Source organism: Dyadobacter sp. HNCC25DJ186 (assembly GCF_056895235.1).
In genome coordinates, this window is sequence record NZ_JBXHAS010000015.1 from 1 (window position 1) to 57,671 (window position 57,671).

Genomic DNA, 57,671 nt, shown 5'->3' on the forward strand with positions numbered 1-57,671 from the left:
TTTCCAAAATATTGTTTATCGCAATGATCAGATTGGAACATTCACGTGACGTTCCGCATGATAGCTTGAACGTACTAATGGCCCAGATTCAACATATTTCAATCCACGTTTTAAACCTTCTTCTCTGTACGTATCGAACATGTCCGGCGTGATCCATTCGATCACTTCGTGGTGCATTTTCGTTGGCTGAAGATATTGCCCTAGCGTCAGGATATCCAGTCCATTGGCTACCAGGTCATCCATTGCTTTATAGACTTCATCCATTGTTTCACCCAAACCAAGCATAATGCCCGACTTGGTACGTTGTCCGAATTCCTTCGTTCTTTTTATTTGTTCCAGGCTTCTTTCATATTTTGCCTGAGGCCTTACCGAACGATACAGGCGCTCAACGGTTTCCATGTTGTGTGAAACCACTTCCTGCCCTGCTTCGATCATGTGGATCAAAGCATCCCAATTATTTTTTACGTCAGGAATAAGTGTTTCAATCGTTGTTTCAGGTGTAGTTTGTTTAACGTGGACAACGGTTTGATACCATATTTCGGCGCCACGATCTTTCAATTCATCGCGGTTCACAGAAGTAAGCACCGCATGTTTTACCTGCATCAACTTAATTGCTTCGGCAACACGGCGTGGTTCATCTACGTCATATTCATTAGGACGACCCGTCGCCACTGCACAGAAACTACAACTACGGGTACAAACGTTACCCAAAATCATAAATGTAGCCGTTCCTGCTCCCCAGCATTCACCCATATTCGGGCAGCTGCCACTTTCGCAAATTGTATGTAATTTATAGTTGTCAACCAACTGACGGACTTTTCTGAATTCTGGTCCTGCCGGTAGTTTTACGCGTAACCAGTCCGGGCGTTTTTTTCGTTCGGAAGGTATAACTGGAAGTTCAATCATGATTTTCTAATCAAAGTCAATAATCAAAGGCTACAATAACGAGCCGATGGGAATATTATAAATTTAACGACTTATTTTTTGCTGCCAAAATATAGTGTGATGAAGCCCGATGTATAGAAACTTTTGTTCTGTGCATAAGCCATAATATCAATCTTACGGGTAAATGTTTCGGCAAGAAATCCGATTTCGACACCGGTAACATTTTCTCTAAAAGCACTAAGCTCAAAACTAAGTGCTGTTTTAATATGCAGGCCTGGCACAACTTTACTTTGCCCAAAACCTGAAAAAAAGCTGCCCACACCTACAAAGCCTTCATAAGGATCTTGTGTGGAATTAGGATCAACACGTAAAGGAGTCGTAACGACTTGTCCTCCTGCTACTTGTCTTTGTATCATGTAGGGCTTTTCAAAACCCAGCGAAGGTCCGGCGGCAACGATGGCACTGATGGCTATTCCTTCATCCTCGTGCCGGTTAAATAGTGTAATTTCTCTCCCGTATTCCGGCCTCAAAACAAAAAGATAATTTTGTTTTCCATATACAAACCGCGCGCCGGTGTTAAAACTTTGCGCAAGCTCTTTTGGATGTCTTACGTTCACCAGTTCTACGGCCAGATAACGATATTGGTTTTTATCAAATAATTTGCCTGGAAGAGCACTGGAATTACGAAATACAGCTCCACCTAAAATGCCTGAGTTCGTATTGGTTGTAAGACCGAAGGAAGTAAATGATTTATAGACCTCCTCGGTATCTTCGCTTTTTGCCCTGCGTTGGGCGTATATATCCGTGGATAAGAAAACCAGAATACAGATCGAAAGTAAAAGTTTTACACGAATCATATTTACAAGGACATATCTCTTTGTGATCACTATATAAAAGCGAATTGAGGAGTGAAATTACGAAATATTCGTATATACCTTCTCATGTCAACTCCACATTAACGGTTTTTTGTACATTTATGTTCTTTAAACGAAAAAAGAATCAAAAAAGCCTGTTTTGCGCTTCATTACTTGTATAAATTGTCTTTAAATTTTTAATTATCCTATCGTTTTGTCCGAATTTTTGTATCAGCTCGCAATGAGTGCATTTTCCGGGGTCATGCGTTTTGCGGCAGTATTCAGCCCCAAAGTGAAACTGGGTGTAACAGGTCGGGAGGGACTCATTGAAAAACTTGAAAAGACAATTCCACCCTTGATTAATGGTCGGCCAGTGGCATGGTTTCATGCGGCTTCTCTTGGAGAATTCGAGCAGGGAAGACCAGTGATGGAAGCCTTTAAAAAGGAGTATCCTGATTTTTTTATCCTCTTGACGTTCTTCTCTCCATCCGGATACGAGGTTCGGAAAAACTATGGCGGGGCGGATTATATTTGTTACCTGCCGATAGATACTGAAAAAAATGCAAGGAGGTTTGTAAGACTTTTTCAACCCAGCGTTACTTTTTTTATCAAATACGAGTTCTGGTATAACTATTTGTCGGAACTTAAAAAAAGTGGTGCTTATATTCTTTCATTTTCAACAATATTTCGTCCGGATCAGCTTTTCTTTAAACCTTACGGTGGTTTTTACAGAAAAATGCTTTCTTATTTTGATCATCTGTTTGTTCAGAATGACGTGTCTTTGCAACTATTAAGAGGTATCGGAATCGAGCAATGTTCGCTAGCTGGCGACACACGTTTCGACCGCGTTTATGCCATCGCAAAAGGGATCAAAAACTTGCCGGAAATTGCTTCTTTTAAAAATAATAAGCTTTGTATGGTAGCAGGATCGGTTTGGGAAGCGGATATGCAGGTACTGATTCCAGCGTTGAATGAAATTGGAAAGCCTTTGAAAGTCATTTTTGCGCCGCATGAAATTGACCAGTCACATATGGAAAGCTGGCAGAAACAGTTAAAGGGAAAATCAATGTTATATTCTCAATATATAAAAGCAATTGATTCAAGTTCGCCAGTTCTACCTTTCGATTATCTGTTTATTGACAATATCGGAATGTTATCCTCTTTATACAGTTACGGCGATATTGGTTATATTGGCGGATCATTTGGTTCGGGCTTACACAATATCCTTGAAGCCGCGACATTTGGAATGCCGATTCTTTTTGGGAATAAAAAATATCAAAAATTTCAGGAAGCCATTGATCTGATCGAGGAAGGAAGTGCAAAGGCAATTGCGGATACCGATGAAGCAAAACAATATCTTAGAGAATGGACGACTGAGGATATAAAGCGAATCAAACTTAACGCAATCAGCGAAAATTATGTCGCTTCCAGAATCGGAGCAACGGAAATCGTTATGAAAAAGGTAAAAAATCTGCTGACGAAGTAATTTTTAGATTATCGGGAAGATAATTTTTCATCTTCCCGATAATGATTTATATCAAAGGAGAAGAAAATTCTCTAACAATCAGATGTTCGAACAAATGTGCCTGTGTTCCGAGTAACCTCGCTTTTGGCCCCAATTTAGAAATATGAATGGAGAGCGTATTTTTGAAGTCGGACAAGCAATATTTGTTAATTGCCTGCTCAATCGGGTTAGATATAAACGGACCAGCTTCTGCCAATAACCCACCTACAATAATCACTTCCGGATTAAAAAGATGTACTGCCGTTGCCAATCCTTTCCCCAATTCTGTTCCGACGGTGCTTAATAAATCAATTGAAAACTCATCGCCGGAATGAACGGCTTCAATGATATGGCTTGTATCCAATAAGTCAAGATTGTCATTTACCAATTGAGAAAGAATAGTGGCCTGCCCACTTGTGATCCCTTCTTTTGCTCTGCGAATCAAAGCCATCGCAGAAGTTGTTGTATCAAGGCAGCCGATCTTTCCACAATGACAAAGTAAGCCGTCTGGTTTGACCTGAATATGTCCTAATTCACCTGCAAAACCTGATGCACCGTTAAAAACTTCACCATTTAACAAAATTCCCAAACCAACGCCCCAATCTATATTAATTGTTAGAACCTGGGATTTATTGATTGCGTAACCAAAACGGTGTTCTCCGATCGTGGTTGCTTTTGTATCATTGCAAAGGCGTACCGGAAGGTTAAAGTGATTCCTGAGATACGTCACCAATGAGACACCTGGTGGTGTCAGATTCAGATAGGTTAGATTAATCCCTTGTGCCGCATTAATTAGACCAGGCATTGAAACCCCGATTCCCCATAATTTTTCACGTGGTATATCATGAAATTTAAGAAAAGATTCGGTTTCTTTAAATAACTCTTCCAGAAAACTCGAAGAATCATCCAACCTGATATCAACTTTTCGCTTGACAATGATCTGATTATGTAAATCAAAAATTACCAGATGTGTATCATGGCGATTGATATCCATGATCAAAGTCAAATATTTTTTACTGTTCAATCCATATAAAACCGGAGGTCGGCCTGCCCGGGCAGGGCCGGTACCACTTTCGGTGATCCAGCCTTCGCGGATAAGTTCGTTCACGATACCAGTTGCGGATGGTATACTGGCATGAAACAAACGGGCCATTTTATTAATGGAGGTGTCGCCTGATTGGTATAATTCTAGTAAAAGATTACTTCTGAGACGGTTTTTTCTTATATCAATAACGGAATTTGGCTCCTCAACAGCAGAATTCATAGCATATTTAAAACATGTGGCAATTTAGGGGTTCCGACTATTATCGGGCAATTAAAATGATAGTCAGGGACTAATATATAAAATAATATATTAATTCGCATTATTTTATTAAAAAAACTTAATATATTATTTTCAATTTGTTAATAGTATATTATTACAAAGGTTAAAGGCACATAGGATAAATAAACTACTTTATCGTTAACGGACTTTTTACAATAATTTCTATATCACGTCCGACTACCTAAAAGTTCTGTTATATTCGTCATTGTATAAGTTATTGAAATCGTTAGAATGGAGTTTGAAAAAGGATTGGTAATTCGCTCGACAGGTTCATGGTATGAAGTTCGTGACGACCGTGACGGACATATCTGGCAATGCCGGTTGAAGGGAAAATTTAAAACGATGGGGTTAAAAGTTACAAATCCGATCGCGGTTGGAGATTATGTGCGATTTGAAATTGAGGATGAAAATCAGAACTCAGGGATTATTTATGAAATTTTACCACGGACCAATTATGTAGTCCGCGCTTCAGTGCATAAAACGGCACATTCACATTTAATTGCCGCAAATGTGGATCAGGCAATACTAATTGCAACATTGGTTTTTCCACGTACGTCGCTAGGATTTATTGATCGTTTTCTGGTAGCTATAGAATCGTTTAGAATTCCCGGTGTAATTATTTTTAACAAACAGGATTTGCTGAATGATGAGATTAAAGAATTCCAAACGCAGCTGATGGATCTGTATACCAGTCTAGGTTATACATGTATGGCTACCACCGCAGTAACTGGTGAAGGATTGGAAGATTTCAGACAGCTTTTAAGAGGAAAAGTTTCGCTTTTGTCAGGCCATTCCGGTGTTGGTAAATCAACGCTGGTCAATACGATTGCTCCAACTTTGGATATTAAAACCCAGGAAGTTTCAACATTTGCTAACAAGGGAGTGCATACAACGACTTTTGCAGAAATGTTTGAACTTGAACCCGGAACGTTCATCATCGATTCTCCGGGTATCAAAGAGCTTGGCCTGTCCGATATGAAACCGGAAGAGATCAGTCATTATTTTCCTGAAATGCGTGAGCGGTTAAATGAATGCCGGTTCAATAATTGTCAGCATATTAATGAACCAGGATGTGCGATTAAAGATGCGGTGAGCAATGGGGAAATCGCTTTCAGCCGTTATGAAAGTTATTTGAGTATGGTTGGGGGTGGAGATAACCGCAGATAGGATTTTAAAATCTCTGAGCATGAAAAATGTAGAACATATTGGAATTGCCGTCAGAGATCTTGAAGCTGCTGAAAAATTGTTTGGTGCCTTATTTGATAGTGAACCTTACAAAAAAGAGACAATCGCGTCTGAACTGGTAGAAACCTCGTTTTTTAAAATAAACCAGACAAAAATTGAGTTGCTTAAAGCTACGAATGCTGATAGCGCGATTGCGAAGTTTATTGAGAAAAAGGGAGAAGGATTCCACCATGTAGCTTTTGAAGTGGAAGATATTCTTGCAGAAATGGAGCGACTGAAAGGTGAGGGTTTTACCCTGTTGAACGATAAACCAAAGCCGGGAGCGGATAACAAACTCGTCTGTTTTCTTCATCCCAAAGGAACTAATGGCATATTGATTGAGCTATGTCAGGAAATAAAGAAGCCGGATCTTTAGAATCCGGCTTCTTTATTTTGGTTAGAATGGAAGTCCTACCGCAATATTGAGTACTAAATTTTCTTTTCGCCAGGCCCGGCTTCCGAAGTCAATTTCTTTGAATACCCATGGATTTTTATATTTCACCGGAGTATCAGGATCAAATGGAACATCGGGATCTGTGTCAACCGGCGTATTAGTATACCATGGTTTCCTGAATGGTGTTGCGAGATCCAGACGGAACACGAGGAATGAAAAATCCAGGCGAAGACCTATCCCACCGCCTACGGCGACCTGGGTTAAGAAGTTTTTCTTAAAAACAGATTCAGGGCCATAACCTTCCGATTCGTCTCCGCGATAGGACCAGATATTTCCGGCATCAACAAATACAGCACCTCCGATAATGTCAGTAAATTTTAACCGAACCTCCGAATTTGCTTCAAGCCTGATGTCCCCAAATGACTGATACCCAAATAGTCTGATTGAGGTTGTGTCTTGGTTAAAGGCACCAGGCCCAATTGCTCTTGCCCTGAATGCACGAAGGCCGGTACTTCCTCCACCAAAATATTGTTTAAATTGAGGCATTTGCATGGTTTTGGAGTTTCCAAACGGGATACCCACCCCGCCCAGTAATCGGTTAGCCCATTTTATTCTTGAGTTGATCGTTCTGTAATACCTAATGTCTCCATCAAATTTGACGAACTGTAAAATGGGTACGCCAAAGAGCTCTTTGGCAGGATTATCCGTCGTACTAGCATCCGGTTTTTTACCGAAAAGACTTAGTAAATTTCCGCCGTAGTCAATACCACCCAGCATGACAAACTGGTTTTTGCTAAATGGGCGGGGTGTTGGGCGGTAAGAGACAGAATAATTGGAACCCATAATGATATATTTGGTTTCAAATAAGTCTATTAACCTCCTGGCTTCAAGAGGACTTAAATTAGGGCTATCAATAATTTCGGCATATTTCAGAACATCGACATTACGAGGCTCAACAAAGTTTATCGCAATCGGTGTCAGGTTATGCTCCAGTTTCGAACTTTTACTCCATACATAAGAATAATCAAAACGGATAGACCGGGTTGTGTAAAAACCTCGCTGAATCCTGTTTTCATAAGTGAGCGCCATCACCGTTTTTGGCAAAACCTGACTTCTTTCAGGACGGATTCTGACAAAAGGTACAACAAATCTTGGAAAGGAAAGACTGGCTATGGCTCCATACCTGATATATTCATTTCCAACTCTACCTGGGTTTTCTACACGATTTCCACCTAGCTGCACATCAAATCCAAAGTAAGGACTCAGCGTGAAAATCTCACCGCCGCGCAAAAAGTTTCTGTTTTTAAGGTTTACCCTCAGTTCGGAACCGCCGAGGTTGTTGGATTTTGTACTCGCACTCAGAACCGTTTGCAAGGATTTCTTTTTCAACGGCGCCAGATTATAATAAACATTCAGCATCGCAGAATCGGATCTTGGTACCAGTTCAAAGCTGTTTTTGACAAATTTGAAATTCTGAAAATTAACAAGTCTGGAAACTGACAGATCCTGTTGGGTATTGGTATAAAGATTTCCTTTACGGAAAGCGATCGCGTCATAAAATATCCGACGTTTGTAAAGCTTGCCAGGATCATTGATGTTTAAACCCCTTCTCACTGGGCCTTTATTTGTTGCGCTATCGGCACTTTTGTCTTCGTTTGTCCCGGTATTGACAAATATATTATTGATGTAATATTGTTTCAACGCTGTTTGCGCGGTCTCTTTTTTTACTTCGAGATATAAATTCACCTGTTGCTGAGCCAGGGTCGAATCCTGCTTACCAATTGTGGAGTCAACGCGCATGATGAGGTAATCAGGATTGAAATAGTAATATCCTTTTCCTTTCAGGACTTGCTCAATTCTGGAACGTTCAGCAGTAACAACATCCAGCCGAATCGGATCACCTTTTCTGAGATATGAATCTTGTTTTGTTCTAACAAAGTCTTTGTTGAACTGAGCACTATCTGGTACAACAAAATTTATCTCATTAATGAAATAGCGAGGCATCACGTAAGCCTCGTATTCTGCGACAGCTGTTCTTTTCTTTTCATTTAATTTAAGTTTCCCTTTTGCCGAAGATTTGTAGTAACCTTCATTGTCCATAAACCCAACCATATTGGCTGCATTAATATCCACAATTCTCTGATTGGCATAAATAGGCGGCTGCCCCAGTTTTTTTCTGAACCAGCTGCGTAATCCACCTTCGTCCTTTGGCTCGCCGATCCAGTAGTAGAACCAGACTTTCCATGGAAAACCCAGAAGTGTACTATTCGGCGGCGGTTTTATGATTCCTTCCAGACTGGTTGCCAGTTCGCCGACTTTGGGCTTGCTCAACGAGTCCGGTATTACCTTTACACTATTCCCAACATACAGGCTTTGGCCAGCCGGGACGTACTTTCTTACTGAGCAGCTGCCCAGCAAAATACATATCACTAAGATGGCTAAAGAATTAATTTTCATTTTTTTGTTTTTGAAAAATTTCACGGAATAAATCGTAGTCGGCCGTTATAATAAAACTCACACCAGTTTCAATAATAAATCCTTCCAAAATTGACTGATATTGGTTTTTTCTGAATCCCCGGAATAAATACCGGCCATCTTTACTCAGTGAGTAATCCAGCTGGATATTATCAAAGACTTCGGTAGAGCTTGGCGTCTGAGATTTACTTTCCAGTTCAAAGTTTTTTCCAACCGAAATTTTTAATCTGTCCCCCATAAATGCTTTGCTCAAACCAACATTCAGATCGGTACGGGAACCAGATACCTGATCAGTAGAGGAATTAAGGTTAAGGTCGAGATTGACACCTTTTACCAAATCTCCCGCCAAATTATTCAGCTGGTCGCTCAAAAGCTGACTCACACTCTGGCGTGCAATCTGCTCTGCGCTTGACCCAATATTGAAACCGGGCGATGCCTGGTCAGTGATAAATTTATTTGTGATCAACAATGCAAAAGCCTGTTTGTTCATTTCGGAAGGACTTTGTTTCATGTCGGCCCAAAACGTCAGATTCGTAAGATCATTCTTAAAACTTTCAGGCGCTTCGATACCAGGCTCTACATTGAAGGTAATGTTTGGTGTGGAAAGATTTCCGGTAATAATGATCTGAACCTCAATCGGTACTTTTCTGTCACCTTTGTAATTATTGTCGATTGATCCCGGATCTACCATCACCGGATATACAGCCGTTATATTTAAATCGGCTTTCATCGGATCGCCGGTCCAGATCAAATTACTTCCTTTTCGGATCTCAAAATTACGTTTAAGAATTTGCAGGGTAAGGTCATAAGAACCTTGGGTTACATCATAGGCTCCGATCAAATAAAGCTGTCCGTTTGGAGATATACCTGTGTTAAGTTTAGCATTCCCTTTTAGCTTGATATTATCTCCGTTCAGTTCGTCAATAACGACCGTAAACTGAGATTTGTCATCCACGTCAATATCCAGTGAGATTTGAGAAGCAAAATCCACCATGATCTGCGCGGCCGCGTCTGCTGAGTCTACCTTGGCAACCTGTGTAGGATCACTCATGTCCACAAATTCGATGACACCTTTGCTAGCATCACCTGCTTCTGTGACACTGTTAGACATGACCACGGTTACATTACTTTCCGGATCAACTTTTATGTTTCCATCCACGACGGATCTGCTGCCTTTTCCTTTTACCGTTAGATTGGCATCAATAAGTGCCTTACCATAGAAAAGATCATTCTCCTTTTGTGTAGAATTCAGCACGCTGAAATTTTTAGCGTCTATTTTTAAATCATAAGCGACATCAGGAAGTGTGGCGATATTCACGCTTCCGTTAACTTTCAGCTTCTGTTTAAGAGAATCTGCTACGGTGAAATTATTGAAATTAATGCGCTGACCAGCGAATTGAAGTTTTTGGTTTGTTAAAGAATATCGCGTTCCAAGTTGGGTAACATTGAAAGCGACATCGTCAAAACCCATATTTCCGTTTAACTTTGGGCTATCGGTTGTTCCTGTAATTGCCACTTTTCCTGACAGATTTCCTGTTGCGCGTTTTAGCTGCCCGAAGCTGAATGCTTCAATTGTTTCCGCACCGAATTTCTTCATGTCCAACGTAAAATTCAGCGGCTCTTCTTCTTTCAGACGATAACTACCATAAAGTCGCATATCGTTTTTATCACTGGTAAGATTTACACCCACACGAATCCGGTCTTCGGTTTCATTTGTGGAACGAATCGCTAGATTTCCAATTGGGATTTTGGTAAAAGCAAAATTATTAACATCCAGGCGGCCGGTATAAACTGGCGAGGTCATGTAATTGCTTAACTTAATTTTTCCACTCAACGTACCTGTTGCCATAGTAGAATCACGGGTAACAAGTGCAGCGAATGGTCCGATGGAAATGCTATCGGCGACAATATCCAGAGGACTGTTTGGCTGATCGGTTGAAGAGTTAATAGAAATGGACTGATAATCCTGGCGGATGACGAAGTTTTTTACCAACACGCTATCGGGAGCATATTGGATATAGCCCTCACTATCTGTCGCCCATTTGCGATAATCGATCAACAAACCTTCACGAAGGCGTAATTGATATCTGTTGTCAACCAGCGCAAGATCTCCGTTAATTCCATGTCTGTCTGTCTGTACAGAATCCTTAACGATAAAATTAAATTTGATATCGTTCTTGGCAATGTCGGTCGTTAATCCTGCATTTTGCATTCTAAATCCACCGGTTTGAACATTTCCTATACTCGCAGTCATGGCCGCTTTCTCTTTTACGCTGCTCAGATTAACCAAAATGCGTTCGGTATGAATACTGTCGTACTCAACCAGTGGAATATTCAAACTTGCGACAAGCGATGAATCCTGCTGATTATTCAGTTTCGCATGCAATTGGACAGGTTTCAATTCTGTCAGCTGAGGTGCAAAAATTTTGAATAATGGGTGATTTGTAACGGTAGCATCCAGCGTGAAATTGACGGGTTTGGTAACGGGTTTGTAAGTCAAACCAGGAACGGCAAAGTGTTTGCTGGTTTCTGTGAAAATAGCATCCGCTACTTCGGTATAGACAAAATCACCTTCCATCTTCGCATTCAGGAAAGGAGAAACTATGGTAGCTCTTTTATTCCCGGCCGTGTCGCTAAGCTGAACAGTCATATCTGAAATACTGACCGGCCTTTTATGATGGGTCAGAACAAAATCATTGACCGAAACAGTCCCGAGTGGATTTTCAGGATTCGTTGACGGCATATCAATTTTGATATTACCCTTGATCTGCAAAGAATCGTTATAGAGGTTGAGTGCCGTGAGGTTCAGGTGATTTATATTCGCTTCCCCTTTGACGCCGGGAAATTCTTTCGAAAGATCGGCCTGTCCGTTCAGGGATAAATCGATATTCTGATCTTTCATATTGGCTGAGACGTTAGCCAAGTTATGATCAATATCACCTTTAAGTACTAAATTATTATATACATATCCTTTAATATCAGCACTTTGAATTGTTCCGTCCAGATTAGCTCTCATTCTGGATGGTGTATAACCAGTGCCTTCAAGACGCGTTGATAAGGTTAGCTTTCCAAGTTCCTGAGGAGGCTGTTTTAGCATTTTCCCCATATCAAAATCTGTAAAACTCAGTGTTCCGTTATACTGCGCCTTGATGCTATCTGTTATATTCCGGAGATTTCCGGCGAATGTTCCATTTCCAAAAGAAGTTGCGATGGTGGTGTTCATCGTAAGATTAGCCATCGATCCGTTTACCTTACCCGAAATCTTGATTTGTTCCGGAAGTTCAATACTGGAAGGAACTGCGCTGTCAGGAAGCATTTTCATCAAATCAGCTTTGGTTGATGACAATTCGTTAATTGTCATATCTGCCGATAATTTGTTTGCATCTGGCAACCCTCTAATTCGTCCATCCAGACTCAAAACCGTTCCGTCAAGCATACTGAAACGGGCTTTTGAAATCAGCATATCATCAACACTTCCTGTCACCAGACCAGATCCTTCGACCATTCCGTTTGGCTCTTTGCTAAATGGTGGCGTGGTGCCGAGGTCAGGAACGAGCAATAAAATATCTGAAAAAGCGAGTTTTGTATCTTTCAGGTTTAAACGGATTTTTACGTCCGGCAAGTTATTAGTCAGGTCATCTATATTATTGTAGCGTAACGTCAATTCATCACGCAGGGTTGTCTTTGGGGTTTTTACTAAAAGATTTCTCAGGTAAGTTTGTTTTGAACCATAACCGAAATCTGTTTGAAGTGTCAGAAGTTTAAAACCGCTTTTTTCTTCAAACGATCCTTTTTTCAATTTTCCTGTGATGTTGTCTGATGAAAAAAGAAAATCTTTAAGATCAACATTTAATTTTTTGACATTTAAATGTGCATAGTCAAGACCTTTTGCAATTGGTTTTGAATTGAAATCATCATAACGCAAGCTGTTGTTAACCAACTGAATATCTTTCACAACTGCATACCAGCCAGGCGTTTCCGTCGAGTCTGTTTTGGTATCAGGAGGACTTGTTTTTGCAGTTTCTTTTTTCGTAAATTCTGCATAAGCGTTCATATTTTCAACCAGAACACTTTCCACATTAACACGCTGACTGCCCAGATATATGCTATTGATTTTTCCTTTTAACTGACCAACGGTTATGCCGTTATTCAGTCCCGAAGTTTCATCCGTAAAAACCCAGTTGAAATTATTAATATCAATGTCACTCAGCTTTAAATCCAAAGAATCGGCAGGATTTGAGATGCTTTCAGTGGTATCAATCTTTAATGCCTGATACATCCTGAGCTTCGCACCGCTATTGTACAAAGCAATTTTTGTCGGATGGTATTGTGATAGGGAAGGATTGAATTTGTCAAACTGCACATTCGCAGAATCAATGTTGGCGTCTGCGTCAGTACCTATTACTGCATCTTTATATGAAAGACGAACTTGTTTCAACAATACTCTGTCCAAACGCATTTCCATCGGCGCCGCTGTTGTGTCCACAGGAGCGTCCGGGTCGGCACTTGCAAATGCATCAGCGATAAACTGAAAATTGAAGACAGTATCCGGTAAGGTCCGGGAGATATTAGCAACAGCTCCTTCCAACTCAATTTTGTTGATTCCTACATTTCCTTTGATCAAAGAATACATATCCAGGTCTACACGTAACATTTTACCTGAAACAAGTGTGTCGCCCTTTTGATCCGCAAAGAAAACACCCTCTAAAACGATCCAGTCAGGAACGTCGAAGCGTATTTTTTCAACATTGAGTTTGGTCTTTAGCTTTTTGCGCAAATAAGTATTTGCCTGAGCGGTTAGAAAGTTTTGCCCTGCGGGGGTTTGTATTCCCCATATCATTACACCAATCAGGATTAAAACTGTCAGTACGATTATAGCCAATACTTTTAATGCTTTCTTCATTCTTTCAAGTTATTCCATCCATTTCAATAAAGCAGGATGGGTGAAGTTTTCTTAATAGCGGATGTATCTAAATAAATGAGTAGTATATTCTTCTGGTTTCCAGACAAATATGCTACTCATCAGTATGTCGGGATCAAAAATTAACGTTTAAATAATTCAGGACTAACTGCGTCATTGATAGTTACTGAAGAAGTTATTGAAATCGGCTTTTTATCAGTGCTATTAGTTTCAACAAGCTTAGCCGGATACAAAATGCCAAAGGCAGATTTTGTATAATTTGAAAGATCTGTAACGGTTTCGACCCCCGCAAGTGTTTCTCTCTGACGCACCAGAAGCCCCGAGTTGGCGTCAAAATATAAATTATACTTGATACCTTTTCCCTGCAGCTCAACATTATTGGTAGCCACGCCGTTGATTGTCTCGGTTCCGACAGTTGAGGCAATTAAACCACGGCTTTGATAATTGATGAATGGAGCAAGATTTCGGTAAAGCTCAAAATTCATATTGTCTTTATCAGCCTGACTCAAATCCCTTACCTCAATTTTGTTACCCATAGGAACCTTTATCCATCCCTCAGTGCCTTTCACTGTGTAAACAAAGCTTCTGTTCATAATAGTCTTCGATTTGTAAATCGATTGATCCGCCATGGAAGCTGATATACTTGCTGTATACGGGGTGGCTTTGGCAGAAGAATAATTACGTTTCAGCGTATAAGTTTTTATACTGTCCCACAGCGATTTGCCTCCGGTAGCCTTATAATAGTTTGCAAATATTGAATCAGCCGGTATTCTTGTTTGAGCGAAGGAAAGTGTTGCGACCAATAAAAGGACCAACGAAAGACTAATGGATTTTTTCATGTGAACGGGTTGTGTTAAATGTTAAAATTATGGTACGGTGTTGATTGAAATAAGTAACCGAACTTTACCACAAATGAGCAATACTTTATCCTATTTCTGGTAAAAGTAAAAATACCATATTTACTATTGCATGAAGCAAAAACTGTTCCAGAGGCCGTCTTTAAAACGTGTATGCACAGCGAAAATTATGGATAAAACTTTAACTTGTACGTATAGTTATGAAAATGAATGAAATTATACCCGTTTTAAATTTTTGCTTAGCGGTAGTAATGGAGTAAAAAAGAAGGGAAGAACGAAACCATCGTTCTTCCCTCAAAAATAATAAAATATTTAACTACCAAGGCCAAATCAGGATTCGTTACCACTCATGGAGATTTTTCCGAAACGATACTGGAATGTCAGGTTGACAAGCCTGTTTGTTTGTTGCCAAAGCGAATTTTGCATGTAGGTATCCGTTGCAAGCTGGCTTTTGTAGGCTCTTGACAAAAATATGTCCTGAATATTAAATGAAAGTGTTGCCTTTTTTTCTAACAAATCTTTTCTGATTCCCATGTTCGCAACAAATACACCTTGACGCGTTCCCTGTGCTATAGCTCTCGGACCTTCGTAATTGATATAGGCAGACGCACGAAAATCCATAGGTAATGTTACAAACGCGTTCAGGTTTCCTGAATAACTCCACGTGCGGTTGTCAATGTTCGCCAGCGTCGAAACTACTTCACTTCTGAAAAACCTGCCGCTTCCATTGATCTTCAGTATATCTCCGATCTTCCTTGAAAAGTCAGTTTCAAATCCGTAAGCCATTTCTTTTCCCACGTTGTCATATTGGGTCAGCGAGATACCTTCCGAATCTACCGTCCTGATTCTGGTGATTGCATTATTAGAATAATCCATAAACAAAGAAGGCCCCCAGCCACCGGCATCTTCATAATTTGAGTAGGCCATCTCCGCTTTGTGCGTAAATTCCGGGCGTAATTCAGGATTTCCTGTCTGAAGATTTCTTGGATCCGAAACATCTGTAAACGGATTAAGCCAGTCCGCTTGTGGACGCTGCACACGACGACTGTAATTTAATTTAAACAATGAATTTTCGTCCAATTTTCTCGATAGAGAAAGTGACGGAACCAGCGTTAGAAATTTTATAGAAAACTGCCTGTTCGCATTGACCTGATCGATTTGCTGATCGGAATCTGTCAGACGAAGACCGGCCCTCATTCCCCATAGATCCGTTTTTTTGGAGAAAGTCATGTACCCCGTATAAATCGAATTCTTGTATTTGAAAATGTTACTGATATTATTATCAAATTCAAAAGATCCGGTTTCTGTATTCAATAAATAGAAATTATTCGTATTGTCATTGGTATTGAGGCGCGTCCGGAATCCAACCTCCAAAGTAGCTTTTGGCGTGATCGGCCAGGTATAATCTGAATTCAGGAAAATGGATCTGCTGTTGTTATTTCTGAAATTCTGCTGAAAACGGCTCAGGCTGTCAATGATATTTTGCTGGTCGAAATCTGACTGCGCTTCGGATTCTCCCTGGGAATAATTGGCTGTGAAAGTTAACAGCTGATCAGTTTTATTGAATTTATGACGATAGTCAAAACTGGTGCTCAGGTTATTTCCGTTTCCTCTGCTGTTGTTTATTCTGTCAAACCGATCCAAAATCTGCCCCGTTAAAAGCTCCGAAGTATTCAGCAAATTACTGTTATTACGGTTTTGGTCTCTGGAATAATTAACACCCACTTCAACAGAATTTTTATCGTCAATATCATAATTGGCTCCAATCCGGCCAAAAAGATTTTTACGATTATTATTTCCAATTCCATTCTGTTCCAAACGCGATGGCTGATCGCCAAGAAAATTGTCCCGGTTCAACTCACGCTTCCAGAAAGTATTACGCGCCTGTCCGTTTACAGAGGCATTTAAACCAAGTTTTCCGGTTCTGAAGCTTATATTCCCATTCGCATTATTATTTTCTTTTAAACCCAGACTTAAACGGCTGCTGCCATTTATTCCCTGGATCTTATTCTTTTTCGTGATAATATCAATGACACCTGAGGCGCCTTCTCCTTCATATTTGGCGGAAGGTGTGGTTGAAACATCAATTCGTTCGATCAAATCTGCGGGGAAAGACTGCAAGACAGTCGGCAGATCACTGCCATACAAGGTCGAAGGTTTTCCATCAATTAATACAATCACACTGCCTTTTCCACGAATCTGTGGATTTCCATTTTCATCCAGCGAAACTGCCGGCACCTTTTCAAGTAAATCACTGACGTTATTACTTGTTGCCAGCATGTCCTTTCCAACATTGATCATTTTTTTGTCAATGTCTTCCACGATCATACTTTTCTCTCCCCTGACAACAACCTCATTAAGTTTTTGAGCAGAAACAATGACTGTTAACGTACCCAAATCAACAATATTGGATTCGGCTGCCACACGGATATTGGGAACAAAAAGTGTTTCGTATCCCATATTAGTCACTCTCAATATATAGTTTCCGGGTTTCACTTCCGGAACTGTAAAAACTCCATTTTCATCGGTAATCACGCCGCCAGTCACTGTTGAATCTTTGGCAGATAACACGGCAACCGTAGCAAAACTTACAGGCGTACTTTTTGGAGATTCGACTATTTTTCCCACCAGCTTTCCGCCGTCAATCAGGAAATGTTCAGGGTGTTTTTCGGAGGAGAAACCTTGAAGGCTGTTGGTGATCAGAAACCCTGAAATGGCGAGGACATGGAGCCGTTGAGGATTAAATAGATTTTTAATCATTATTAACTTTTATAGTTGTTAGGGATAGGAATTTTTCAGGATTGGGAATCGAATTGGTATATATTCTATTGATATATACTCAATAAAGCGTTTTAGCTCTTAAATATAATCAACGGGTCAGGATAAAATTTAATTGCACAAAATGTTAAAAATTTAAGATGTAGTATTGTTCAAGGCGCAAGTGTCGATACAGCACTTTTGTTTTTTTGTATGTAGATTAATTTCAAGAGAAAGGCTTTTATCTGTTTGAGATGCTTTTTATTATCTTTACGTAATCAATATGTTGGGTGAATATGGAGAAGAAAAAACGGATAATTATATATAAAGACAAAAACGATCCCTACCTCGAATCCTTGCGCGAAGGAAGGAAGGAATCGCCTGAGGAACGTTATATTAAGTTCTTCGAGAACAGGAGAAAGTTTAATGAGTTTATGGGGATCAAAAAGGATCCTAATGCTAAAAAAACCATCGAAATAAAAAAAGTAACATGGATTTAGAAAACAATGAGTTTCTCGAATTCACTAGATGTGCTCAGAAGTATAAGCTGGAGTACATGATTATAGGTGGTTTTGCCATGTTTTTAAATGGTTTGAATCGAGCCACAGAGGATGTAGACATTTGGATCAAACCAACAAAAAAAAACGGAGAGGTTTTGATTCAGGTGGTGTCTTGTATGAATTATGACGATGATGATTTAGAACAATTAAGACTGCTCGATTTTACCCAGGCTCAGGTTTTCGGTTTAAATCGGGAATTAGATATTTTGACATACGTTCACAATAAATTCGATTTTGACGTACTTTTTGAACGATCCAGAATGACGACTAATGCGCAAGGAAGCGTAATTCACTTTTTACATTTAAATGATCTGCGAGAACTGAAAGTACTTGCTCGCAGGCCTCAGGACATGAGAGATGTTGTTATGATTGATGATTTTTTGAGTGAATAAATTAAATGAATGGAAGTAAAAATAGCCTATGTCAAATTTCCAAGGGCATAATTATTTTTGCTTCAATCCCGGCTTCATGCAATAGATATAGAAGGCCGCTACCATCAATTAACTCAATCGGTTTATTTTTTGAAAATTCGTACGCATCCGGACCATACCAGCTTGTAGTAACTAATAAGCCTTTTGTTGCTCCTTCATTAAGCATAGTGCCGTATAAGTCTCTAACTGCTGATACCCCCACTATGTTTTTATATCTTTTGGCTTGAATGACGATTTTTCCACCCAAGATTGGTCTTAAATCAAAGGCAACCGCATCAATTCCACCATCTTTTGATGATCTTGTTTGCTTAGTATCAAGTCCCATTCTTGAAAACAAGTTTGTTACTAGGTTCTCAAATTCATATGGATTTAACTCCATAAGATTTGGTCGGTGATCAAGTGATGATAGGATGTCTTCTTCTGGAACATACCTTTTATCTACCATTGAAAATTCTTTAATAGGTTTTATAGGGATAAACTCAGTTGGTGAAGATGATATCTTTGCTGACAATCCCTTTACACAATTTATGGGCTCAATTCGTGAAAGATTTATTTGCTCAAACTCTCTTTTTGTTACCGAGATACTTAGTAATGTTGGTGAAATGGCGTTTCCATTTGTTTTATTTATGGTTTCGACATAACCGTTAAAAATTACAACAGCGATTGCATTCGATAAGTCAGATTCAAGTATTTCATGTATGGTTCTAATTGCGATACTTGTTATTAGATTTTTGTAACATCTATCAATATCAATCTTTTTTCGATACTTCTCCTCAATTATGTCTTTGGTTTTGATATATCTGTATTCTAAAATCGTGGGAATGATTTCTATCGTAGGAAACTTAAAATCAACTAGAAGCTCATTTGAATCTTTGTTATATGCAATCTTGAAATCTCGGTCCCAATCAACAAAATAGTTTGATTTTTCAAGAATAATACCTGTATACGCAGATATTGCTTCTTCATCACCTGAAAAATATATATGTTTAAAATCTTCAACTTCCCGGCATTTATTAATAAATTCTAATTCATATTTTCTTCTTTCCTCTTTCAATTTTAATTTGTAGCGTTCAATAATGCCTTCTTTTTCCTTTATATCCATTTTCCATTGGAGTATTGCCATTTGATAATCTGATTTTGATTTCTCTACGTTATCTAGCCAACGCTGCTTTACTGGTACAAAAAAGTATCCCCAAAAAGGCATTTTACGGTGATTTTCTAAGAAGGATAATTCAGATGGCTCTGATGGAAACACAAGTAGTTCAGATGGCGGGTCCTCAGAAGGAGGCAAGTATTGGGGCTTTAACGTTTCGAAATTTAAAGCGTTATTAATTTTAAGTGCTTCATTTATAGTTTCTGAATTAAGATAGGTGAATTTCTCTCTGTCTTCATTTGTTAATTCTTCGACTTCTGTAAGTCTAGATTCCAGATATTCTTGTTTAGCGATTTTAAGATTTTCTTTCTCAATCTTTAAGAATTGGCTATGTGATGCTTTTTGATATCTAAGTCGCGCAGACTCTTCCCTACGCTGAGTAGCTTCGTACCTTCTTGATGCCCGGGCTCCGGCTCTTGCAGCTGATACCAATACTTTTGTGAAACTTTGAGCCATAATCAATAATTTTTATCGCTTTTATCCTTAAATTAATTGTAAAAGCAGTGTTTAAGAGGAGATTGCAGACTTTACCTTTGGTCCATCAAATATCTGGCACAATTGAATTCGTAAGTAACAAATTCATTTTGAATAATGGTAGTTTTATGCCAAAAGCTTTGATTATTACCGAAATAATGGTTCTACGACTCTTGATTGAACATTTTATAGTAGATCGCTAAAAATCGGACAAAATGGCGAGAGCCCGATCCCTATCAAAATTTTTATAAAGAGATTAATTTAAAAAAACGATTCTAAATTATTTAGCTGCAAAAAATAAAAAACCCACACCTTCCTTCCCTTCCCCTCAAACATTCTATTTTTGCAGAATGTATAAATATATTCTTCTCCCCATCTTTTTCAGGTTCGATGCCGAGCAAATTCATTACTTCGTTTGTGATCTGCTGAAATTCGCATTTAAAATTCCTGGCGTTCCGGCTTTGATGAAGAGCTTGTACACTTTTGAACATCCTGATCTTGTGCAGGAAGTGGCAGGTTTGCGTTTTCGAAATCCTGTCGGTCTTGCCGCAGGTTTTGATAAAAATGCTGAAATGGTAGATCAGCTTGAAGCATTGGGTTTTGGTTTTATAGAAATCGGTACTGTAACGCCGCGACCACAGCCTGGAAATGACAAGCCGCGCCTGTTTCGTGTCAAAGAGGATGAAGGGCTGATCAACCGGATGGGATTCAATAACAAGGGAGCTGCAGTAGCTGCTGCAAAACTGCGTTATAGAAAATCTTCTATTTTGGTTGGAGGAAATATTGGTAAAAATAAAGATACGCCTAATGAGCAGGCACTGAGTGACTACATCATTTGTTTCAATGAATTGTTTGAGGTAGTAGATTATTTTGTAGTCAATGTAAGTTCGCCGAATACGCCTGGCCTGCGTGATTTGCAGGAGAAAGGTCCGCTGACGGAATTGCTTCGGGAACTTCAGATCCGTAATAAACAAAGACCCAATCCAAAACCAATATTTCTTAAAATCGCACCGGATCTTACTTTCAGTCAGCTTGATGATATCATCGATATTGTCAAAGAAACCGGAATTGCTGGTGTTATTGCTACCAATACGACGATCAGCCGTGAGAATTTGAAAACTTCAAAAGAAACGCTTGATAAAATTGGTGCAGGTGGCCTCAGTGGGAAGCCGCTCAAATACCGCGCTACTGAGGTTATTCGTTACCTTTGTGAAAGGTCGGGTAATGCGTTCCCGGTAATTGGTGTTGGCGGGATCGCTTCGCCAGCTGACGCAATGGAAAAACGCGAAGCCGGGGCGGCGCTTTTACAGATTTATTCCAGCTTCATTTACGAAGGACCCGGGCTGGTTAAGAAAATTTGTAAGGCGATGGTGGCAAAATAATAGCCAGCCTGATTGACAAAACAGAAAGCACTTCATACATTCATAAAAAATTAGAGCCGAGATAAATGTCTGTAAATAAGCCGAGAGGAAACACACAACGACCAAAAGGGGAGGAAGGCGTACGACCAGGTTTTCAATTAGCGCTGGATTGGGAGAGTATTTTTTCGAGTCCGAAAAGTACATTGGCCTGGGGTATTTTTTTTCTGATGACCGGAGTAATTCTGGAAGTTTCTTTTTTATCCTACATCGTTACAGGACTTGCTGATCAAAGCGTTGTTGATGCTTTTGGGCAGGAATCTATCCGGGATGCAGGCAGGCAAACGCGTAATTTTCTTGGAGTGGTCGGCGCTACGTTTTCACATATTTTCGTCTATCGATGGTTTGGTGTAGGTGCCTTGTTGGTTCCGGTTGTACCTATACTGGCAGGTTGGAAAATTGCATTTGGGAAAGAATTGCTGCCATTGACCAGAGCTACGAAAGAAGTCGTCTTTTACGTCTTATGGGTAAGCGCGTTGATGGGTTACATTGTTTTAATGAGTAACACTGAAAATACGCTCAGTTTTGTTTCAGGCGGAATCGGATATATGGTTAACGTCTGGCTGTTCGACTGGCTGAAATGGGGCAGTATTCTGCCAATTATTTTTGCACTTTTTGTTTTTGCTGTCTATTTCTATGATGCGAAAAATCTTTTGGATCAATGGCAGGCGAGCAGATCTGAAAAAGAGTCAGAGACGGACATATCCGTAGCTGAAAATCCGAAAATGGCCGTTAATGAGCAGGATGTTGAGATGGAAGTTGAACCTGAACTTGTTAAAGAGTCGGAATATGTTTCTGTTGTCAATGATACCTACGACGACGATCTTGTTCCGGAAGTTGAAGAAATTAAGGGAGAAGAAGAAGAATTACCTGTGATCCAAAACAACGGTCATGTTCTGGAAGTTATCAACAAAGAAGAAGTCAGCAAACTGGCTGTCACGCCGGTGATTGTTCCGTTTGTGCCAACGCAGGTAAATGGTTCTCATGTTGAAGTGGAACTTGAACTTGAAGTCGCGGACGCCCCTCCGGCCAAAGAGGCCATAGAAATTCCTGACGATGAAGATTTAAATGCGTCGGTGCTGCGGGAATTCGGACAATATGACCCCATGCTGGATTTGCCTTCTTATCAGTTTCCGACTTATAACTTATTGAGTGATGTAATTGATAATCAACACGAAAAAGTTACGCAGGAAGAACTCGAAAGTAATAAGACCAAGATCGTAGAAACGCTGGGAAGTTATGGAATTAACATTTCCAAAATCAAAGCTACGATCGGTCCAACGGTTACTCTGTATGAGATTATCCCGGAAGCTGGTGTCCGTATCTCAAAAATCAAAAATCTTGAAGGTGATATCGCGCTGAGTTTGGCGGCGTTAGGTATTCGTATCATTGCGCCGATGCCGGGGCGCGGTACGATTGGGATTGAGGTTCCGAATAAAAACAGGGAGACGGTATTTATTCGTTCGGTTCTGATGAACGAAAGATTCCAGAAATCTACCTACGATTTGCCTATTGTTCTGGGAAAAACAATTTCCAACGAAATCCACATCGCCGATCTGGCGAAAATGCCTCACTTACTAATGGCAGGGGCGACGGGACAAGGAAAATCTGTTGGTTTGAACGTAATTCTTGCTTCGCTGATTTATAAAAAACATCCGGCGGAATTAAAGTTTGTCCTCGTCGATCCCAAAAAGGTGGAATTAACACTTTTCAATAAATTGGAAAGACATTTTCTAGCGAAACTTCCGAATGCGGACGAAGCGATTATTACGGATACTAAAAAGGTGATTTTTACACTGAATTCCTTGTGTATCGAGATGGATTCCCGTTATGACCTATTGAAAGAAGCGGCGGTAAGAAACCTGAAAGAATACAATGCAAAATTTGCACAACGCCGACTGAATCCTGAAAAAGGCCATCGTTTCCTTCCCTATATCGTGCTGGTCATTGATGAGCTTGCGGATTTGATGATGACGGCTGGAAAAGAAGTTGAAACGCCGATTGCGCGTTTGGCCCAGCTTGCACGTGCCGTTGGTATTCACCTGGTTGTCGCCACGCAGCGGCCTTCGGTGAAGGTTATTACAGGTTTGATCAAGGCCAACTTCCCGGCGCGTTTATCGTTCCGTGTAACATCCAGCATTGATTCCCGGACAATTCTTGATATGGGCGGTGCTGAACAGTTGGTAGGACAAGGGGATATGCTTCTGGCAATTAATTCGGAAGTAATCCGGTTGCAATGTCCGTTTATTGATACCAGAGAAATTGAAGATGTCTGTGAATTTATTGGCGGACAGCGGGGATATGACGAAGCTTATGCACTGCCGGAATATGAAGGAGACGAAGGATCAGAATCAAGAAGTGAAGTCAATACAGATGATTTCGATCAGCTACTCCCGGAAGCAGCTCGGTTGATCGTAACGCATCAGCAGGGAAGCACTTCGCTTATTCAGCGTAAAATGAAATTAGGTTATAACCGGGCAGGTCGAATTATGGATCAGCTGGAATTGATTGGTGTTGTCGGTCCATTCACCGGAAGTAAGGCCAGAGATGTGATGTTCCATGATTTGAATGGGGTGGATGACCACATGCGTTCAATGGGGATAAGCGGATAATTTTTTAGAAGTCAACTGAACTGCCGGTTTTACGCACAATTTAAGTGCGACAAAGCCGGCAGTTTTTATTTTAACTCTGGTAATATTAATCAGATATGGAGTAGAATAAAACCAGTAAACGAAATTTGAAATGTGCTTTTGATCAGATAATAATATTTCCAATTTGCTATTAAGCCCCAACTGAAAATTGCATGAAAAGTAGACTCCGGTTACTGTTTTTTCTTTTATCCCTGAGTTATTTCTCCCAAAGTCAACCCACATATTCATCACTTCCTGATGCTTTGATTTTTTTCAATGGAAATAAAGTTTCAACCGCAAAACAATGGAACGCGCGTCGTGAAGAGCTGCTGAAAATATTCCGTTCGGAAATGTATGGCACCGCGCCTGAAAGGCCAAAGAATATGCGTTTTGAAGTTTTTGATCATGAAAAAAATGCACTCGGAGGAAAAGCGACACGCAAACAAATTACTATTCATATCACGGAAAATGGCAAGGATGTCAGGTTTGATCTTCTCGTCTATATACCGAACAAAGCGAAACATCCCGTTCCCGCCATAATTGGAATAAACTTTATCGGGAATCAAGCGATCCATGCAGATCCAGGTATTAAACTGACAGAATCATGGGTGGAAAATAGTAAAATGTTTCCCTGTGCAGTCGATGGTAAGGCCACAGAAACCTGCCGCGGCGTGAACGCCAGTCAGTGGCAGGTGGATAGTATTCTGGATGCAGGATTTGCGCTCGCCACAATGTACCGGGAAGAAATTGCCTCGGATAGAAAAGAGTCCATGTTCAATACCGGGATTCACCCGCTCTATCCGGAATTGCAAAATCGGGAAGATAATTTTGGCACGGTAGCCGCCTGGGCGTGGGCACTGAGCCGTGGAATGGATTATCTGGAAACGGACAAGGATATTAATTCAAAAAAAGTTGCAGTTTTTGGATTTTCCAGATTGGGCAAAGCTGCGCTCTGGGCCGGGGCAAATGACAGTCGTTTTGCTATGGTAATCAGCAACGAATCTGGTGCTGGTGGAGCAAAATTATTTCACCGTGGAATAGGTGAAAATATCCGCAGATTAAATACTGTTTTCCCACATTGGTATGCCAAAAGTTTTAAGAAATATATGGACAAAGATACGCTATTGCCTTTCGATCAGCACTTTATTATTGACTTGATAGCACCACGACCTGTTTATATTGCAAGTGCCGAAGGAGATAAAGGGTCTGATCCGGCGGGTGAATTTGCCAGCGCTCTGGAGGCGGATAAAGTCTACCGCTTTTTGAAAACAAAAGGGCTGCCGGTGACGGAAATGCCTGGGTTAAATAAACCTGTTATGGGACAAATTGGATACCATATTCGGGAGGGCAGACACGATGTTACAAGTTTTGATTGGAAACAGTTCTTAATTTTCTCTAATTTACATCTCCAAAAATAAAAACATCTAAACAACTAATCTTACAATATATCTCAATGCAAACAACTTCCTCGTCTGGTAAGGAACTTACTAAGGCCCGATTTACAGAAGACAGATACCTGGTTACCCTCATTTTTGTCACCTCCCTTTTCATGTTCTGGGGTATTGCCATCACAATGGGTGATATCTTAAACAAACATTTTCAGACTGTGCTGAGCCTTACCAAAACACAGTCGGCCTTCGTGCAATTTGCAATTTTTGGAGCCTATGGTGTAATGGGTATTCCTGCCGGACTCTTTATGAAGCGGTTCGGTTATAAAAACGGTGTGCTTTTTGGCTTATCCCTTTTTGCTGGTGGCGCATTCTTATTTGTTCCAGCAGCTGCGGCTGCGTCATTTCCGTTTTTTGGAATTGCCTTGTTTGTCCTGGGTTGTGGAATTTCCACGCTGGAAACGGTAGCACATCCGTTTGTAGCCTCCTTGGGCGACCAGCGGACCAGTGATATGCGTATCAATTTTGCACAGGCTTTCAACGCACTCGGCACCATCATCGGACCATGGATGGGTTCATATTTTCTTTTTGGAAACCATGTGCAGGGCAGCACTGATCTTACCTCGGTTAAGATGTTGTATATCGCTATCGGAACGGTGATCGCAACGATCGCTGTGCTGTTTTCTTTTGTAAAAGTTCCGGCATTAATCGATCCACACGTGGCGGTAGTAAACCCTGATGGTGTTAATGTCGATATGCATCCTGAAAAAGGGCTTTTTGAGCACAGACATTTTAAATGGGCCGTTGTCGCACAGTTTTTCAATGTGGCGGCGCAGGCTGGTACCTGGGCGTTTTTCATCAATTATGGTCATGAAAAAATGGGATTCACGGATGCCGTTGCCAGTAAATGGATGATCCTCTTTTTTGTGCTGATGCTTACCGGCCGCTTTGTAGGTACTTTTCTGATGCGATACATTGCACCGCCTAGATTGCTGGCTATTTTTGCAGCCTGCAACATTGTGATGTGTTTGGTGATCAGCCAAAGTTTTGGATGGCCTTCATTTATCGCATTACTCATGCTGAACTTCTTTTTTAGCATCATGTTCCCGACGATTTTTAGTTTGGGATTAAAAAACCTGGGAGCACACACACAACAGGCTTCGTCATTCATTTCGATGGGTGTGGTAGGTGGAGCATTGTTTCCATTTGCAATGGGTGCAGTGGCTGAATATGATGTTGCTGCGGCATATTACTTGCCGATCATCTGCTATTTCGTGATATTTTTGTTTGGTTATAAGTTTTACAAAGTTCAATAGTATTTAATGAAACTCTGGGGAATAGATTTAGGAGGTACGAAGATCGAATGTGCCGTTTTGGATTCTGAAAATGATTTAGCAGTTGTTATCCGTAAGAGGCTTCCGACTGAGTCAGATAAGGGATATGATCACATTTTATCCCAAATCAAAAAGCTGATTGACCTTGTTGCAGAGGAAATTGGGGAGAAACCGGTTAAAATTGGTTTTGCCACGCCGGGCGTTTCCGAGCCGGATACCAATCTGATGAAAAACTCAAACACGACTTGTCTGAACGGCAAACCGATGCAGAAGGATCTCGAAGATCGTTTAGGTATTCCTGTTAAACTGGCCAATGATGCAAATTGTTTTGCACTGGCAGAAGCATTGATGGGAGCAGGAAAGGATTTCCCACAGGCAGAGGTCGTTTTCGGTGTTATTATGGGCACGGGCGTTGGCGGAGGATTGGTTGTCAATAAGAAAATTATTGGCGGTCACCACGGTATCGGTGGCGAATGGGGACATAATATCCTTGAAGAAAATGGTCAGCCTTGTTATTGCGGTAAAAAAGGGTGTGTGGAACAGGTTATTTCGGGGCCTGCCCTGGAACGTTTTTATATGCAGCAAAGTGGTGAAAAATTATCTCTTAAAACAATTCTGGAGCAATATCAGAAAGGAACGAATGTTCACGCCACAACTACGATTGAACGACTGCTTGACTATTATGGCCGCGCAATTTCCACGCTTATCAACGTGCTTGATCCTGGACTAATCGTGATTGGCGGTGGAGTTGGCAATATTGATCTGTTATATACCGAAGGTTATGAACGAATCAAGAAATATATCTTTAATAACGGTGTGATCACCACACCGATTTTGAAGCCGAAATTGGGAGATAGCGCTGGCGTCTTTGGTGCAGCGTTGTTGTAAAAATTGAAATAGAAAATAAACATAGTCCTGGTTATATTGCCTCATGCTGAAAACAGCGTTTGACAATGTGGCCAGGACTTCTTTTGCTGTTTAAACCAACGTCTCGCAGTTTTGTCTAAATTTGCAGACACCTTTGCAACCTGGCATAATTTTTAAAGAATTTAATCAGAATTAAATAATTGATTATGAAAAAAATAACAATTTTCTCATTTGTACTCGCCATTGTGACTTTTTCAAATGTGTTTACGACGACTGTTCAAGCGCAGGGAGATAAAAAATCGACTGCGATTTTGGAGGCAATGAGTAATAAGTATCAAAAAATAAAATCGTTCAAGGCGATCTTTACATACACTCCGGACGGCGGGAAAGCACTTAAAGGTGATGCGACTGTGAAAGGGACGAAGTTTCGGTTAAAAATGGCCGGACAGGAGATTTATAACGATGGAAAGTTAATGGCCACATACATTAAAGAAACGAACGAAGTAAACTTGCAGGACTTTGATCCTTCGGCAGGCGGAGATCTGGATCCGACCAGGATTTATTCTGCCTATAAAAAAGGTTTTAAATATGCATTCCTGCAAGAAAAGAAAGAAGGCGCTCAGACTTATGAAGTAGTTGAGCTAACTTCAACAGGGAAAAACAGCCAAGTCGATAAAGTTCAGATCCAGGTAAACAAAGCAGATAAGTCAATTAACAGTTGGAAGATTTTCCAGAAAAACGGACAAAAAGTAACTTATAAAGTGGAACAATTCCAGCCTGATGTTGCTGTGCCGGATACCTATTTTACATTCAATTCGAAACAATTTCCAGGTGTAGAAGTTGTTGATCTGAGATAAGGGTTGGATAATTAATTTATAGTTAGGGGAGGCTGTCATAAGCTTTCCCTTTTTTTGTTTCCAATGAAAAATAAATTTCGACAAAGAAAATGATGTGGACAGTACAACATTTAAGCTGTAAGTTTGTTTACATTTTAAATATCCGAAAACGACAGCTTCTGATTTTCGGTGCAGTAAATTCTTTGCGTGTAGTACATGTTGTTGATTGAAATTTCAAAAAAAGTGGATCCTGTTTTCGTAAAACTCGACAAATGGTTTGATCTCAGCATTGGGTATATCCCAAATGTTGTTATGGCAATTTTGTTGCTCGTTGTTTTCCGATATCTTGCTGGATATGGTGGCCGGATAATGGCCAAAGGGCTTTCGAAAGCCACTGAAAACGAGGCTTTGGTCAGTCTTATTTCTGCGCTTACCAGAATCGTTATACTGACTGCGGGGTTGTTTTTTGCGTTAGGGATTTTGGGGTTGGAGAAAACGGTGACGTCTATGGTAGCGGGTGCTGGTGTTATCGCGCTTGCACTTGGGTTTGCATTCCAGGATTTGACTACCAATTTTATTTCCGGTGCCTTCATAGCCATACAGCGTCCTATCAAGGTTGGGGACATTATTGAAACCAATGGTTTTACGGGAAGAGTGAAGTCGATCAACCTGCGTTCAGTGATTATTGATAATCTAGCCGGACAGCAGATAGAAATTCCTAGCAAGGATATTTTCCAAAAACCGATTACTAATTTTACCTATTCAGGTGAGCGTAGAGTTCAGGTTGATTGTGGGATTTCATTTACTGAGGATCTCGCATTAGTCGAAAAAATAAGTTTGCAAGCAATTCAATCGCTGGGTTTTTTAAGTAAAACAAGAACTGTTGATTTCAGTTATACAAAGTTTGGTACAAATACCATTGATTTCCAAGTGCAGTTTTGGATTGACCAAGTTAAAATTGGTCCGGGTTCGGCGAAAAGCGAGGCGATTAAAGCGTTGAAAGGTATGTTTGATGTGCATGGGATTTCAATTCCTGCTCGTACGGCAGAAGTTGGCGGTGAAGTTAGGAAGGAATGATTATTGGTTAACCCAAGTGCTTTCAAAAATTCCTATGTCACCCCTTCGGGGTTGAAATATTTCCCCTAAGCCAATTTCTATAGTACTGTCATCCCTTCGGGATTGATTCGGTAGCAGTTTTTCCCATTGTTTCTTTAAGATGGCCATCACTTTGGGATTGACGAGGTAGCCTATTTTTTATCATAATAATGTAATCCCTTCAAAATTAATTCATCAATACGTTTTTTGATTTTCTTTATAAAATACGATTCGTTTTGGGGATTGTCTGCTTATGGAATTTTCATAGATACTAATTATTTCCTTAAGCTTAAATCCCGAAGGGATGATAGTATTATAGAAAATGCATCCAAACTTCAAGTGCAAAACCCTGAAAGGGTGACATCATCGAGCCAAAAATTTATTCGAAAAAAATCCCGGCCCGGAAATAATTTCCAGGCCGGGATTTTAAGTTAAAAGCAAACCGCTAAAAGCGAATACCTAAATATTAATATCTGTAAGTATCTGCTTTGTAAGGACCTTCTGTTGGAACGCCGATATAAGCAGCTTGTTCATCAGAAAGAGTTTCAAGTTTCGCCCCAACGTGTGCCAGGTGGAAAGCAGCAACTTTTTCATCCAAAGCTTTTGGAAGAACATATACTTTTTTCTCGTAAGCAGCCGTGTTAGTCCAAAGTTCGATCTGAGCCAAAGTCTGGTTAGAGAACGAGCATGACATCACGAAAGATGGGTGACCCATTGCGCAACCCAGGTTCACCAAACGACCTTCTGCAAGGATGATAATATCTTTTCCTTCTACTGAATAGATATCAACCTGTGGTTTGATCTGAGATTTTGTAGAACCATAAGCAGCGTTTAACCAAGCCATATCGATTTCATTATCGAAGTGACCGATGTTACAAACTACTGCCTTATCACGCATTTTAAGGAAATGTTTTTCAGTGATGATACGGAAGTTACCAGTTGCTGTAACGATGATGTTAGCACGCTCAACAGCTTCGTCCATAGTTACAACTTCAAAACCGTCCATTGCAGCCTGAAGCGCACAGATTGGATCGATTTCAGTAACCAAAACACGGCATCCGGCACCACGAAGCGATTCAGCAGAACCTTTTCCAACATCACCGTAACCTGCTACTACTGCCACTTTACCGGCAAGCATCAAGTCAGTTGCACGACGGATTGAATCTACAAGAGATTCGCGGCAACCGTATTTGTTGTCAAATTTAGATTTGGTAACCGAGTCATTTACGTTGATTGCAGGCAGATGAAGCGTACCATTTTTAAGACGGTCGTAAAGACGAAGAACACCTGTTGTAGTTTCCTCAGAAAGACCTTTGATGCCTTCGATCAATTCAGGATATTGGTCAAAAACCATGTTTGTAAGGTCTCCACCATCATCAAGGATCATGTTCAAAGGCTGACGATCTTCACCGAAGAAAAGCGTTTGTTCGATACACCAGTTGAATTCTTCCTCGTTCATACCTTTCCAGGCATATACAGGGATACCAGCCGCTGCGATTGCTGCTGCTGCGTGATCCTGCGTTGAGAAAATGTTACAAGAAGACCAGGTAACATCTGCACCCAAAGCTGTAAGTGTTTCGATCAACACGGCAGTTTGGATCGTCATGTGAAGACAACCCGCAACACGTGCACCTTTCAAAGGCTGTGATGGACCGTATTCAGCACGAATTGCCATAAGACCTGGCATTTCAGCCTCTGCCAATGTAATTTCTTTGCGACCCCATTCGGCCAGCGATATGTCTTTAACCTTGTAAGGAATGTACGTTGTTTCTGTTGACGTAGCCATTTTCTATTTGGATTTTTGTTTTCTAATTAATGACACAAAATTAAGTAGAAAAACCATCAGGATTTAAATTTGTAGATGAATATTGGGGTTTTGATTTAAAAATTAGATATTCTATCTGAAAACAGTGTTGATATCTACATTTTAAAGCGATTAAGGTATCCTATAATTGGGTGTGTAGATATTTTGTCTGCTTACAAAATTTCAAAGACTTTTGACCTTGTCAACTTTTAAGATTTTTGGATGGCTGAAATGTTTTTTCTGCCTGATTATCAAAACAATTGGTGGTATGCAAACAAAAAAAGCGCTGCCTTTTGTGCAACGCCTTATATATAAAAATTATCAATCTGGTCGTGAAACCGCCTTGATAAGAAGTTTAAATTAAAACAGTGAAACTCTTGAAGATTGCACCGATACGAACTGCGTCAAAAATACGTGCCTGAGTTCCGCCATGATTTATTACGGATTGTTCATGAGAAGTAACACACATTTCGCAGCCATTCAGCGCGGAAACTACAAGACTTAACAATTCGAAAAACTCTTTGCCGAGCACAGGATTAACCATAATGCTCATTTTAATTCCGGCAGGAGCGTTGTTGTAAAACTCTTTGTCCATAAAGTGTCTGAAACGGTAAAACACATTATTGGCATTCATCAAAGAAACACAGGCAGTTACTTCTGCGATCTCTTTTTCGTCAGCGCCTTCTGCTACCGCAAGTTCTTCAATAGCAGAAATAAGTGCTGTATTTTTCTCATTGATAGCAACAGAAAGGGCAATTAAAAGAGCCTCTTTACGGTTGATATTCTGTGATTTTAAAACATTACCAATGTTGATTTTCAAGTCTTTTAGGTAACGGTGGTCTAACGCCGCCAACTTATTCATAAGCACGCTTTCAAATTCTGCGGGCAAATTGATTTCTTTATACAGAGAATCTTTCGTATTCCCTGTGGCTGCAAATGGATACATTTTTGGTTGGATTGGAAGTGGGAAAGAAGTTTAGAGTTCAGAGGTAAAAGTTTAAAGTCGGCATACTGTCAACTTTGAACTTTTACCTCTGAACTTTAAAATGGAGCGGGAAGGAAGTTGAGAGTTAAAAGTTGCTGTGTTCCGACTTTAAACTTTTTTTACTCTAAACTCTAATCTCTAAATTAAGCTAACGTAGCCTCTCCTTTAACCCAGTTGCATGGGCAAAGTTCGTCAGTTTGCAAAGCGTCAAGTACACGAAGAACTTCGTCAACGTTACGTCCAACTGAAAGATCATTGATGCACACCCAGCGAATAATTCCTTGTGGATCAACGATATAAGTTGCGCGGTAAGCGATTTTTTCATTTGCTTCAAGAATTCCTAGTTCTTCTGCAAGAGATTTAGAAGTATCCGCAAGCATTGGGAATTGAAGCTCGCGAAGATCGTCATGGCTTTTTCTCCAGGCCAGGTGAACATTTTCGCTGTCTGTTGAAGCACCGATCAGGATTGCATCACGATCAGCAAAATCAGAGGTTTTTTTGTTGAATTCAGCAATTTCAGTAGGACATACAAAAGTAAAATCTTTTGGCCACCAGAACATCACCATCCATTTCTCTGCATTGATATGATCCTCAGAAGTGATATCGTAAAATTCGTTTCCTTTTTCAAGCGATACTACTGAGATTTTTTTGAACTCAGGGAATTTTGATCCAACGGATACAATTGTATTTTTCATTGTTATTGTGGTTGCTTTGGTTTGTATTATTTCTTGTTACAAAACTAATCACAACCATAACGCATGGCAAGATTTGATATGGTACAATTCCGGGCAATGCTTGAATTAAATAAATGAATTTACGTTTTCTATTGAAAAGCTGTTCGCTATAAATTTTGTCTATATGGATATCAATTTGTACTATATCATTATACTAATAAATTAGATAATTATATTATTTAAAGAAAGTGTTCAGGTATTTCCGATATTCAGTTTTTCGTAAAGTTCTTGCGTGGTAATTGTTTGATTGAAACCGAGACTTTTCAGATGCATCGATAATTGTTTATCCCCCGTCCATAGGAAGCCGTCGGTTTGCAAGGCGAGCGCAACAAATGCAATGTCATTACTATCCACTCCAAATGATAACCTATCCGCTTCGGTCCAAAATTCCTCTTCTATAATAGATTCATTTACAAAATTCACCTGTTTGATGAGTTCAAAAAAAGTGAGGTTGTTTTTTCTTCTGTAAGCTTGGAAAGTTTTAATATTTTAGGTTGATGTTTGAAGAGTTCAGCTATCGTATAGTAGCAACTGACACGATCTATTTCAGGAAGTGGACTAAAAAGAATTTCTGCTATTTTATTATTAGGAGAAATACAGGCGCTGAATAATATATTGGTATCAACGATTACGATCATTTTAGAAAACGGCCGCGGTTCTGACTCCACCAGTTCCTATTTGTTTCGCGGGAAAGTTCCAGAGCCTGTTCCTCTGTACCTTTATTTTCAGAAACAATTTCTAAAACGTTAATATAATCAACAAGCTTTTGAATAGCATTCATGTTGATTGAACTGCTCGCTTTTATGATAATATCCTGATTTTGACGTTCGATAGTCATAGTTTGCTTTTTAACAAAGATACTAAGAAATACCAATCTCGTCAAAATCAGGTAAATACATTATCAGTGCTATTAAAACATTACTGTGCCATCACACTCAAAACCGATTCCAAAGCCATTCCTCTTGATCCTTTTATAAGAATCAGCGTTTCATGTTGCGGATTGTCCATCACCCAGTTATGCAGTGAAAATTTATCAGGGAAATAGTAAGCTTTTGGTAATGCCGGCAGAGCGGCCTGCATGTGTTTTCCGGTAAGAATAACGAGATCAAATTTTGCATCTGCAACCAGTTTTCCTAATTCTAAATGTTCCACGTCCGAAGCATCCCCCAGCTCGAACATATCACCCAGAATAACCATTTTATGTTTGGCTTCCATGTTGGCAAAATTCTTAATCGCTGCTGCCATGGATGATGGATTTGCATTATAGGCATCCATAATAACTGTATTCGTACCGCGTTTTACGATTTGCGAACGGTTATTATCTGGTTGATAATTAGCAACGGCTTCGTAAGCGTCTTCGTCCGTGACGCCAAAATGATTTCCAATGGCAAGCGCCGCACACATATTATCAAAATTATACTGACCCGGAATATGTGTAGTAACAATTTTTCCTTTGTTTCCTTCAAAGGTAACCACCGGACTTTCCTGAATTAATTTCGGGTTCACGGAACTGCTTTCTGTGTTATAGAAAACAATTTCGCCAAAAGCTCTGCGTTTGCTGACCATTTCCATGACAGCTTCATTTTCTACATTGACAAAAACAGTTCCTTTCTTTTTGGACAAATAATCCAGAAGTTCACCTTTGCCTTTTACAATTCCCTTCACGCCGCCGAAACCTTCCAGATGCGCTTTTCCAATATTTGTGATCAAGCCATGTGTTGGCTGTGCAATACTGCTCAACAATGCAATTTCTTCCTGATGATTTGCACCCATTTCCACGACCGCCATTTCATATTTTGCCGCATCAATAGAAAGCAGCGTCAATGGTACACCAATGTGATTATTTAGATTACCTTTCGTTGCGTAAATTTTGTATTTCATAGACAAAACCTTCGCAATCAGCTCTTTTGTCGTTGTTTTTCCGTTCGAGCCTGTTAAAGCAATGACGGGAAAAGTAAATGTTTTACGATGGTGGCGGGCAAGATCCTGAAGAGCTGTTAGTACGTCTTCGACCAATAAAAATTTATCTCCTGTTACTACCTCCGGATTATCCACAACTGCATAAGCAGCTCCTTTTTTCAATGCTTCTACGGCATAGGTATTACCGTCGAAAGTATCTCCTTTCAGAGCAAAAAATATACAGCCGGTTGTAATTAGACGGGTGTCGGTACTGATGGTGTGGCCTTCCAGGTAAATATCGTAAAGCTGTTCCAGAGAGGTATGCATGGGAATTTTCAGAAAGTAAAAAATCGGTTGATAAACTTTGCCCGTTTCGCTCAATCAAATGCTTTGTAATTTCGTTACGTTTACGGTAGCTATGATCGGCCCGGCGGGCTGACAAAATTAATAGATTATTATTCAACGATGCGTACGAAATTTACCTGCCTGTTATTCTTTATATTTTCGGTTATTCTGATTTCCCAAAGCCAGGCTCAAAATGCCAGGTTTAAAATGGATACGACCACCGCGCTTTCGGCGAATGGCAAAAAGTTGATCAATCCCTGGGCGGGTGGTTTGAATGCTGCGCAGTATACAAAAATGGATCTGAACGGCGACGGCGTTGAAGATCTCATCGTTTTCGAGAGAACGAGCGGTAATATTTCTACGTTCCTTGCCGGCGTCGATCCGGCAAATGCGCAAAAAAAGGCCTGGTTACATGCGCCAGTTTATCAATATCGTTTTCCTAAAATTGATAACTGGATGATCCTCGCTGATTATGACAACGATGGTTACAAGGATCTTTTTACATTTACCCCACTTGGAATAAAGATTTATAGGCAGATGCGGGATGGCGGAATCTGGTCCTGGAAACTTATCAAAGATGGATTATATACAGAGGGTTTTTCTGGTTTGGTGAATTTGCAGGTTTCCAGCCAGGACATTCCGGGTATAGTTGATCTTGACAATGACGGAGATCTGGACGTAATTACCTTTGACTCACAAGGCGCATATATTGAATTCCACCAGAACATGAGCATGGAGCGTTACAACGTTCCGGATAGTTTGGTTTACAAAAGAAATGGAAATTGCTGGGGTAATTTTCACAAAGGTAACGGAGAGGATTTTGTGTTGGGCGAAGACTGCGGCGTTGTCAATAATTCACCAAGACGGGTTATGCACGCCGGCAATTCAATTTTGCTGCACGACTTTGACGGTGATGGAAAAAAAGACCTGATCATCGGTCATGTAAGCAATGACCATATCTCATTTTTGAAAAATACCGGTGAAAATCTCATCGCCAACTTTACGAGTTATACACATAATTATCCCTCCGTTGATCCGATTTCATTCTACATCTTCCCATCCGCTTATTACGAAGATGTCGATTTTGATGGCATTAAGGATTTGATCGCTGCGCCAAATGTGCCGAACAATGAAGGAAATCTGATGAATTACCAATCGTCAAACTGGTTGTATCACAATGCTGGTACAAGTGATAACGCCAGTTTCAATCTTGTGCAAAAGAACTTTCTTCAGGATCAAATGCTGGATGTAGGCGAAAATGCCGCGCCTTCGTTTTTCGATGTGGATGGCGACGGTGATCTGGATATGGTCGTCGGAGCCGGTGGAACACGGGATGGAAATAATTTTCGGGGGCGTTTCTGGTTGCTTCGAAATATAGGAGATAAGTTAAATCCGGCTTACGAAATTGCTTCTGATAATTATCTGAATATTCCGGCGGCTTTGGATATGTACAATCTAAAACCACAATGGGCAGATTTTAGCGGTGACGGTGTTCCTGATCTTGGTTTCGCCGGAACGACAATTCGTGGTTTGGCTTATTATTATATCCCGAACAAGGCAGCGAAAGGACAAGCAGTTCAATTGAATGCTTCGGAAATGGTGGCCATTGCTATGCCCGCGCAATCGCAAATTGCTGATTATCCGCTTTTTTATGATGTAAATAACGATGGAGATCTGGATTTGCTGGTAGGAAAACCGCAGGGAAATGTTAATTATTATAAAAATACAGGTACCAATTCACAATTTTCCTTACAGTTGCAAACCGAAGCTTTTGCAGGAATCACGCCGAATTACGATGGAAGAAATGTTCAGTTGTCCATTGCAGACGTTGACCTTGATGGCAGGCAAGATCTGGTGACGGTAGACTTTTCCGGGAAATTAAGAATTTTTCACTCAGCAGAGTTCGGCAGCTGGACGGAGCGGGAAAGTTCGCTGATTGATTATAACGGCACAGGCGCCTCGCCACTTTTCGGAGCTTATTTATATGCGGCAGCAGGAGATTATAATGGCGATGGAAAACCGGATATCGCCATCGGTAACGGAGCAGGAGGTTTAAGGTTGCTTCAAAATAAATTGAATATAACCATAACACCCGTTGAACCGCCGATTGAGCAAAGTGTAAAAGTGTATCCAAATCCGGCCAGAGAATTTGTTAAAGTGCTCTCTACCCAAAACGCGACTGTCACAATATTTTCTGTTAATGGTATCATGATTCAGAAAGATGTACCCGTCAGAGCAAATCAGGAGAAGGAGATTTCGACCTCAAAATGGATGCCTGGTTTATATCTTCTGGAATTCAATACCGGCTCGGCAAACGTTGTCAGGAAGATTGTTATTCAGTAGCAGATCTGTGTAAGTGATTAATGCTGAATTGATTTAATTCTAAAAATGCTCCCAAATTATAAATATCTGATTTTCTAAGTATATACTTGTTCTCAGTTACTTACCCTACTGCAACCGCGGAATTATTTAAAACTTAATTCGAAAAACCTTATTTGGAGCAGTACGGTACAGGATGCGCTATTTCCCTAGGGATGGCAATTTACCGGTTAAATGAATGATATAGTTGGCATTATATATTCATTGACCATAAAAACACTAAATTCCTGTAACCTCATGCAAGCACTTCTTGGTGTCATTTTTCATTTTATTGGTGGCTTTGCTTCCGGCAGTTTTTATATCCCTTACAAAAAAGTAAAAGGTTGGGCATGGGAAACGTACTGGATTGTCGGTGGGTTATTTTCCTGGCTGATCGTTCCTCCGCTTGCTGCATATCTTACCATTCCGGGTTATATGGACATCATCGCGCATACCGATGGCGGCATTTTATTTCTCACCTATTTCTTCGGCGTGCTTTGGGGAATCGGCGGTTTGACTTATGGTTTGGGTGTCCGTTATCTGGGGGTATCGCTCGGTAGTTCAATTATCCTCGGACTTTGTTCCGTTTTCGGTGCACTGATTCCGTCGGTATATTATTTATTTGAACCAACGCCGGGAAAGGATTCCATCAAAGATTTGATTACCAGCGATTGGGGACAAATGGTTTTGTTGGGACTGCTTGTCTGCGTGATTGGAATTATCATTTGCGGGAAAGCTGGTGCCATGAAAGACAACGACCTGAAAAAAAGTGGTATTGTTTCTGATGGCAATACTGAATTCAAGATCGGTTTAGGGCTAACCGTTTCCATTATTTCAGGTATTTTGAGTGCTTGTTTTGCGTTTGGTATTGATGCCGGAAAAGTAATGGCAGACGAAGCGAACGCGATTTGGCAGGCGTCAAATCCTGGCCAGGGAAATTTTCTTTTTCAAAATAATGTAACCTATATTATTATCCTTTTAGGCGGTTTAACGACAAATTTTATCTGGTGTATGTTGCTGAATGCGCGCAATAAGACGTTCAGTAATTATACGGATAAAAGTACGCCGCTCCTGTCAAACTACATCTTTTCAGCCCTTGCCGGCACGACCTGGTTTTTGCAATTTTTCTTTTATGGAATGGGTGAAAGCAAATTAGGTAATGGGGCAAGTTCCTGGATTCTGCATATGGCATTTATCATTTTGATTGCAAATACCTGGGGCCTTGTCCTGAAAGAATGGAAAGGGGTTACTAAGAAAACGTTAAATACAATCATTGCAGGAATTTTGGTTATCGTATTATCGGTATTAATTGTAGGATACGGAAATTACCTGCATGAGTAATGTTTGTTAATAAAATTACAGAAGAAAATGGATTGGCCGGGACGTACCTTTGGGTATAATCCGGCCATTTTTGCAAATTATTGCCGATGATTCTGGTTGACCAATATTCGTAAATATAAGATCGTCTTTTCAGGTATAATTTTAGTGCATAATACTTATGTAAACGAACCAAAATGCTGAATCGCTATGAGAATGAAATTTGAAAGGTATATCAGTCTGTTTTGTCTGACATCCATATTAATTCTTGGAGCATCCTCCTTATTTGCTCAGAAAAAGGCACGGCCAACAAGTTTCGAAAAACATGTGGTCACAACCGACTTTATTGCGGAGGGAGCTGCTATCGGGGATGTCAACAAAGATGGGAAAAAGGATATTCTTTCCGGTGCTTTCTGGTTCGAAGCACCTAAATGGACCAAGCATGAAATTATGCCTCCAAAAACTTTTTCATGGAAAGACGGTTACAGCGATTCATTTTTAGATTTTAGCGCTGATGTAAACCAGGATGGTTGGGTTGATCTGATACGTATTGACATTGCCGCAAAACCTGCGGTATGGTATGAAAATCCTAAGGGAAAACCGGGGCACTGGATTGCCCGGCAGATTTATCCGTCTATCGGAAATGAATCTCCTATGTTTGTTGATATTGACGGCGATGGACGTCTGGATTTGCTGGCGAATGCTCCTGAGAGCAAACAAGTAATATGGTTGAGCCAACCCGGAAAAAAAGGAAGTTATGAATGGGAGAAGCATATAATTAGCAGTGACCCGGAACTTGCAACGCACATGTATACGCACGGGCTTGGCTATGGTGATATCAACGGAGACGGCAAATCGGATGTGCTTGTAAAAAATGGCTGGTGGGAAGGATCGGGAAATCCCAAAACCCGGGACTGGAAATTTCATCCCGCCAATCTGAGCCAGGATTGTGCACAAATGTATGTTTACGATGTTAATAAGGATGGTTTAAATGATGTGCTTAGCTCGTCAGCGCACAATTACGGCGTTTGGTGGCATGAACAGGGAAAAGACGAGCAGGGAAATACAACATGGACGGAACATGAAATTGGCAGAGAGTTTTCTCAATCGCATGGTTTGGGATTCAAGGATATGAACGGGGATGGAGTTCCGGACCTGATAACAGGAAAGCGCTGGTATGCCCACAATGGTGGTGACCCGGGTGCTCAGGATGCGTCACTTACCTACTGGTATGAATTAAAACCAGGTAAAAATCCAACATGGATTGCGCATCAGATTGACACGGAAGCTGGGGCTGGATTGCATGTTGAAGTTGAGGATATGAATAAGGATGGCTTACCTGACATCATTGTTGGAAATAAAAAGGGTGTTCATTATTTTGAGAATCGAAGTACAAAATAATTTTAAATTGTCGCCAGTTACGCACTTTCAATTCCATATTCATGAAATTCGGTATTAATACCTATCTGTTTTCCTCTCCATTTACAAACGAGAGTGTGAGTTTTTTTCCAAAGTTTAAAGAATGGGGTTTTGATTTTGTAGAAATTGCAGTTGAAGATCCGGCGAATATCGATCCGGTTATGATCAAAAAAGCATTGGACGATAACGGACTCGAATGCCGATCCGTTTGTGCTGCCACCGGCCCTGGCCGCGACTTGCGTGGAAACCGGAAGGAGCAGGTTGTTTCCCTGGAATACATTAAAAAGTTGATTGATATAGCACCGGTTTTAGGAAGTTCTCTCGTTGCCGGCCCGATTTACTCAGCGGTGGGAAGAGCAGAACTGGTAACCGAAGATGAGCATAGAAAACAATGGCTCACCGTTGTAAAACATTTAAAAACGCTCTGTGACGAAGCTGAAAAACAACAGGTTAAATTGGCAATCGAGCCATTAAACCGCTATGAAACAGATTTTATTAATACCTGTGAGCAGGCAATGAACCTTATTAAAGATGTCGACTCTGCTTCGCTTTATGTCCATCTTGATTCCTTCCACATGAATCTTGAAGAAAAAGATCCGGCGCTGGCAATCCTGAGAGCTGGAAAAAAACTGGCACTTCTTCACGCATCCGGCAGCGACCGGGGGACTCCTGGCGGAGACCAGATCAATTGGGAAAGAATATTTGTTGCGCTCGATAAAATCGATTATCTGGGCGATATCGTCATAGAATCTTTTACACCAGATGTAAAAATCATCGCTAAGGCAGCATCCATCTGGCGCAAAATCGAACCGTCCAAAGAGTCGATCGCGACCGAAGGTTTAAAATTTCTCAAATCATTAAACTTATAATTTTTTTACCATCTAAGACATATTTGCTAACCTACGATTATACTGCAATACATAGGTTAGCTTATATGTCTTACATGGTAGAGGTAAAAAAAACTTCGCAACTATTTTTTAGAAACATATCAATGCAAAATCTTCTGTTGTAGCATCGTTTCTCCCGAATCCTAAATTGTTAAAAATTTTTAAGAAAATATTTGCACAGCAATTTTTTATACCACAACTTTGTCTATCGAAATAGTAGATTTATAAAGAACGAAGGGAGAGGTTAGGCTCAATGATCTTCTGGCAACCTATGACTCATAAGGTGCCCCAACCTAATTCTAATAATAAATCTTTAGAATCCACTGAATTAGAATAGTACCCAGCAGTTTGCAACAGATTTTTCTTGTTGGAAGAAAACAGACTGGCACAGGGTTTAATTATTTCATATTTGTCTAGTTAGATGGTAGAGAATATATATTAATGATTTAGATAAAATTTAGCTGTATGAAAATCAATCGTTTATTATTAATCCTGGCGTTATCAGTTTTGTATTCAGCAGTATCTGTTAAATCTCAGGCGCAAAATACCCAGGTGAAGGAAGGGATTTGGCGGGGCGTTTTTACAGTTGGCGCATTGGACGTTCCCTTTAATTTTGAAGTAAAAAAAAGGCAGGGCGACGAGCTCGTTGTCACGGCCGTCAACGGAGACAGACGTGATGATTTCAGTGCAAAATACATCACTCCGGATTCTCTTCTGGTTACGCTCAATACTTTCGAAGCCGGACTTTTTGCCAAAATAGAAAAGGACGGAAGTTTAACCGGTGCTCACAGAAGTCTGGTACCTGGTGCTGGCCGGGTAATTCCTTTTAGAGCGCAGGCGGGGCAGGCCTACCGTTTTGTCGAACCGGGAAAAGAGATAAAACCAACAGCTGATATTAGCGGAAAATGGCTCATAAAAATTCAAGGTGATAAGCCGACGGCTGACCGTGTAGCTGTTTTTGAGCAGAAGGGAAATAATTTGAACGGTATCATTCTTTCAATCACGGGTGACAGCCGCGAGTTGCAGGGTAATGTTCAGGGCGATGAATTTGTACTTTCCGGATTTACCGGATCCGGTCCTTCTTATGTAAAAGGAAAAATCATTGACGGAAAAACAATTGAAGGAGCGATTGGAGCAGGCGCTACACCGACGAAATTCAGCGGTATCAAAGATGACAATGCAGCACTTGCTGACGCCTACGCACTGACTTTTCTGAAGCCGGGTTACGATAAACTGGACTTTACATTTCCGGATCTGAGTGGAAATCAGGTTTCGCTGCGTGATGAAAAATACAAGGGAAAAGTGGTGATTATTGAATTGCTTGGAACCTGGTGTCCGAATTGTATCGATCAGGTTCAGTTTATGGCACCCTGGTATAAAGAAAAAAAACACCTTGGCGTTGAGGTCATCGGTCTGGCTTTTGAAGCAAAAGACGATCTTGAATTCGCTAAAAAGACGTTGACGAAATTAAAAAACCGCTACGATATTCAGTACGATTTGCTTTTTGCAGGTAAAGCAGACAAAGAGGTTGTTGCACAAAAACTGGTCGCTTTGAAAGAATTTTTAGCTTTCCCGACGACGATCATTGTGGGTCGTGACGGTAAGGTAAAAGAAATTCACACCGGATTTTCGGGAAAAGGAACCGGCCAGTTTTATGATGACTATGTGAAAAAATGGAATGCAGATCTTGCCAAACTTATTGCTGAGCCTCTTCCTTGAAAAATACTCAAGTTAAAATCTTCAAACTAAAAACCTTACTATGGAAATTTACTGTGATAGCGCTGCGACAACCGCCGTTGATCCTGAGGTAATTGAAACACTACTGCCTTATTTGACAACAAATTTTGGAAATCCTTCGTCAAGTCACTGGGCTGGCCGGAAAGTCAGGGAAGTGATAGATCAGTCGCGCCAGAAAATAGCAAAGTTGCTGAATGTGACGCCCGAAGAAATATTTTTTGTTTCCGGCGCAACGGAGGGCAACAACCTGGCTTTGTCAGAATCGATTAGAGAATATGGTTTGACCCACGCAATTACCAGTAAAATTGAACACAAAGCTGTTTTAGAACCGCTTCTCAAACATAAAAGAGAAGGTGATATTGAGATCAGTTATGTCAAGTTGGACAAAAAGGGAAACGTTGATCTTGAACATCTGGAAAGGTTGTTAGCTGCCAATCCCCAATCATTGATCAGTTTAATGCACGGAAATAATGAGATAGGAAATCTTACTGACATCCAGGCGATAAGCAGATTGGCAAAAAAATATAATGCTGCTTTTCATACAGACACGACCCAGACAATCGGGAAGGTCCAACTAAACCTTAATGAATATCCGGTCGATTTTTTGGTAGGATCTGCCCATAAGTTTCACGGACCAAAAGGGGTAGGGTTCGTTTATATTAATAAAAGGCATAAGTTAAAACCCCGGATTCTGGGTGGCGGTCAGGAAAACGGACAAAGAGGCGGAACTGAAAATGTTATCGGCATAGTGGGTTTGGCAAATGCACTTGAAATTGCTTACCGCGATTTTGACTTGATTAATAAAAAAACCTTGACTTTAAAAAGACGTTTTATCTCCGAACTTGAAAACAGCGGGATTGAGAATATTGGCTACAACGGCGAAAGCAGATCGGAAACTAAAAGTCTTGGCGCAATTGTAAATGTATCATTTCCCTGTCTTCAATCAGGCAGTCTTGTCAGTAAGCTGGATCAGTTCGGTATCGCAGTGTCCGGCGGAAGTGCCTGTTCAAACCTGGGAAATGGCGGGTCGCATGTGATAAGAGCAATTAATAACGAAGCAGATAAGGAAAATGTGCGTTTTTCTTTCAGCAAATTTAATATGGCTGAGGAGATTGATCGTATCGTGCAGACCATCGTGGGTATCTACAATGCAGACTTGATACGTTCTGAGCCAAAAGTTTTACAGGAATCCTTTACCTGGATTCACTAATTGAGAATTATTTATCTTACAACAGTACCCAAATAATATGAAAAAAAATCTAGTTTATTTATTCCTGATCATCTTTGTCGGGCAAATAAATAGTGCCTTCGCTCAAAATATCCCGGTGACCGGAACGGTTACATCGCAGACAGATAAGGAGGCTTTGCCTGGCGTTTCTATTTTAGTGAAAGGAACTTCCCGAGGGACGACGACAAATGTAGAAGGAGCTTATAGTATCGAAACGGAAGTAGGCTCAACACTTATTTTTTCTTTTATAGGTTTAAAAACGACAGAAGTTGTGGTGCCTGCAAATGGAAAACTGGACGTCGTTCTTGAAAACGATAATACGATTTTGCAGGAAGTGGTGGTGACAGCTTTGGGTATCGCCAAAGAAAAAAAATCGCTGGGATATGCGGTTCAGGAATTAAAAACAAAAGATTTGGCGGAGGCGAGAGAAGGAAACCTGGTGAATGCATTGGCCGGAAAAATTGCCGGTGTGAATATTACAAGCAGCCAGGGAGGAATGGGTTCGTCAAGAATTGTCATACGTGGGGAAACATCGATTGCGGGAAACAATCAACCGTTATTCGTAGTAGATGGAATTCCTGTTGACAACTCACAATTAGGCGCAGGAGCAAACGGATCACGCGACTTTGCGAATGCCATTGCCGATATCAATCCCGATAATATTGAATCCATCAGTGTTTTGAAAGGCCCAAATGCAGCTGCATTATACGGATCACGCGCCTCAAATGGCGTTATTCTGATAAAAACAAAATCAGGGAAGTCTACTCAGAAAGGGGTGGGCGTAATGTTAAATATTGGTTACACACTTGACAAGCTGCTTGTTTTGCCAGAATATCAAAATGTTTTTGGACAAGGAACCGGAGGACAGTTTTCCTATAAAGATGGAAAAGGTGGCGGAATTAATGATGCTACTGACGAAAGCTGGGGACCTAAAATGGATGGTCGCCTGATACCACAATTTTTCTCAAATGGTGAGGCGGTACCTTTTGTTGCGCATCCCGACAATGTCAAAAATTTCTTTGAAACCGGACATACAAGAACAACAGGCATATCGGTTTCCGGATCAAATGAAAAACTTGATTATCGGTTTTCCTTCAACAATAGCAAGCAAACCGGTGTTATTCCCAACACGGATATTTCGAAAAACGCTTTTGGGGTTAACACAACATACCGGCTTAACGACAAACTTACTTTAACAACAAGTGCGAATTTTGTTCGCACAGGTTCTGACAACTTGCCGGGAACTTCCGGACGAGGAAGTAGTGTGATGCTTCAATTTTTATGGTTTGGCCGTCAGGTTGATACCGAATTGTTGAAAGATTATAACAAAGGCGGATTCGATTACAACTGGAACCACAGCTATTACAGCAATCCTTATTTGCTTCAATACGAAAATACAGTGCAGCAGCGTCGTGACAGATTTTTTGGTAATGTGAACCTGAACTACAAAATCACGGACTGGCTGACCGCAACGGTTCGTACTGGAAATGACTATTACACCGACCGGCGAAAATTCAAAGTAGCATACGGTACTAACGGAACGCCATTCGGTTCGTATACAGAGGATGGTTATGCTGTTAACGAGAACAATACAGATTTTAACTTCAATGTGCACAAAGCCATCGGAGCTGATTTTGAAGTTGACTGGTTAGTCGGCGGAAGCTTTCGATATAATTTTAACGAACAGAATTACCAGCAGGCACCAAAGCTGGCGGTTAGTAACTTATACACTTTAAATAACTCGCGCGATCCGTTGGTTTCGTACAATGTCTTGCGTAAACAAAAAGTTTACAGCGGATTTTCTTCGGCTCAGATCGGTTTCAGAAATTATGCTTTCCTGAACCTTACAGCCAGAAATGACTGGTCGTCGACACTTCCGGCTGGCAACAATTCATATTTCTATCCGTCGGTTAATGCAAGTTTGGTATTGACGGATGCATTTAATATCAAAAGCAACGTACTGACATTTGCGAAAATCCGGGGTGGCTGGGCGGAAGTTGGAAAGGATACCGACCCTTATCAGCTGATCAATACGTATCCATTTAACCAGCCTTATGGAAGCAACCCTTTATTGACAGTTTCAGATGTGCTTTTAAACTCAAATCTGAAACCGGAAATAACACGGTCCACAGAAGTAGGTTTGGATCTGGCTTTGTTCAAAAACAGAGCTCGTCTTGACTTCAGTTACTACAATACGGATAGTTACAACCAGATCCTTAAAGCGGATGTAAGTCCGACAACTGGTTACAAACAAAAACTTTTAAACGCTGGACATATCAACAACCGCGGTTTTGAAGCAATGTTGAACATCAAACCTATTGAAACTGCTTCGGGCTTTAGATGGGATGTAGGAATCAATTTTTCCAAAAATGTAAGCAAAGTTATTTCGCTTGATGACGAAGGATTTTTGAATGACTATAAATTGGGATCCAATGGTTCGGCAACTGTTTATGCAAGTAAGGGCTTAGGTTATGGAGCTATTTTTGGAACGGCTTACACAAGAGATGCCACCGGAAATATTGTTATAGGCGCAAACGGATTACCGGTTCGAGATGCAAACCTGAAAGTTTTAGGACATTATACGCCAAAGTGGCTGGGCGGAATTACAAACTCTTTTTCATTCAAAGGGTTTAATCTGAGCGTCTTAATTGATACAAAACAAGGCGGCTCAATTTATTCTGCTACGAATGCTACCGGAAAATATACGGGTGTTTTGGTTCAGACACTGGAAGGACGTGACGCTGCTCATGGCGGCCTCACCTATTATTATCCTGGCAATAACAAATCGGGCGCGGCTGTTCAATTGGCCACGGGCGGAAGTGCGCCCGCGGGTGAGGTGGTATATGACGATGGGATTATTGCAAATGGTGTGACTGCGGATGGAAAACCAAATGCTAAAATTGTTTCTGCTGAACGTTATTACAAAAGTGTTTACAGTAACAGTGCCGGTATCAACGAAGCCAGCGTGTTAGACGCTTCTTTCATTAAATTAAGGGAAGTGAAACTTAGTTATGCTTTCCCGCAAAAGTGGGTTGGGAAATACAGTTTGCAGAATGTAGTGCTTTCTGTATATGGTCGTAACCTGGCATTTTTGCAGAAAAAAGCCGATAATATTGATCCGGAAACTGCCTTTAACACGGGCAACAGCGGGCAAGGTTTAGAGTCATTGCAATTGCCGACAACCAGTTCTTACGGATTTAATTTGTCAATCGGGTTTTAATTGCAGAAGTCACAATTCCATTTTTAATTACAGAAATAATGAATCATAAAAATATAATTTTCAGAAGCGTTCTTACTTTGGCTCTTGCAGGATTCCTCGGTGCTTGCCAGGATGATCTTGAAGAAGTGAATAATAATCCAAACGAAGCAGTAATTGCCCAGCCGGAATATTTGCTGGCAAATGCGATTAAATCCAACGCGGATATAATTCTGGGTTCTGATGCTTCAATGGAAACCACAACCTTGTATGTGCAGCATTGGGCGAAAATCCAGTATACAGATCCTGATAAATACACGGCCAGCGTCTCCAATATCCAGAATGTCTGGACGAACTTTTACTCGCTTGGACTTACTGATTTTGATAAGGTTATCAAGTTGGGTGAAGAATCCGGAGATGTAAATTATCAGGCAGTGGGTCTGATCTTGAAATCCTGGTCTTTTCAACTACTTACAGATCTATATGGTGACATTCCGTACAGTCAGGCAGTTAAGATTGACCAGTTTCTAACACCAAAATATGACGCGCAAAAAGATGTTTATCTGGGTTTGCTGAATGATTTGAAGAAAGCCAGCGACCTCATTAATACCAGTGGAAGTCCAATCAGCGGTGATCTAATTTATAACGGAAATCTTACCAAATGGAAGAAATTTGCAAACTCGCTTCGTTTGCGTATTGCACTTCGTATCGCAGATAAAGACCCTGCAGCTGCGAAAACGGTCGTGGCAGAATTGGCTGCAAATCCAGCTTTGCTTATCGCAAGTAATGATGAAATTGCACAGCTGATTTATCTTAGCTCACCAAATCAAAATCCGGTTTCAAGAGATCGGGAAACACGTGATGATTACAGGGTCAGCAAGTCGGTGGTTGATAAATTACTGGAATTGAAAGATCCGCGTTTGGCTATTTTCGCAAACAAAACGGTGGATGCTACTCCTAATAACTATGTTGGTGTAACGAACGGTCTGCCGGCAGATTCAGCGGCGAAACTTGGTTTTACAAAGACTTCTAAACTTGGAGATTATTTCACAGCGCCAACTTCGCCGGCCGTGTTTTTAAGTTACTCCGAAGTGCTTTTCAACCTGGCAGAAGCAGCGCAACGCGGATTTATCACGGATGATGCCGCGACTTTATATAAAAATGCAATTACTGCCTCACTGCAGCAATTCAAAGTCAGTAGCGGTGACATTTCCACTTATCTTGCGCAGCCAGCGGTTGCCTATAATGCTGCCAATTATAAAAAATCAATAGGTGAGCAGAAATGGATTGCCTTATTTAGTCAGGGTCTGGAAGCGTATACTGAGTGGAGAAGACTGGATTATCCACAATTAAAACCAGCATACGCCGGTGTTTTGAACGGGAAATTTCCTTTACGTCTCACCTATCCAACGGGCGAACAGGCACTCAATAACACTAATTATAAAGCGGCCGTGGCCAGTCAGGGAGAAGACAAATTAACGACTAGATTGTGGTTTGATGTCCAGTAAATGAGATATTTTGTATTTCAGTTTTACTTTTAAATTTTCTCTGTCGAAAGACTCACTTCCGGCAGAGAATATTTTTTATTTGAAACCAGAACATAACCTGGCATGATACCAGATTTATGCATGTTTTTAATATATAAAATTGGTAGACTATATAGATAATAGAAAAGTGTTTGTAAATTTGAGTATTCAAACAGGAAGAATAGTTGAAATAAATGCTCATATATCAATGACCGTAAACTTCATAATCAATGAAAAGTACATATCAAATAAAAATAGCTTACCGTAACAGTTTAAGTCTCCACAAGATTACTACGCTGATAGAATCTGTAAAAGGTGTCAAAATCAAACATTTGAATTTAAGGAGCAAAGGAAAGGACTTCGTTGGTGTCCTCGCCGTTGAAGTTTCTCATTTAATTCAACTGGATTCTGTCGTAAGATTAATTCAAGCCAATCGCGAAGTTTCTGCTGTTGAAAAAGTTTATCCAAACCCATTTGCGGCTTCGACGGAAATGTGGTGCACACCCTGATTTCTCTCCTTCAAAAATCCTGACTGTAAGATTTTGACAGCCACCTTACCGTTGGCGTTTTTCTTTGTCTGCTTACCTCAAATTTTAGATTTCATTCCACCATTTTTCAGATCAAATTAAAAAATGTAAAGTTTTATCAATATATGTAGTCAGCTACATATATTTGTACATAAAAATGATAAATCCATGATTAGTAAACCTCACATTGAATCCGTCGGAAATTTGTATTCCAATCAAATTGTAGACTTAATTATTCCGATTCAGCAGCTTGAATTCGGTGTTCCGATCACCTTGGCAGACCAGCCGGATTTGATGGATATTGAAAAAAATTACTACGCAACCGGAGGAAACTTTTGGGCAGCTTTACACGAAGGGAAAGTTGTCGGAACGATTGCGTTAATTGCTATTGGCGAAGGCAAAGGGGTTATCCGCAAGATGTTTGTCAATAAAGATTTTCGTGGAAAGGAATTTGGAATTGCCCAGGATCTTTTGAATGAGCTTATCCATTACAGTAATTCTGCGAGAATTACGGATTTGTATCTGGGAACTGTTGATATCCTGAAAGCAGCGATTCGTTTTTATGAAAGAAACGGATTTGTGGCGATCGAAAAAAATAAACTACCGGTAACATTTCCGGTTATGTCTGCAGACAATGTTTTTTATCATCTTGAAATAAAATGAACAGTATCGATCAATCAGGAATTCTGGCAATTTCCACACGTCTGCAAAGAATTAGTGACAGGCTGCGAAAGGATGGTTTACAGATTTACAAAGAAAACGGTATCGATTTCGAGCCAAAGTGGTTTCCTGTGATCTATACCTTAAATGAAAAACCCTGTCTGAGTGTTGGCGAAATTGCTTCTGAGATCGGTTATGCACATCCGTCTACAATCAGCTTATTGAAAGAACTTGAAAAGCAGAAGTTGATTTTTTCAGTTAAAGACAAAAACGATGACAGGAAAAGGTTGATACAACTAACACCGGAAGCCGAAGAATTGATAAAAAAAATGAAACCGGTCTGGGGTATTATGGTTGAGGCCATGACGGAGCTGACCGACACAAAAAATAACATCATGCATGCGATCAATGAAGTGGAAGCAGCATTTAAAAAAAAGAGCTTTCTGGAAAGAGCTTTAACAATTATGGAAAACAGTAAATCGGGTCTGGGATCGGAAAACCAGAATGAAGTGTTAGTAGAAAAAATCACCAATCCGGATGATCTGAAAACTGCTTTTGCGATACGCAGGCAGGTTTTTGTGGTTGGGCAGAATGTGAATGCAGTGGCCGAAGAAGACGGAAATGGCCAAGCCACGCATTTTCTTGCCAAGGTTAACGATCTGCCTGCAGGGACTGCGCGCTGGCGGAAAACAAAGGATGGTTATAAGCTTGAACGCTTTGCGGTGCTGAAAGCGTATAGGGGAAGTGGCGTAGGCGGAGCGTTGGTGCAAGCCTTGATAGCTGATTTGCCAAAAGGTTCAAGAACTTATCTTCATGCGCAAATTCGCGCGGCTAAGTTTTATGAAAAAAATGGCTTCATTCAATTTGGTGAAACATTTGTTGAGGAAAATATTGAACATATTAAAATGGAAAGGTATATATAGAAAAATACGGCAAAACGTATATCTACATGAGTTAAAATTTCAGGCTTCAAATTGTAGAGGTTACAGGCTCAAATCTGCGGTTTCAGGGTCTAAATATTTGCTTCGAACTTTTTCTAAATCAAGCTATAAGAGGGAGATTTTAAAGCAGAACTTATTTAGTATCGTTGCAATAATAATGTTACTAAAAATATTCTTGGTGCACTTTGATAAATTCTACATTTGGAAGTCGCCAAAATGAGACAGGACTTTTAATTGTATTAGAACAAAATCTACAATTAAATGTTGTCAGTGCTTTTTAATATACTGGTAATGAAGTAATTTTATTGTCTTGATTATTTGTCTGATAAAATTTTTTAACAAAGTTCATAATCCTCACAGGAATTTATGGTGAAGTGTTTTTCTGCCAGTTTTGCATCAACAATTTGTGAGGTCGGCAGGACCGTAATTATCCCTTTTATTGTGATTTTTTTATATTCCTGTGACGATCAGGAGCGGAAGGATTCTGATCATATTGTTTATGTTGACGATATCCGGGAAGAGGCCAGCCGGATGGTTGATCGAGGAGAGACAACCAAGGCGCTCGCCTTTTTCGATTCAGCCTATCAGGCCATCGAAAGTCCTGGTACGGGAGATGAAATCAGGAAATACACTTTTAAAGCACAGAATTATTACAAAAAACTTAAAGATTATAACAGTGCAATAATTCAAATGGACAGCATTTTTCTCTTGCTGTCGAACGAGGATTTAAAGAAGGAATATATCCGGGATTATTCCATCGCTCTTTTTCAAAAAGGGGATCTGTTATTTGAAATGAAGCGTTTCAATGATGCTTATCAATATTATTATCGTGGAAAATTGATAGCTCAGACAATTCTTGATCCTTGTGCAGTAAGTGAATATACCTATCGGCTTGGCATGGTGAGTTTTAAGCAGTCGAAGTTTAGTGAATCAATCACCAACTTCAAGCAATGTTTCGAACATTCTGCCTATTGTATTAAAGACTTCCCGAATTTTGCTTTAAGACAGGAGTTGCTTTCTAACATTTCGCTGAGCTACGGCAAATTAGGAATGATTGATAGTTCATTAAATTACAGCTATAAAGCGCTTGCTTTTATAGCAGAGGGAAGTACTGAATATCCGGAGAGAAAGGATTATGTAGATATGGCCAGAGCTGTTGTTTTTGGCAATCAGTCTGAACAGTATTATAAAAAAGGTGATACTTTGACCGCTATTTCTCTATTGCAAAAGAGCATTCAGACAAATACCCGAAAAGGATTTGACCTGCCAGATGCCCAGATTGCGATTGCGAAACTGGGAGAGATTTATGTTGATTCGGACCGGCTTTATGAAGCTTGTGAGATCGGAGAGCAATTGAAGGCATCGTTGGATACGAGTTATAATCTTTTCGCTGACATTGGTTTTAATAAGTTGAATTGGAAATATAATGACAAGTTACAAAAGCCTGACGAAGCGTATGTATATCTACAGAAGTATATCAAACTAAAAGATTCCCTGGATCTTATGAATAAAAAACTGGTCAGTGCCGATGTGGACAGAGAATTTCAAAATATTGAGCAGCAGTATAATTATACGTTATTAAGCAAAGCCAATGATTTGAAAAAAGGTTATTTATATATCGCATTGATCTTCGCCTTTATGGCGGTTTTAATTCTTTTACTAATCTGGTATAACTGGCGAAATTCGAAATCCAATATTGCGGCTTTAACCAAATTAAACAAGCAGATTACCTTTCAGAACACACAGCTGGGACAGACGCTGGACGATTTACGACAAAGCAACAGTGACAAGGATAGAATTCTCAAAATTGTAGCGCATGATCTTCGAAATCCGTTAGGTGCGATCGTCTCAATTTCATCGCTGCTTTTGGATGAAAACAATTTCACTGATGAACAACGGGAATTGGGGAAAATGCTAAAAACACTGGGTCTTCAATCGGTTGACATGATCAGTGATTTGTTGGCAGCAAATCTGAATTACAGGCCTGAGGAAATGAAAATGGAATCCATCGAAGTATCAGCTTTGGTGCAGGAATGCCTGGAACAATTAAAATTCAAGGCGGATGAAAAAGATCAGATGCTTGCATTAGAGATCTGGAATGATGTCAAAATCATAGGTGATCGCGAAAAATTGTCTCGCGTATTGAGTAATCTTGTGGTCAATGCGATAAAATTTAGTGCCCTTAAGGCAACTGTCAGAGTTAAGATACAAGTGAAGGATGAAAAGCTGGAGCTCGCGATTCTGGACCAGGGAATAGGTATCCCGGATAATTTAAAAGATAAAATTTTCGATCCATTTACGGAAGCCAAACGCACAGGTACGTCAGGAGAACAACCATTCGGTCTGGGACTATCAATTTCCAAACAAATCGTTGAGGCGCACGGCGGCAATATCTGGTTTGAAAGCGAGGAAAATCAGGGAACGACGTTTTATATTACATTTCCTTTAACGATGGAAACGACGGAGGAAGATGAAAAATCTGCGCAGAAGCAATTGATTTAATTCTTAAACCGTTAAATAAAAATCCCCGGATGACAAAAGTCGGCCGGGGATTTTTATTTTATAAGTCTGCATTCGTTATGCATGTATTTCTTCTTCTTTTCTGGAAGCACTAAGTTTCAATACCTCCGTCGTACGGGTACGTGTTTTCGCCGCCAGTTCCGCATCTTTTGCAAGAGAGATTCCAAACGATGGGATCAGCTTTTTAAGTTGCTGTTTCCATTCAGGACTTTGTGTTTCTTTTGCATAACAACGGTGGATCAGGTCAAGCATGATCGAAACGGACGTGGAAGCACCGGGAGATGCGCCAAGCAAAGCGGCAAGTGAACCATCCGAAGCTGTTACCATTTCAGTGCCGAATTCCAGCACGCCACCTTCTTTTTTATCCTTTTTAATTACCTGAACACGCTGACCGGCCTTTTCAAGATCCCAATCTTCCAGCCGCGCCTCAGGCATATAATCCCTTAAAGCTGCCAGGCGATCTTCTGGCGACTGTCTCACCTGATCGATCAGATATTTTGTCAAAGGTATGTTGTGTATACCGGCGGCAAGCATTGGCTTAATGTTGTTCAACTTGATCGAACGCGGGAGATCAAGGTACGAACCGTTTTTCAGGAACTTTGTTGAAAAACCTGCGTAAGGTCCAAAAAGCAGTGCTTTTTTACCGTCAATTACCCGGGTGTCAAGGTGAGGGACAGACATCGGAGGAGAACCAACCGCAGCTTTTCCATAAACCTTTGCCTGGTGACGCTCAACGATTTCAGGTTTGTTACACACCAGCCACTGTCCGCTCACAGGAAATCCTCCAAATCCCTTACCTTCCGGGATACCGGATTTTTCCAACAAAGGAAGTGAACCACCACCGGCCCCGATAAAGACAAACGGTGTTCTTACTTTTTGAGATTTTCTTGTCTCTAAATTTTTGACAGCAATCGTCCATGTGCCATCTGATTCATGATTGAAATCTTCGACTTCGTGGTTCAGGTAGAGATTTACACCGTCCTGTTTTTCAAGATAATCAAAAATATTTCTTGTCAGTGATCCGAAGTTCACATCCGTTCCGAGTTCCATACGAGTTGCGGCAACCGCTTCGTTTGGATCTCTTCCATCCATAATCAAAGGAACCCAGCTTTCAATTTCTGAATTGTCTTCGGAATATTTCATTCCTTCGAATAAATGGTGAGCAGTAAGTGCTTCAAACCGTTTTTTTAGATAGTCTACATTCTCAGTTCCCCAAACAAAACTCATGTGAGGAATGTGGCGGATGAATTCTTCCGGAGACTCAATGATTTTATTTTCTACAAGATACGCCCAGAACTCTTTTGAAACTTCAAAGGATTCGGCGATTTTGATAGCCTTTGATATTTCGACAGAACCGTCAGCGTTTTGCGGCGTATAATTCAGCTCACAAAATGCAGAATGTCCTGTTCCTGCGTTGTTCCAGGCATCAGAACTTTCAGCAGTCACACGGTCCAGTCTCTCAAAAATAGAGATTGTAAAAGCAGGATTTAACTTTTTTAGTAAAATGCCCAGCGTTGCACTCATGATACCGGCCCCAATCAGTACGACATCAGGAGTAATCGATTTTATAGATTTTATGGTACTCATTGTGTAAGAAAGAATTATAGTTCATTAGGCATGTCAGCCCGGAAAAATCCAAAATCTCTTTAATGAACAATATTGCTTGTACGAATTGTTTCCAAAATAAGCCAATTGAAAAAATAAATTAGTCTATCAGTGAAAAGTTCTTTTTTAAGATCAATTAAAACATCCCAGGATTCTATTAATTTCCGGACAAAAGTATATTTTAAAAAGTTTAGCCACAAATAAAAAAATGTTGCCAGAATTAATCTGACAACATTTTATGTAACCTGTATTTTTATGTCACTGAAAATATACAAACACTTTACTTAATTTTTAACTATTTTATATACTTCATCATTGATCTTAACCAGATATAAACCCACCGGATAATTTGTCATATCCAAAGAGTAAAAGTTAGATTTTACAAGAACAGAATTTAAACTGATACCAGCAGAATTGAAAATTTCAACTGAGTTTATTTCTATTTCTGACTGAATGGTTAAAAAGTCCGTCACAGGGTTTGGGAATATTTTCATAGCCATTTCCTGTTCAACTTTAACGCCAATAATCCGGCTGAATTCAAACGATTCGTCCATATCAACCTGTCTCAACCGGTAATAGAAAATTCCCTTCGGTAAGGCATTGTCAAGGAATGTATATTGTTTTTCCGAGTGGGAATCACCCGCTGCCATAACCTTTCCAAGTGCATTAAAATTGATTGCGTCAGTACTGCGCTCAACTACAAAATGTGATGCATCAACTTCTGATGATGTCGCCCATTCCAAAGAAACTGACTTGCCGTTGGAGCTTCCTGAAAATCGAGTAAGGGTGACTGGCAGTGCGTTGCTGTTTACGCTAACAAAAAAACCACCGGGGGCATTCATGTCGAAACTGATTTCCCAGCTGTTGAGCGTTGCATTCCATGTGATGTTAGAAGGAGTTATTTCAGTACGGCTTCCACTATAACTTCCGAGAGATCCGTTTGATGAGGTTCCCTGAAACTGTACGACCCGCAAATGGTCTTTTCCGGCCTGATCCGTTGGGTTTTTTGGTAATGGAATGTTGTTATTGAGATTATAGGTATCAAATTCTGACTGTAAGGCATAAATCACAACCTTCGAATTCAAATTTGATTTGTCTGTTTTTAAATCAAAATGGCGCTGTAGATATTTGTTGTTAAGATAGGTGCCTGGAGTCGCATCGATAATTGCCTTCGTAGTCAATGTTCCGTTTATTAAACCTGAATTTGACTGCGGGGCAATGGTTGCAATAATTCGACAGTCACTTCCTAACAAGTTATTTTTAGCGTTATAAATTACCTGCTGCGCCAAATCATTATTTTTGGCAATGGCAGTCGGCGTCGTGTTAACAGGAATCCGCAAAGTGGGCGACAAAACAGTATTACTCAGATTGTCTGTAACTTTAAGTTTAAAATCTCCCGAGGTCGAAGTAAATTGTTGGGTACCTGACAAAGTATTGTTGCAATTGTTTGAGGATAACCAAGTGTAATTAAGCCCGCCGTTGGGAGCGTTAAGAGTCACATCAGCTGTTTCTGAACGAAATACAGAAACATTCGGGGGAGGAGTAGCCGAGTAGGGTGTGGATTGCGTAAAAAAGTCGGGATTCAGTTTTTCTGCCCACCAGTTAGCCAGGCTTATAAGTCCCGGGCCTGAGAAGTGAACCTCATCCCTTCTGTAATTGATATCATAAAATGGATCCGTTTCAGGACCTGCAAAAACTCCGGGTAATTTGTAAGCCGGGTTTGAACCATTACTGCCAATTCCTATTACGTCGTTCTGTGCGTCAATAACAGGCTGCCAGGTACGCGTGGTTCCGTTAACATTAAAACGGGATACTCTGGCAACAACCCATGCAAGATTACTTTTCCCGGATAGATTACGGGATGCCTGAATTACATCACGAATATCTTTCAGATAGTCAGCCTGTGTCCGGTTTGCAAGATTATCAGTTTCTCCCTGATGCCACAAAATTGCCCGCACGCCCAGCTGAGCCACGTAGTTATTCAACGTTACACGCATGTGGCCGAAAGGAAGACCGGTAGGAAATGTGTAGCTGAATTCACTGGTTGTAACACCGTTCGGATTGATTGTCTCCTGCCAGTTTTTTATTCCTGTACTGGACCATCCAGCGTTAAAAATCATTACCGGAACCTGTAATTTTTCTACCATCTTATCCCCAAAAGCTCCCCAGCACCAGGCGTAATTTCCAAAAGGAGCCGTTTTTGTTTCTGCATCCAGGTGAACAAATTCCGGGCAAGGAAGTTTGATTTCCGAATAGGGTGCAATCCCGGAGTAGCCGTTTGCATTAAAATTCTGAAAATTTACACTGTTAACGCGGTCGTCAGTGGAGCCTGGCCCGTTCGGGTTGTCGTCGCCACCGGTTGCGTTGGATTGTCCGGCAACAACAAACACTTCTCCCACACCTACATGTTCGACAGTACTTGTCCCCACAGAATTATTGTCCAAAATGGCTCTTACTTCAAGTTTATACCAGCCACCACTGACGGGCATGGTACCGTAAAAATTACCGCCAACAGGATTATTTTGAATAACGGCCCATCCTCCGCCGGAAGGAGCTTGAACACCTTGTCCGGCAGCCCGGGGAACAAATCGTGCTTCCACGC

The 57,671-nt window shown here is 40.5% G+C and carries 39 protein-coding genes, 1 pseudogene and 1 riboswitch (1 of these 41 running past the window's edge); of the genes and pseudogenes, 24 read left to right on the plus strand and 16 right to left on the minus strand.

Translation table 11 applies throughout. The features are described from left to right. Positions 1 to 27 precede the first annotated feature (27 nt). Positions 28 to 906: a lipoyl synthase gene (gene lipA / locus AC1XUO_RS27325; protein ID WP_483333016.1), complete on the minus strand. Its 879-nt coding sequence runs from the start codon at positions 904 to 906 to the stop codon at positions 28 to 30. Positions 907 to 977: 71 nt separating this feature from the next. Beyond that, positions 978 to 1,742 carry a hypothetical protein gene (locus AC1XUO_RS27330; RefSeq protein ID WP_483333017.1) on the minus strand — a complete coding sequence of 255 codons (765 nt, stop codon included), beginning with the start codon at positions 1,740 to 1,742 and terminating at the stop codon, positions 978 to 980. Positions 1,743 to 1,953: 211 nt separating this feature from the next. On the opposite strand from AC1XUO_RS27330, the gene AC1XUO_RS27335 reads away from it, so the two are divergent. Continuing rightward, on the plus strand, positions 1,954 to 3,225 hold the full coding sequence (locus AC1XUO_RS27335; RefSeq protein WP_483333018.1) for a 3-deoxy-D-manno-octulosonic acid transferase: 1,272 nt from the start codon (positions 1,954 to 1,956) through the stop codon (positions 3,223 to 3,225). Positions 3,226 to 3,271: 46 nt separating this feature from the next. Here the strand turns inward: AC1XUO_RS27335 and AC1XUO_RS27340 are convergent, their stop codons facing one another. Further along, a complete protein-coding gene (locus AC1XUO_RS27340; protein ID WP_483333019.1) occupies positions 3,272 to 4,507 on the minus strand; it encodes an ROK family transcriptional regulator in 1,236 nt (411 codons plus the stop codon). A gap of 291 nt (positions 4,508 to 4,798) precedes the next feature. Here AC1XUO_RS27340 and rsgA point away from each other — a divergent pair, with 291 nt between their 5' ends. Both rsgA and mce read left to right on the plus strand, forming a co-directional pair. Continuing rightward, complete coding sequence (rsgA, locus tag AC1XUO_RS27345) at positions 4,799 to 5,734, plus strand: ribosome small subunit-dependent GTPase A (protein WP_483333020.1); 936 nt, start codon at positions 4,799 to 4,801, stop codon at positions 5,732 to 5,734. A 19-nt stretch (positions 5,735 to 5,753) separates the two neighbouring features. Next, the gene (gene mce, locus AC1XUO_RS27350; protein WP_483333021.1) at positions 5,754 to 6,167 is read left to right on the plus strand and encodes a methylmalonyl-CoA epimerase; all 414 of its coding nucleotides are present in this window, start codon (positions 5,754 to 5,756) and stop codon (positions 6,165 to 6,167) included. Positions 6,168 to 6,188: 21 nt separating this feature from the next. Here mce and tamL read toward each other — a convergent pair whose 3' ends face one another. The 4 genes from tamL to AC1XUO_RS27370 all read right to left on the minus strand — a co-directional run bounded on the left by tamL (position 6,189) and on the right by AC1XUO_RS27370 (position 17,198). After that, a complete protein-coding gene (tamL, locus tag AC1XUO_RS27355; RefSeq protein ID WP_483333022.1) occupies positions 6,189 to 8,642 on the minus strand; it encodes a translocation and assembly module lipoprotein TamL in 2,454 nt (817 codons plus the stop codon). Then, positions 8,632 to 13,563, minus strand: coding sequence for a translocation/assembly module TamB domain-containing protein (locus tag AC1XUO_RS27360; RefSeq protein ID WP_483333023.1), 4,932 nt, complete (start codon positions 13,561 to 13,563; stop codon positions 8,632 to 8,634). Before AC1XUO_RS27360 ends, tamL begins: the two co-directional genes overlap by 11 nt. Before the next feature lie 140 nt (positions 13,564 to 13,703). Then, entirely contained in the window at positions 13,704 to 14,420 is a 717-nt protein-coding gene (locus AC1XUO_RS27365; protein ID WP_483333024.1) for a hypothetical protein, read from the minus strand. Between the two features lie 348 nt (positions 14,421 to 14,768). Further along, on the minus strand, positions 14,769 to 17,198 hold the full coding sequence (locus AC1XUO_RS27370) for a TonB-dependent receptor (RefSeq protein WP_483333025.1): 2,430 nt from the start codon (positions 17,196 to 17,198) through the stop codon (positions 14,769 to 14,771). Positions 17,199 to 17,491: 293 nt separating this feature from the next. Here AC1XUO_RS27370 and AC1XUO_RS27375 point away from each other — a divergent pair, with 293 nt between their 5' ends. Together AC1XUO_RS27375 and AC1XUO_RS27380 are read left to right on the plus strand one after the other, a co-directional pair. After that, positions 17,492 to 17,695 carry a hypothetical protein gene (locus AC1XUO_RS27375; protein WP_483333026.1) on the plus strand — a complete coding sequence of 68 codons (204 nt, stop codon included), beginning with the start codon at positions 17,492 to 17,494 and terminating at the stop codon, positions 17,693 to 17,695. After that, positions 17,686 to 18,147, plus strand: a complete 462-nt coding sequence (locus tag AC1XUO_RS27380; protein WP_483333027.1) for a hypothetical protein — start codon at positions 17,686 to 17,688, stop codon at positions 18,145 to 18,147. Before AC1XUO_RS27375 ends, AC1XUO_RS27380 begins: the two co-directional genes overlap by 10 nt. A 31-nt stretch (positions 18,148 to 18,178) precedes the next feature. On the opposite strand, the gene AC1XUO_RS27385 is transcribed toward AC1XUO_RS27380, so the two are convergent. Further along, on the minus strand, positions 18,179 to 19,795 hold the full coding sequence (locus tag AC1XUO_RS27385; RefSeq protein ID WP_483333028.1) for a restriction endonuclease: 1,617 nt from the start codon (positions 19,793 to 19,795) through the stop codon (positions 18,179 to 18,181). Between the two features lie 368 nt (positions 19,796 to 20,163). On the opposite strand from AC1XUO_RS27385, the gene AC1XUO_RS27390 reads away from it, so the two are divergent. The 7 genes from AC1XUO_RS27390 to AC1XUO_RS27420 all read left to right on the plus strand — a co-directional run bounded on the left by AC1XUO_RS27390 (position 20,164) and on the right by AC1XUO_RS27420 (position 29,363). Further along, on the plus strand, positions 20,164 to 21,195 hold the full coding sequence (locus AC1XUO_RS27390; protein WP_483333029.1) for a quinone-dependent dihydroorotate dehydrogenase: 1,032 nt from the start codon (positions 20,164 to 20,166) through the stop codon (positions 21,193 to 21,195). A gap of 65 nt (positions 21,196 to 21,260) precedes the next feature. Beyond that, the gene (locus AC1XUO_RS27395) at positions 21,261 to 23,843 is read left to right on the plus strand and encodes an FtsK/SpoIIIE family DNA translocase (RefSeq protein ID WP_483333030.1); all 2,583 of its coding nucleotides are present in this window, start codon (positions 21,261 to 21,263) and stop codon (positions 23,841 to 23,843) included. 191 nt (positions 23,844 to 24,034) lie between these two features. Then, on the plus strand, positions 24,035 to 25,279 hold the full coding sequence (locus AC1XUO_RS27400) for a glucuronyl esterase domain-containing protein (protein WP_483333031.1): 1,245 nt from the start codon (positions 24,035 to 24,037) through the stop codon (positions 25,277 to 25,279). A gap of 35 nt (positions 25,280 to 25,314) precedes the next feature. After that, positions 25,315 to 26,565, plus strand: coding sequence for an L-fucose:H+ symporter permease (gene fucP, locus AC1XUO_RS27405; protein WP_483333032.1), 1,251 nt, complete (start codon positions 25,315 to 25,317; stop codon positions 26,563 to 26,565). Between the two features lie 6 nt (positions 26,566 to 26,571). After that, positions 26,572 to 27,471, plus strand: a complete 900-nt coding sequence (locus AC1XUO_RS27410) for an ROK family protein (RefSeq protein WP_483333033.1) — start codon at positions 26,572 to 26,574, stop codon at positions 27,469 to 27,471. Positions 27,472 to 27,656: 185 nt separating this feature from the next. Further along, positions 27,657 to 28,307: an outer membrane lipoprotein periplasmic chaperone LolA1 gene (gene lolA1, locus AC1XUO_RS27415; RefSeq protein ID WP_483333034.1), complete on the plus strand. Its 651-nt coding sequence runs from the start codon at positions 27,657 to 27,659 to the stop codon at positions 28,305 to 28,307. A gap of 195 nt (positions 28,308 to 28,502) precedes the next feature. Then, positions 28,503 to 29,363, plus strand: a complete 861-nt coding sequence (locus AC1XUO_RS27420; protein WP_483333035.1) for a mechanosensitive ion channel family protein — start codon at positions 28,503 to 28,505, stop codon at positions 29,361 to 29,363. Between the two features lie 484 nt (positions 29,364 to 29,847). Here the strand turns inward: AC1XUO_RS27420 and ahcY are convergent, their stop codons facing one another. The 6 genes and pseudogenes from ahcY to AC1XUO_RS27450 form a co-directional block, all read right to left on the minus strand. Continuing rightward, a complete protein-coding gene (ahcY, locus tag AC1XUO_RS27425) occupies positions 29,848 to 31,167 on the minus strand; it encodes an adenosylhomocysteinase (RefSeq protein WP_483333036.1) in 1,320 nt (439 codons plus the stop codon). A gap of 373 nt (positions 31,168 to 31,540) precedes the next feature. Continuing rightward, positions 31,541 to 32,131 (minus strand): carboxymuconolactone decarboxylase family protein, encoded by a 591-nt coding sequence (locus AC1XUO_RS27430; protein WP_483333037.1) that lies wholly within the window; start codon positions 32,129 to 32,131, stop codon positions 31,541 to 31,543. Between the two features lie 182 nt (positions 32,132 to 32,313). After that, entirely contained in the window at positions 32,314 to 32,865 is a 552-nt protein-coding gene (locus AC1XUO_RS27435) for a peroxiredoxin (RefSeq protein WP_483333038.1), read from the minus strand. A gap of 231 nt (positions 32,866 to 33,096) precedes the next feature. Next, a pseudogene (locus AC1XUO_RS27440) lies at positions 33,097 to 33,542 on the minus strand (PIN domain-containing protein). Next, positions 33,539 to 33,742, minus strand: coding sequence for a hypothetical protein (locus AC1XUO_RS27445; RefSeq protein ID WP_483333039.1), 204 nt, complete (start codon positions 33,740 to 33,742; stop codon positions 33,539 to 33,541). Before AC1XUO_RS27445 ends, AC1XUO_RS27440 begins: the two are co-directional and overlap by 4 nt. A gap of 80 nt (positions 33,743 to 33,822) precedes the next feature. Next, positions 33,823 to 35,130: a UDP-N-acetylmuramoyl-tripeptide--D-alanyl-D-alanine ligase gene (locus AC1XUO_RS27450; protein WP_483333040.1), complete on the minus strand. Its 1,308-nt coding sequence runs from the start codon at positions 35,128 to 35,130 to the stop codon at positions 33,823 to 33,825. Positions 35,131 to 35,268: 138 nt separating this feature from the next. Between AC1XUO_RS27450 and AC1XUO_RS27455 the strand changes: the two genes are divergently transcribed. From AC1XUO_RS27455 to AC1XUO_RS27510, 12 genes are all read left to right on the plus strand, one after another. Further along, on the plus strand, positions 35,269 to 37,491 hold the full coding sequence (locus AC1XUO_RS27455; protein WP_483333041.1) for a T9SS type A sorting domain-containing protein: 2,223 nt from the start codon (positions 35,269 to 35,271) through the stop codon (positions 37,489 to 37,491). Positions 37,492 to 37,764: 273 nt separating this feature from the next. After that, a complete protein-coding gene (gene rhaT, locus AC1XUO_RS27460; RefSeq protein ID WP_483333042.1) occupies positions 37,765 to 38,847 on the plus strand; it encodes an L-rhamnose/proton symporter RhaT in 1,083 nt (360 codons plus the stop codon). Between the two features lie 186 nt (positions 38,848 to 39,033). Then, positions 39,034 to 40,224 (plus strand): FG-GAP repeat domain-containing protein, encoded by a 1,191-nt coding sequence (locus AC1XUO_RS27465; RefSeq protein WP_483333043.1) that lies wholly within the window; start codon positions 39,034 to 39,036, stop codon positions 40,222 to 40,224. 41 nt (positions 40,225 to 40,265) lie between these two features. After that, positions 40,266 to 41,111, plus strand: coding sequence for a sugar phosphate isomerase/epimerase family protein (locus AC1XUO_RS27470; RefSeq protein WP_483333044.1), 846 nt, complete (start codon positions 40,266 to 40,268; stop codon positions 41,109 to 41,111). A 237-nt stretch (positions 41,112 to 41,348) separates the two neighbouring features. Further along, positions 41,349 to 41,441, plus strand: a riboswitch (SAM riboswitch). Positions 41,442 to 41,594: 153 nt separating this feature from the next. Continuing rightward, a complete protein-coding gene (locus AC1XUO_RS27475; RefSeq protein WP_483333045.1) occupies positions 41,595 to 42,848 on the plus strand; it encodes a peroxiredoxin family protein in 1,254 nt (417 codons plus the stop codon). Between the two features lie 40 nt (positions 42,849 to 42,888). Beyond that, a complete protein-coding gene (locus AC1XUO_RS27480) occupies positions 42,889 to 44,076 on the plus strand; it encodes a cysteine desulfurase family protein (protein WP_483333046.1) in 1,188 nt (395 codons plus the stop codon). Positions 44,077 to 44,113: 37 nt separating this feature from the next. Further along, positions 44,114 to 47,314 carry a SusC/RagA family TonB-linked outer membrane protein gene (locus tag AC1XUO_RS27485; RefSeq protein WP_483333047.1) on the plus strand — a complete coding sequence of 1,067 codons (3,201 nt, stop codon included), beginning with the start codon at positions 44,114 to 44,116 and terminating at the stop codon, positions 47,312 to 47,314. A gap of 38 nt (positions 47,315 to 47,352) precedes the next feature. Further along, entirely contained in the window at positions 47,353 to 48,798 is a 1,446-nt protein-coding gene (locus AC1XUO_RS27490; RefSeq protein ID WP_483333048.1) for a SusD/RagB family nutrient-binding outer membrane lipoprotein, read from the plus strand. A 248-nt stretch (positions 48,799 to 49,046) separates the two neighbouring features. Beyond that, on the plus strand, positions 49,047 to 49,325 hold the full coding sequence (locus tag AC1XUO_RS27495; protein WP_483333049.1) for an ACT domain-containing protein: 279 nt from the start codon (positions 49,047 to 49,049) through the stop codon (positions 49,323 to 49,325). A gap of 186 nt (positions 49,326 to 49,511) precedes the next feature. After that, on the plus strand, positions 49,512 to 50,006 hold the full coding sequence (locus AC1XUO_RS27500; RefSeq protein ID WP_483333050.1) for a GNAT family N-acetyltransferase: 495 nt from the start codon (positions 49,512 to 49,514) through the stop codon (positions 50,004 to 50,006). After that, the gene (locus AC1XUO_RS27505; RefSeq protein WP_483333051.1) at positions 50,003 to 50,926 is read left to right on the plus strand and encodes a GNAT family N-acetyltransferase; all 924 of its coding nucleotides are present in this window, start codon (positions 50,003 to 50,005) and stop codon (positions 50,924 to 50,926) included. The genes AC1XUO_RS27500 and AC1XUO_RS27505 overlap by 4 nt, the downstream gene beginning before the upstream one ends. A 459-nt stretch (positions 50,927 to 51,385) precedes the next feature. Continuing rightward, a complete protein-coding gene (locus AC1XUO_RS27510; RefSeq protein ID WP_483333052.1) occupies positions 51,386 to 53,446 on the plus strand; it encodes a tetratricopeptide repeat-containing sensor histidine kinase in 2,061 nt (686 codons plus the stop codon). A 75-nt stretch (positions 53,447 to 53,521) separates the two neighbouring features. On the opposite strand, the gene AC1XUO_RS27515 is transcribed toward AC1XUO_RS27510, so the two are convergent. Together AC1XUO_RS27515 and AC1XUO_RS27520 are read right to left on the minus strand one after the other, a co-directional pair. Then, positions 53,522 to 55,051, minus strand: a complete 1,530-nt coding sequence (locus AC1XUO_RS27515) for a malate:quinone oxidoreductase (protein ID WP_483333053.1) — start codon at positions 55,049 to 55,051, stop codon at positions 53,522 to 53,524. A gap of 302 nt (positions 55,052 to 55,353) precedes the next feature. Beyond that, positions 55,354 to 57,671: the 3' portion of a T9SS type A sorting domain-containing protein gene (locus tag AC1XUO_RS27520; protein ID WP_483333054.1), read on the minus strand. It continues 166 nt past the right edge of the window; the window shows 2,318 of its 2,484 coding nt (coding positions 167-2,484); the start codon falls outside the window, past its right edge; it ends in the stop codon at positions 55,354 to 55,356.

What these genes read in the sequence shown, in the direction of transcription:
- lipA (WP_483333016.1), bottom strand. Translation starts at nt 906, where the DNA reads ATGATTGAACTTCCAGTTATACCTTCCGAACGAAAAAAACGCCCGGAC.
- AC1XUO_RS27330 (WP_483333017.1), bottom strand. Translation starts at nt 1,742, where the DNA reads ATGATTCGTGTAAAACTTTTACTTTCGATCTGTATTCTGGTTTTCTTA.
- AC1XUO_RS27340 (WP_483333019.1), bottom strand. Translation starts at nt 4,507, where the DNA reads ATGAATTCTGCTGTTGAGGAGCCAAATTCCGTTATTGATATAAGAAAA.
- rsgA (WP_483333020.1), top strand. Translation starts at nt 4,799, where the DNA reads ATGGAGTTTGAAAAAGGATTGGTAATTCGCTCGACAGGTTCATGGTAT.
- mce (WP_483333021.1), top strand. Translation starts at nt 5,754, where the DNA reads ATGAAAAATGTAGAACATATTGGAATTGCCGTCAGAGATCTTGAAGCT.
- tamL (WP_483333022.1), bottom strand. Translation starts at nt 8,642, where the DNA reads ATGAAAATTAATTCTTTAGCCATCTTAGTGATATGTATTTTGCTGGGC.
- AC1XUO_RS27360 (WP_483333023.1), bottom strand. Translation starts at nt 13,563, where the DNA reads ATGAAGAAAGCATTAAAAGTATTGGCTATAATCGTACTGACAGTTTTA.
- AC1XUO_RS27365 (WP_483333024.1), bottom strand. Translation starts at nt 14,420, where the DNA reads ATGAAAAAATCCATTAGTCTTTCGTTGGTCCTTTTATTGGTCGCAACA.
- AC1XUO_RS27370 (WP_483333025.1), bottom strand. Translation starts at nt 17,198, where the DNA reads ATGATTAAAAATCTATTTAATCCTCAACGGCTCCATGTCCTCGCCATT.
- AC1XUO_RS27375 (WP_483333026.1), top strand. Translation starts at nt 17,492, where the DNA reads ATGGAGAAGAAAAAACGGATAATTATATATAAAGACAAAAACGATCCC.
- AC1XUO_RS27380 (WP_483333027.1), top strand. Translation starts at nt 17,686, where the DNA reads ATGGATTTAGAAAACAATGAGTTTCTCGAATTCACTAGATGTGCTCAG.
- AC1XUO_RS27385 (WP_483333028.1), bottom strand. Translation starts at nt 19,795, where the DNA reads ATGGCTCAAAGTTTCACAAAAGTATTGGTATCAGCTGCAAGAGCCGGA.
- AC1XUO_RS27390 (WP_483333029.1), top strand. Translation starts at nt 20,164, where the DNA reads ATGTATAAATATATTCTTCTCCCCATCTTTTTCAGGTTCGATGCCGAG.
- AC1XUO_RS27395 (WP_483333030.1), top strand. Translation starts at nt 21,261, where the DNA reads ATGTCTGTAAATAAGCCGAGAGGAAACACACAACGACCAAAAGGGGAG.
- AC1XUO_RS27400 (WP_483333031.1), top strand. Translation starts at nt 24,035, where the DNA reads ATGAAAAGTAGACTCCGGTTACTGTTTTTTCTTTTATCCCTGAGTTAT.
- fucP (WP_483333032.1), top strand. Translation starts at nt 25,315, where the DNA reads ATGCAAACAACTTCCTCGTCTGGTAAGGAACTTACTAAGGCCCGATTT.
- AC1XUO_RS27410 (WP_483333033.1), top strand. Translation starts at nt 26,572, where the DNA reads ATGAAACTCTGGGGAATAGATTTAGGAGGTACGAAGATCGAATGTGCC.
- lolA1 (WP_483333034.1), top strand. Translation starts at nt 27,657, where the DNA reads ATGAAAAAAATAACAATTTTCTCATTTGTACTCGCCATTGTGACTTTT.
- AC1XUO_RS27420 (WP_483333035.1), top strand. Translation starts at nt 28,503, where the DNA reads ATGTTGTTGATTGAAATTTCAAAAAAAGTGGATCCTGTTTTCGTAAAA.
- ahcY (WP_483333036.1), bottom strand. Translation starts at nt 31,167, where the DNA reads ATGGCTACGTCAACAGAAACAACGTACATTCCTTACAAGGTTAAAGAC.
- AC1XUO_RS27430 (WP_483333037.1), bottom strand. Translation starts at nt 32,131, where the DNA reads ATGTATCCATTTGCAGCCACAGGGAATACGAAAGATTCTCTGTATAAA.
- AC1XUO_RS27435 (WP_483333038.1), bottom strand. Translation starts at nt 32,865, where the DNA reads ATGAAAAATACAATTGTATCCGTTGGATCAAAATTCCCTGAGTTCAAA.
- AC1XUO_RS27445 (WP_483333039.1), bottom strand. Translation starts at nt 33,742, where the DNA reads ATGACTATCGAACGTCAAAATCAGGATATTATCATAAAAGCGAGCAGT.
- AC1XUO_RS27450 (WP_483333040.1), bottom strand. Translation starts at nt 35,130, where the DNA reads ATGCATACCTCTCTGGAACAGCTTTACGATATTTACCTGGAAGGCCAC.
- AC1XUO_RS27455 (WP_483333041.1), top strand. Translation starts at nt 35,269, where the DNA reads ATGCGTACGAAATTTACCTGCCTGTTATTCTTTATATTTTCGGTTATT.
- rhaT (WP_483333042.1), top strand. Translation starts at nt 37,765, where the DNA reads ATGCAAGCACTTCTTGGTGTCATTTTTCATTTTATTGGTGGCTTTGCT.
- AC1XUO_RS27465 (WP_483333043.1), top strand. Translation starts at nt 39,034, where the DNA reads ATGAGAATGAAATTTGAAAGGTATATCAGTCTGTTTTGTCTGACATCC.
- AC1XUO_RS27470 (WP_483333044.1), top strand. Translation starts at nt 40,266, where the DNA reads ATGAAATTCGGTATTAATACCTATCTGTTTTCCTCTCCATTTACAAAC.
- AC1XUO_RS27475 (WP_483333045.1), top strand. Translation starts at nt 41,595, where the DNA reads ATGAAAATCAATCGTTTATTATTAATCCTGGCGTTATCAGTTTTGTAT.
- AC1XUO_RS27480 (WP_483333046.1), top strand. Translation starts at nt 42,889, where the DNA reads ATGGAAATTTACTGTGATAGCGCTGCGACAACCGCCGTTGATCCTGAG.
- AC1XUO_RS27485 (WP_483333047.1), top strand. Translation starts at nt 44,114, where the DNA reads ATGAAAAAAAATCTAGTTTATTTATTCCTGATCATCTTTGTCGGGCAA.
- AC1XUO_RS27490 (WP_483333048.1), top strand. Translation starts at nt 47,353, where the DNA reads ATGAATCATAAAAATATAATTTTCAGAAGCGTTCTTACTTTGGCTCTT.
- AC1XUO_RS27495 (WP_483333049.1), top strand. Translation starts at nt 49,047, where the DNA reads ATGAAAAGTACATATCAAATAAAAATAGCTTACCGTAACAGTTTAAGT.
- AC1XUO_RS27500 (WP_483333050.1), top strand. Translation starts at nt 49,512, where the DNA reads ATGATTAGTAAACCTCACATTGAATCCGTCGGAAATTTGTATTCCAAT.
- AC1XUO_RS27505 (WP_483333051.1), top strand. Translation starts at nt 50,003, where the DNA reads ATGAACAGTATCGATCAATCAGGAATTCTGGCAATTTCCACACGTCTG.
- AC1XUO_RS27515 (WP_483333053.1), bottom strand. Translation starts at nt 55,051, where the DNA reads ATGAGTACCATAAAATCTATAAAATCGATTACTCCTGATGTCGTACTG.